This window comes from Ralstonia sp. 25mfcol4.1, from assembly GCF_900104095.1.
Taxonomy (GTDB): Bacteria; Pseudomonadota; Gammaproteobacteria; order Burkholderiales; family Burkholderiaceae; genus Cupriavidus.
The window spans coordinates 63,703-120,167 of record NZ_FNJO01000017.1 but is presented as its reverse complement, the minus strand read 5'-3'; the positions used below and the strand labels follow the sequence as shown (position 1 = coordinate 120,167).

At 65.9% G+C, this 56,465-nt stretch carries 52 protein-coding genes (1 of these 52 running past the window's edge); 31 read left to right on the top strand and 21 right to left on the bottom strand.

The window, feature by feature from the left end; translation table 11 throughout:
• From BLQ58_RS24580 to BLQ58_RS24565, 4 genes are all read left to right on the top strand, one after another.
• Window positions 1-205: the final stretch of a LysR family transcriptional regulator gene (locus tag BLQ58_RS24580; RefSeq protein WP_092602759.1), read on the top strand. 719 nt of this gene lie to the left of the window's left edge; the window shows 205 of its 924 coding nt (coding positions 720-924); the start codon falls outside the window, past its left edge; it ends in the stop codon at window positions 203-205.
• A gap of 126 nt (window positions 206-331) precedes the next feature.
• A complete protein-coding gene (locus tag BLQ58_RS24575) occupies window positions 332-943 on the top strand; it encodes a glutathione S-transferase family protein (RefSeq protein ID WP_092602757.1) in 612 nt (203 codons plus the stop codon).
• Between the two features lie 56 nt (window positions 944-999).
• Window positions 1,000-1,989, top strand: a complete 990-nt coding sequence (locus BLQ58_RS24570; RefSeq protein WP_092602755.1) for a pyridoxamine 5'-phosphate oxidase family protein — start codon at window positions 1,000-1,002, stop codon at window positions 1,987-1,989.
• A gap of 72 nt (window positions 1,990-2,061) precedes the next feature.
• A complete protein-coding gene (locus BLQ58_RS24565; protein WP_217636075.1) occupies window positions 2,062-2,784 on the top strand; it encodes an MgtC/SapB family protein in 723 nt (240 codons plus the stop codon).
• A gap of 116 nt (window positions 2,785-2,900) precedes the next feature.
• Here BLQ58_RS24565 and BLQ58_RS24560 read toward each other — a convergent pair whose 3' ends face one another.
• From BLQ58_RS24560 to BLQ58_RS24550, 3 genes are read right to left on the bottom strand one after another with little or no spacing between them, the layout of a single operon-like run.
• Window positions 2,901-3,410 (bottom strand): GAF domain-containing protein, encoded by a 510-nt coding sequence (locus BLQ58_RS24560; protein WP_092602753.1) that lies wholly within the window; start codon window positions 3,408-3,410, stop codon window positions 2,901-2,903.
• 2 nt (window positions 3,411-3,412) lie between these two features.
• Complete coding sequence (locus BLQ58_RS24555; protein ID WP_092602751.1) at window positions 3,413-4,390, bottom strand: Bug family tripartite tricarboxylate transporter substrate binding protein; 978 nt, start codon at window positions 4,388-4,390, stop codon at window positions 3,413-3,415.
• A gap of 45 nt (window positions 4,391-4,435) precedes the next feature.
• The gene (locus tag BLQ58_RS24550; protein WP_092602749.1) at window positions 4,436-6,265 is read right to left on the bottom strand and encodes a gamma-glutamyltransferase family protein; all 1,830 of its coding nucleotides are present in this window, start codon (window positions 6,263-6,265) and stop codon (window positions 4,436-4,438) included.
• A 132-nt stretch (window positions 6,266-6,397) separates the two neighbouring features.
• On the opposite strand from BLQ58_RS24550, the gene BLQ58_RS24545 reads away from it, so the two are divergent.
• The 3 genes from BLQ58_RS24545 (at window position 6,398) to BLQ58_RS24535 (ending at window position 8,689) form a co-directional block, all read left to right on the top strand.
• Window positions 6,398-7,339: a LysR family transcriptional regulator gene (locus BLQ58_RS24545; protein ID WP_092602747.1), complete on the top strand. Its 942-nt coding sequence runs from the start codon at window positions 6,398-6,400 to the stop codon at window positions 7,337-7,339.
• Window positions 7,340-7,647: 308 nt separating this feature from the next.
• Window positions 7,648-7,965, top strand: a complete 318-nt coding sequence (locus tag BLQ58_RS24540; protein ID WP_092602745.1) for a YnfA family protein — start codon at window positions 7,648-7,650, stop codon at window positions 7,963-7,965.
• A 238-nt stretch (window positions 7,966-8,203) separates the two neighbouring features.
• Entirely contained in the window at window positions 8,204-8,689 is a 486-nt protein-coding gene (locus BLQ58_RS24535; RefSeq protein ID WP_092602743.1) for a pilin, read from the top strand.
• Window positions 8,690-8,767: 78 nt separating this feature from the next.
• On the opposite strand, the gene BLQ58_RS24530 is transcribed toward BLQ58_RS24535, so the two are convergent.
• The 3 genes from BLQ58_RS24530 to BLQ58_RS24520 are packed head-to-tail and all read right to left on the bottom strand — an operon-like array spanning window position 8,768 to window position 12,579.
• Entirely contained in the window at window positions 8,768-9,766 is a 999-nt protein-coding gene (locus BLQ58_RS24530; protein ID WP_092602741.1) for a tripartite tricarboxylate transporter substrate-binding protein, read from the bottom strand.
• Window positions 9,767-9,813: 47 nt separating this feature from the next.
• Window positions 9,814-10,989 carry an acyl-CoA dehydrogenase family protein gene (locus tag BLQ58_RS24525; RefSeq protein ID WP_092602739.1) on the bottom strand — a complete coding sequence of 392 codons (1,176 nt, stop codon included), beginning with the start codon at window positions 10,987-10,989 and terminating at the stop codon, window positions 9,814-9,816.
• A gap of 18 nt (window positions 10,990-11,007) precedes the next feature.
• Window positions 11,008-12,579: an AMP-binding protein gene (locus BLQ58_RS24520; RefSeq protein WP_092602737.1), complete on the bottom strand. Its 1,572-nt coding sequence runs from the start codon at window positions 12,577-12,579 to the stop codon at window positions 11,008-11,010.
• Window positions 12,580-12,696: 117 nt separating this feature from the next.
• Here BLQ58_RS24520 and BLQ58_RS24515 point away from each other — a divergent pair, with 117 nt between their 5' ends.
• Window positions 12,697-13,587, top strand: a complete 891-nt coding sequence (locus tag BLQ58_RS24515) for a LysR family transcriptional regulator (protein ID WP_092602735.1) — start codon at window positions 12,697-12,699, stop codon at window positions 13,585-13,587.
• A gap of 15 nt (window positions 13,588-13,602) precedes the next feature.
• On the opposite strand, the gene BLQ58_RS24510 is transcribed toward BLQ58_RS24515, so the two are convergent.
• Complete coding sequence (locus BLQ58_RS24510) at window positions 13,603-13,986, bottom strand: c-type cytochrome (RefSeq protein ID WP_092602733.1); 384 nt, start codon at window positions 13,984-13,986, stop codon at window positions 13,603-13,605.
• 55 nt (window positions 13,987-14,041) lie between these two features.
• A complete protein-coding gene (locus BLQ58_RS24505) occupies window positions 14,042-14,446 on the bottom strand; it encodes a VOC family protein (protein WP_092602731.1) in 405 nt (134 codons plus the stop codon).
• A 153-nt stretch (window positions 14,447-14,599) separates the two neighbouring features.
• Here BLQ58_RS24505 and BLQ58_RS24500 point away from each other — a divergent pair, with 153 nt between their 5' ends.
• The gene (locus BLQ58_RS24500) at window positions 14,600-17,038 is read left to right on the top strand and encodes a DUF3772 domain-containing protein (RefSeq protein ID WP_092602730.1); all 2,439 of its coding nucleotides are present in this window, start codon (window positions 14,600-14,602) and stop codon (window positions 17,036-17,038) included.
• Between the two features lie 372 nt (window positions 17,039-17,410).
• On the opposite strand, the gene pip is transcribed toward BLQ58_RS24500, so the two are convergent.
• Complete coding sequence (pip, locus tag BLQ58_RS24490) at window positions 17,411-18,385, bottom strand: prolyl aminopeptidase (protein WP_092602726.1); 975 nt, start codon at window positions 18,383-18,385, stop codon at window positions 17,411-17,413.
• A gap of 130 nt (window positions 18,386-18,515) precedes the next feature.
• Between pip and BLQ58_RS24485 the strand changes: the two genes are divergently transcribed.
• Together BLQ58_RS24485 and BLQ58_RS24480 are read left to right on the top strand one after the other, a co-directional pair.
• Complete coding sequence (locus tag BLQ58_RS24485) at window positions 18,516-19,241, top strand: DUF2076 domain-containing protein (protein WP_092602724.1); 726 nt, start codon at window positions 18,516-18,518, stop codon at window positions 19,239-19,241.
• Window positions 19,242-19,356: 115 nt separating this feature from the next.
• Complete coding sequence (locus BLQ58_RS24480) at window positions 19,357-20,532, top strand: zinc-binding metallopeptidase family protein (protein WP_092602722.1); 1,176 nt, start codon at window positions 19,357-19,359, stop codon at window positions 20,530-20,532.
• Here BLQ58_RS24480 and BLQ58_RS24475 read toward each other — a convergent pair.
• Window positions 20,516-21,754 carry an MFS transporter gene (locus BLQ58_RS24475; protein WP_092602721.1) on the bottom strand — a complete coding sequence of 413 codons (1,239 nt, stop codon included), beginning with the start codon at window positions 21,752-21,754 and terminating at the stop codon, window positions 20,516-20,518. The two genes, BLQ58_RS24480 and BLQ58_RS24475, sit on opposite strands and share 17 nt — an antisense overlap.
• A 436-nt stretch (window positions 21,755-22,190) precedes the next feature.
• Here BLQ58_RS24475 and BLQ58_RS24470 point away from each other — a divergent pair, with 436 nt between their 5' ends.
• Window positions 22,191-22,652: a hypothetical protein gene (locus tag BLQ58_RS24470; protein WP_092602779.1), complete on the top strand. Its 462-nt coding sequence runs from the start codon at window positions 22,191-22,193 to the stop codon at window positions 22,650-22,652.
• Between the two features lie 16 nt (window positions 22,653-22,668).
• Here BLQ58_RS24470 and BLQ58_RS24465 read toward each other — a convergent pair whose 3' ends face one another.
• Window positions 22,669-23,571, bottom strand: a complete 903-nt coding sequence (locus BLQ58_RS24465; protein WP_092602777.1) for a LysR family transcriptional regulator — start codon at window positions 23,569-23,571, stop codon at window positions 22,669-22,671.
• A 110-nt stretch (window positions 23,572-23,681) separates the two neighbouring features.
• On the opposite strand from BLQ58_RS24465, the gene BLQ58_RS24460 reads away from it, so the two are divergent.
• Window positions 23,682-24,488, top strand: a complete 807-nt coding sequence (locus tag BLQ58_RS24460; RefSeq protein ID WP_092602719.1) for an NAD(P)H-dependent oxidoreductase — start codon at window positions 23,682-23,684, stop codon at window positions 24,486-24,488.
• Window positions 24,489-24,511: 23 nt separating this feature from the next.
• Here the strand turns inward: BLQ58_RS24460 and BLQ58_RS29235 are convergent, their stop codons facing one another.
• Window positions 24,512-24,661 (bottom strand): hypothetical protein, encoded by a 150-nt coding sequence (locus BLQ58_RS29235; protein WP_175459994.1) that lies wholly within the window; start codon window positions 24,659-24,661, stop codon window positions 24,512-24,514.
• A 92-nt stretch (window positions 24,662-24,753) separates the two neighbouring features.
• Window positions 24,754-25,047, bottom strand: a complete 294-nt coding sequence (locus BLQ58_RS24455) for a nicotinamide mononucleotide transporter (RefSeq protein ID WP_092602717.1) — start codon at window positions 25,045-25,047, stop codon at window positions 24,754-24,756.
• Window positions 25,048-25,210: 163 nt separating this feature from the next.
• On the opposite strand from BLQ58_RS24455, the gene BLQ58_RS24450 reads away from it, so the two are divergent.
• A complete protein-coding gene (locus BLQ58_RS24450) occupies window positions 25,211-25,450 on the top strand; it encodes a DUF3820 family protein (protein WP_092602715.1) in 240 nt (79 codons plus the stop codon).
• Between the two features lie 52 nt (window positions 25,451-25,502).
• On the opposite strand, the gene BLQ58_RS24445 is transcribed toward BLQ58_RS24450, so the two are convergent.
• Entirely contained in the window at window positions 25,503-27,059 is a 1,557-nt protein-coding gene (locus BLQ58_RS24445) for a glucan biosynthesis protein G (protein ID WP_092602713.1), read from the bottom strand.
• Between the two features lie 294 nt (window positions 27,060-27,353).
• Between BLQ58_RS24445 and bglX the strand changes: the two genes are divergently transcribed.
• The gene (gene bglX, locus BLQ58_RS24440) at window positions 27,354-29,672 is read left to right on the top strand and encodes a beta-glucosidase BglX (protein WP_092602711.1); all 2,319 of its coding nucleotides are present in this window, start codon (window positions 27,354-27,356) and stop codon (window positions 29,670-29,672) included.
• A 61-nt stretch (window positions 29,673-29,733) separates the two neighbouring features.
• Here the strand turns inward: bglX and BLQ58_RS24435 are convergent, their stop codons facing one another.
• Entirely contained in the window at window positions 29,734-29,967 is a 234-nt protein-coding gene (locus BLQ58_RS24435) for a hypothetical protein (protein ID WP_092602775.1), read from the bottom strand.
• A gap of 168 nt (window positions 29,968-30,135) precedes the next feature.
• On the opposite strand from BLQ58_RS24435, the gene BLQ58_RS24430 reads away from it, so the two are divergent.
• The 5 genes from BLQ58_RS24430 to BLQ58_RS24410 all read left to right on the top strand — a co-directional run bounded on the left by BLQ58_RS24430 (window position 30,136) and on the right by BLQ58_RS24410 (window position 35,659).
• Complete coding sequence (locus tag BLQ58_RS24430; RefSeq protein ID WP_092602709.1) at window positions 30,136-31,047, top strand: alpha/beta hydrolase; 912 nt, start codon at window positions 30,136-30,138, stop codon at window positions 31,045-31,047.
• A gap of 1 nt (window position 31,048) precedes the next feature.
• Window positions 31,049-33,121 (top strand): penicillin-binding protein 1A, encoded by a 2,073-nt coding sequence (locus BLQ58_RS24425; protein ID WP_092602707.1) that lies wholly within the window; start codon window positions 31,049-31,051, stop codon window positions 33,119-33,121.
• A gap of 8 nt (window positions 33,122-33,129) precedes the next feature.
• On the top strand, window positions 33,130-34,389 hold the full coding sequence (locus BLQ58_RS24420) for an arsenic transporter (RefSeq protein WP_092602773.1): 1,260 nt from the start codon (window positions 33,130-33,132) through the stop codon (window positions 34,387-34,389).
• 76 nt (window positions 34,390-34,465) lie between these two features.
• Window positions 34,466-35,188, top strand: a complete 723-nt coding sequence (gene folE / locus BLQ58_RS24415; protein WP_092602705.1) for a GTP cyclohydrolase I — start codon at window positions 34,466-34,468, stop codon at window positions 35,186-35,188.
• Between the two features lie 27 nt (window positions 35,189-35,215).
• The gene (locus tag BLQ58_RS24410; RefSeq protein ID WP_092602703.1) at window positions 35,216-35,659 is read left to right on the top strand and encodes a BLUF domain-containing protein; all 444 of its coding nucleotides are present in this window, start codon (window positions 35,216-35,218) and stop codon (window positions 35,657-35,659) included.
• Between the two features lie 45 nt (window positions 35,660-35,704).
• Here the strand turns inward: BLQ58_RS24410 and BLQ58_RS24405 are convergent, their stop codons facing one another.
• Entirely contained in the window at window positions 35,705-35,956 is a 252-nt protein-coding gene (locus BLQ58_RS24405) for a hypothetical protein (RefSeq protein WP_092602701.1), read from the bottom strand.
• 476 nt (window positions 35,957-36,432) lie between these two features.
• Between BLQ58_RS24405 and BLQ58_RS24400 the strand changes: the two genes are divergently transcribed.
• From BLQ58_RS24400 to BLQ58_RS24385, 4 genes are all read left to right on the top strand, one after another.
• Window positions 36,433-37,368, top strand: a complete 936-nt coding sequence (locus tag BLQ58_RS24400) for a hypothetical protein (protein WP_254776116.1) — start codon at window positions 36,433-36,435, stop codon at window positions 37,366-37,368.
• A gap of 340 nt (window positions 37,369-37,708) precedes the next feature.
• The gene (locus BLQ58_RS24395) at window positions 37,709-38,353 is read left to right on the top strand and encodes a response regulator (protein WP_092602699.1); all 645 of its coding nucleotides are present in this window, start codon (window positions 37,709-37,711) and stop codon (window positions 38,351-38,353) included.
• Between the two features lie 9 nt (window positions 38,354-38,362).
• A complete protein-coding gene (locus tag BLQ58_RS24390) occupies window positions 38,363-41,851 on the top strand; it encodes an ATP-binding protein (protein ID WP_092602697.1) in 3,489 nt (1,162 codons plus the stop codon).
• A 180-nt stretch (window positions 41,852-42,031) separates the two neighbouring features.
• Window positions 42,032-43,381 (top strand): MFS transporter, encoded by a 1,350-nt coding sequence (locus BLQ58_RS24385; protein WP_092602695.1) that lies wholly within the window; start codon window positions 42,032-42,034, stop codon window positions 43,379-43,381.
• A gap of 21 nt (window positions 43,382-43,402) precedes the next feature.
• Here BLQ58_RS24385 and BLQ58_RS24380 read toward each other — a convergent pair whose 3' ends face one another.
• Window positions 43,403-43,663 carry a hypothetical protein gene (locus BLQ58_RS24380; protein WP_139186159.1) on the bottom strand — a complete coding sequence of 87 codons (261 nt, stop codon included), beginning with the start codon at window positions 43,661-43,663 and terminating at the stop codon, window positions 43,403-43,405.
• 130 nt (window positions 43,664-43,793) lie between these two features.
• Window positions 43,794-46,490 carry a glycoside hydrolase family 18 protein gene (locus BLQ58_RS24375; protein WP_092602691.1) on the bottom strand — a complete coding sequence of 899 codons (2,697 nt, stop codon included), beginning with the start codon at window positions 46,488-46,490 and terminating at the stop codon, window positions 43,794-43,796.
• 667 nt (window positions 46,491-47,157) lie between these two features.
• Between BLQ58_RS24375 and BLQ58_RS24370 the strand changes: the two genes are divergently transcribed.
• Window positions 47,158-47,850: a winged helix-turn-helix domain-containing protein gene (locus BLQ58_RS24370; protein WP_175459993.1), complete on the top strand. Its 693-nt coding sequence runs from the start codon at window positions 47,158-47,160 to the stop codon at window positions 47,848-47,850.
• A 29-nt stretch (window positions 47,851-47,879) separates the two neighbouring features.
• Here BLQ58_RS24370 and BLQ58_RS24365 read toward each other — a convergent pair whose 3' ends face one another.
• The 3 genes from BLQ58_RS24365 to BLQ58_RS24355 are packed head-to-tail and all read right to left on the bottom strand — an operon-like array spanning window position 47,880 to window position 50,611.
• On the bottom strand, window positions 47,880-48,875 hold the full coding sequence (locus BLQ58_RS24365; protein WP_092602687.1) for a tripartite tricarboxylate transporter substrate binding protein: 996 nt from the start codon (window positions 48,873-48,875) through the stop codon (window positions 47,880-47,882).
• Between the two features lie 50 nt (window positions 48,876-48,925).
• Window positions 48,926-49,738: an SDR family oxidoreductase gene (locus BLQ58_RS24360; protein WP_092602685.1), complete on the bottom strand. Its 813-nt coding sequence runs from the start codon at window positions 49,736-49,738 to the stop codon at window positions 48,926-48,928.
• A gap of 30 nt (window positions 49,739-49,768) precedes the next feature.
• Entirely contained in the window at window positions 49,769-50,611 is an 843-nt protein-coding gene (locus tag BLQ58_RS24355; RefSeq protein ID WP_092602683.1) for an IclR family transcriptional regulator, read from the bottom strand.
• A gap of 552 nt (window positions 50,612-51,163) precedes the next feature.
• On the opposite strand from BLQ58_RS24355, the gene BLQ58_RS24350 reads away from it, so the two are divergent.
• The 6 genes from BLQ58_RS24350 to BLQ58_RS29700 form a co-directional block, all read left to right on the top strand.
• Window positions 51,164-52,027, top strand: coding sequence for a branched-chain amino acid ABC transporter permease (locus BLQ58_RS24350; RefSeq protein ID WP_092602681.1), 864 nt, complete (start codon window positions 51,164-51,166; stop codon window positions 52,025-52,027).
• 13 nt (window positions 52,028-52,040) lie between these two features.
• Window positions 52,041-53,069 (top strand): branched-chain amino acid ABC transporter permease, encoded by a 1,029-nt coding sequence (locus BLQ58_RS24345; RefSeq protein WP_092602679.1) that lies wholly within the window; start codon window positions 52,041-52,043, stop codon window positions 53,067-53,069.
• Window positions 53,062-53,826: an ABC transporter ATP-binding protein gene (locus BLQ58_RS24340; RefSeq protein ID WP_092602677.1), complete on the top strand. Its 765-nt coding sequence runs from the start codon at window positions 53,062-53,064 to the stop codon at window positions 53,824-53,826. Before BLQ58_RS24345 ends, BLQ58_RS24340 begins: the two co-directional genes overlap by 8 nt.
• On the top strand, window positions 53,813-54,520 hold the full coding sequence (locus BLQ58_RS24335) for an ABC transporter ATP-binding protein (protein WP_092602675.1): 708 nt from the start codon (window positions 53,813-53,815) through the stop codon (window positions 54,518-54,520). Before BLQ58_RS24340 ends, BLQ58_RS24335 begins: the two co-directional genes overlap by 14 nt.
• Window positions 54,521-54,598: 78 nt before the next feature.
• Window positions 54,599-55,771, top strand: coding sequence for an ABC transporter substrate-binding protein (locus BLQ58_RS24330; RefSeq protein ID WP_092602673.1), 1,173 nt, complete (start codon window positions 54,599-54,601; stop codon window positions 55,769-55,771).
• 213 nt (window positions 55,772-55,984) lie between these two features.
• The coding region (locus BLQ58_RS29700; RefSeq protein WP_175459992.1) for a hypothetical protein at window positions 55,985-56,465 on the top strand (481 nt) is incomplete at its 3' end.

Below are 56,465 nucleotides of genomic sequence, written 5' to 3'. Positions count from 1 at the left end.
GTCCTACCAGATTGCCGACGAACTGCGCGACGGCAGGCTGCGGATCGTGCTGGAAGACTACGAGCCCGACCCGCTGCCGATCCACGTGATCCACCGCGAGGGCCGGCACGCCATGCACAAGGTGCGCGCGTTTATCGACCTGGCCGTGGCGCAACTGCGCGGCCAGGCCTCGCTGAACATCGCCGACACCGCCGAACCCCGCTGATTCTTCTGCATTTCGCAAGAGTCCCTTCGGCCACCGCCGGTTTTTCCCGCCACGCCGGGTGTCTATAGTCGATCCGTACGCAGCGTTTGCGTCCGATACCGCAATAATCGACCAAGGACATCCATCATGAAACTGTACGGCCACCCGCTTTCCGGGCACTCGCACCGCGCCTGGCTCTTTCTGTCGCTGCTGGGCCAGCCTGCCGAGTGGATCGACGTGGACCTGCTGGCGCGCGCCCACAAGACGCCGGAATTCCTGGCCTTGAATCCGTTCGGCCAGGTGCCCGTGCTGGTAGATGGCGATACGGTGATCAGCGACTCGAACGCGATCCTGGTCTACCTGAGCAAGAAACTGGGCCGCACCGACTGGCTGCCCGAGACCCCCGCCGACGCGGCCGCCGTGCAACGCTGGCTGTCCGTGGCGGCGGGCGACATCGCATTCGGCCCGGCGCGCGCCCGGATCATCACCGTCTTCAAGGCCCCGTACGACAGCAAGGATGCGATCGAGCGGGCTCATGTGGTGCTCAAGCGCATGGACGACGCGCTGGCGGGCCGCAGCTGGATTGCCGCCGATCATCCGACCATCGCCGACGTGGCGCTGTACAGCTACACGGCGCGGGCGCCCGAGGGCTTTGTCGACCTGAAGGACTACGCGAACGTGCGCCAGTGGCTGGCGCGCGTGGAAGCGTTGCCCGGCTTCGCCCCATTCCAGACCACGGCTGTCGGCCTGGCGGCCTGAGCCCCGCCCGGCGGTTCGCGCCCTTCCGGCATCTCGCACAACTTCAGGAGTCCGTCATGACTTCCCATCCGGTTCGGCAAGCGGAAATCCTGCCCGGCACGCCCTGGCATAGCGGCGAGCGCCTGCTGCAGGCCAGCATTGGCGCCGAGGAACGCCTGGCCGAAGTGGGCCCGCGCGTGGTACGCGACTACATGCCGGACCAGCATCGCGACTTCTTCGCCATGCTGCCGTCGATCGTGATCGGCGCGGTGGCACCCGATGGGCGGCCCTGGGCGACGGTGCGCGGCGGTCAGCCGGGCTTCCTGCATTCGCCCGATCCGCGCCGGCTCGACGTTGCGCTGGTGCGCGACGCCGCTGATCCGGCCGACGCGGGCATGGAGGACGGCAACGCCATCGGGCTGCTGGGCATCCAGCCGCATACCCGGCGCCGCAACCGGATGAACGGCACGATCCATCGGGACGCCACGACGGGCGCGCAGGGCTTTCGGGTGGCGGTGGGCCAGAGCTTCGGCAACTGCCCGCAATACATCCAGAAGCGCGCGCCCATCATGACCCGCGACCCGGCCACGCCGGCCAGCGACCCGCCCGAGATGCTCGATGCGCTGGACGCCCGCGCGCGGACGCTGATCCGTCATGCCGATTCGTTTTTCGTGGCGACCTATGTGGACCTGCCCGGCGGGCAGCGCCAGGTGGATGTCTCGCATCGCGGCGGCAAGCCTGGCTTTGTGCGCGTCGATGACGACGGCACCCTGACGATTCCGGATTTCCAGGGCAATACGTTCTTCAACACGCTCGGCAACATGATGGCCAATCCGGTGGCCGGCCTGGTGTTCGTGAGCTATGCCACCGGCGACCTGCTGCAACTGAGCGGCCGCACCGAAGTCATCATCGATTCGCCAGAAATTGCCACCTTCGACGGTGCGCAACGGTTGTGGCGATTCACGCCCGAGCAGATCGTCCGGCGCGACCGCGCCTTGCCGCTGCGCTGGGACATCGATCCCGATGGCGCGTCGCCGCAGGCGCTGGCAACCGGCAGCTGGGGCTGAACCGGGAGTTTCAGGAAATGGCGGCAGCTGTGCCACAATCGCGCCAGTTTTTGGCCCGACCGGATGCCGCCCATGTCCCTGGAAGCCCTGCAGAACATCAATCCGCAATCGCTGCTCGATACCGCCATCAGCCTCGCTGCCGCCTTCATCCTGGGCGGCATGATCGGCTTCGAGCGGCAGTACCGCCAGCGCACGGCCGGCCTGCGCACCAATGTGCTGGTGGCCGTGGGCGCGGCAATCTTTGTCGACCTGGCCAACCATATCGCGGGGCATGACGGCGCGGTGCGCGTGATCGCGTACGTGGTCTCGGGTATCGGCTTCCTGGGCGCGGGCGTGATCATGCGCGAGGAAGGCAACGTGCGCGGGCTCAATACCGCCGCCACGTTGTGGTGCTCGGCGGCAGTGGGCGCCTGCGCCGGCGCGGACATGATCGCGGAAGCCGGCATTGCCGCGCTGTTCATCCTGGCCGCCAACACGCTGTTGCGCCCGGTCGTGGACCGGATCAACCGCCAGCCGCTGGACACCACGGCCGTGGAGGTCACGCACACCGTGCATGTGATCACGGCCCGCGACTACCAGAAGACGGCGATGCGCCTGCTGGAAGAGGCGCTGGAGGCGGCCCAGTACCCCACGCGCGACCTGGAAGTGCGCGCGTTCGGCGAACAGGATGTGGAAATCGAGGCGGCCCTGGCGGCCACATCGGTCGATGGCGATGTGCTCGACCAGATCGTGGCCCGCCTGGGCGGCACCAGCGTGGTCAGCCAGGCGTTCTGGAGTGCGAGTACGACGGAGTAGGCGGCCGCTTGCCGCGCTCTTTGCTCCCCTCTCCCGCGCTGCCGGGGACACCGCCGGCCATTCAACCTTCGTCGGCCGCTCCCCTCTCCCGCAGACCGGGAGAGGCGAGAACACCGTCAGCGCTCGATGGCGTCCCTGACAGCCACCACCGCAAACTGCCCCAATATCCGCAGCGCCGTAATGTCCCCGGCGGTCCACGCCTCCACGCCGGCCAGGTAGTTGAACGTGCCGATGACCCGGCCGCCATGGCAAAGCGGCACGTTGACCACGCCGTTCAGGCCCAGCCCGCGAATCGTGGCGATGTCGTCGAACACGGCGGCCAGCGCCGCGTCGCCTTCGCCCACGAAGAGTTCGCCACGGTCCAGCAGCTGGCGTGTCCAGGCCGTATCGCCTTTTACCTTCTTGCCGCCGGGCGGATAGGCCGCCGGGTCCGACGACCACAGCCGGCGGATTTCTCGGCTTTCCACGTGCCAGGCGTTGATCGTCAGCAAACCCGGCCCGACGATATCGAGCGTGGCCGCGCCAACGGCATCCATGACGGCCTGCGGCGTGGCGGCGGCGCGCAGGCGGTCGAACAGCGGATGCAGGTGCGTTTGCCAGTGGCCCAGCGTATCGACGCTCGCCATCGTCACTCTCCGTGGATGCCCAGATCCTTGATCAGCTTGCCGTAGCGGTCGGCATCGCGGCGCAGGATCTTGCCAAACTCCTGCGGCGTCGAGGTGGCCGTTTCCACGCCGATCGCATCCATCTTGGCCTTGACCTCGGGCAGCGACATCACGCGGTTGATCTCGGTGTTCAGCCTGGCCACCAGCGCGGGCGGCATGTTTTTCGGACCGAACGCGCCGTACCACACCGACAGTTCATAACCGGGGATGGTCTCCCCCACGGTGGGCACGTTGGGCAGCAGCGGCGACCGCTTGGCCTCGGTCACCGCCAGCAGCTTCAGCTTGCCCGCCTTCACGTGCGGCAGCGTCTGTGTGCCGGCCGAGAACAGCAGCTGGGTCTGGCCCGCCACGGTATCCACCACGGCCGGCGCACCGCCCTTGTACGGCACGTGCAGCATCTGGATGCCCGCCATCTTCTCGAACAGCACCGCACTCAGGTGGTTGGTCGAGCCGGGACCGGCGCTGGCGTAGGCCAGCTTGCCCGGATTGGCGCGGGCGTAGGCGATCAGTTCCTTGACGTTGTTGGCCGGCACCGACGGATGCACCACCATCGTGTTGGTCACGTAGGCCAGCAGGCCCAGCGGCGTGAAATCTTCCACGCCCTTGAACGGCATGTTGGCCATCAGCGCCGGGTTCATGGCGTGCGTGCTCATCGAGCCGATCAGCAGCGTGTAGCCGTCGGGCTGGGCACGCGCCACCATCGCCGAACCGATGTTGCCCGACGCACCGGGCTTGTTGTCGACGATCACGGGCTGGCCCAGCGACTTCGTCAGGTGCTCGGACAGCACGCGCGCCAGGATGTCGGTGGAACCGCCGGCGGCCCAGGGCACGATCAGCGTGACCGGCTTGGCGGGATAGGCGTCGGCAGCCCCGGCGTGGCCGGCGAACGACATGGCCAGCGCGGCGGCACCGCACAGCAGGCTTTTCAATACGGACCTCATGATGCAACTCCCCTTCTGTCTTCCGACTGTCTAATGTGATTCGATTCAGCGGCCCACGGCATAACCCTGCATGCCGCGCGCATTGGCGCCGGCGCGCAGCACCAGGCGACCCTTGCCGTCGCGTTCGCGCGTGCAGGCCGACATGCGGCCTTCGGACCAGTCTTCCCCCACGCGAACTTCGTGCCCGCGCTCGCGCAGGGCTTCGATGGTGGCAGCCGGGAAGCGCGATTCGACGGTGATGCGGTTCAGCGTGGTCTGGCGCGGCCAGAACGATTGCGGGAAATGGTCGATATGCCAGGCCGGCGCGTCGATCGCTTCCTGCAGGTTCATGCCGTGCACCGCATGGCGCATGAAGAAGGCCAGGGACCATTGATCCTGCTGGTCGCCGCCGGGCGTGCCAAAGACCATGTACGGTTCGCCATCGCGCAGGCATAGCGACGGCGACAACGTGGTGCACGGGCGCTTGCCCGGTGCCAGCGTATTGGGCAGGCCGGGTTCCAGCCAGGTCATCTGCAGGCGCGTGTTGAGCGCAAAGCCCAGCGCCGGAATGGTCGGGCTCGACGACAGCCAGCCGCCCGACGGCGTGGCCGCCACCATGTTGCCGTGGCGATCGATCACGTCGATATGGCAGGTATCGCCGACGAACACTTCGCGCTCGGCCCATTCGCTGACCGGCGGCAGTGCCGCGAAGGTGGGCTCGCCGATGCCGAAGCGCGTGTCGGCCGCGGCCAGCGTGCGGTCGGCCACTGTCAGGTCCGGCATGCGCGGCGCGCGGCCCTTGAGCGCGCCCGGCTGCATCGTCAGCGACGCCCGGTCGCCGATAAGCGCGGCGCGCGCGGCCAGGTAGTGCGGATTCAGCAGCGCGCAGAGCGGGCTGTCCTCGAACAGCGGATCACCGTACCAGGCCGTGCGGTCGGCCATCGCCAGCTTGGCCGCCTCGGCAATGGTGTGGACGAATTCGGGTGAGGTCGGCGCGTGGGCGTCCAGATTGGCGTGGCGCAGCATGCCAAGCTGCTGCAGGAACATCGGGCCCTGGCTCCAGATATCGCACTTGGCCACCGCATAGCGGCCGAAGTCGAGCGAGACCGGCGCCTCGACGGTGGGCCTCCACCCGGCCAGGTCGTCGTAGCGCAGCAGGCCGGTGTGCTTTTCGCCGGTGGTGTCGCGCACGGGGGTGGTGCGGCAGTATGCGTCGATGGCCTCGGCCACGAAGCCGCGATACCAGCAGTGCATCGCCGCGTCGATCTGGCCTTCGCGGCTATCGCTCCGGCTCACGGCCGTCTCGACGATGCGCGTGTAGGTATCGGCCAGCACGGGCAGCGTATGCAGCGCGCCGGGGCGCGGCACGCGGCCATCGGGCAGCCAGGTATCGGCCGAGCTGTGCCATTCGTCACGGAACAGCTGCTGCACGGCCAGAATGGCCTGCGAGATGCGCGGCACCAGCGGGAAGCCATTGCGCGCATAGCCGATGGCCGGGGCCAGCACGTCGGCCAGCGACCACGTGCCGTGGTCACGCAGCATGGTCAGCCAGGCGCCGAACGCACCGGGCACCGTGGCCGGCATCAGGCCGATACCGGGCATCAGTTCCATGCCCTGCTTGCGCAGCGCCTCGGGGTCGGCCAGCGCCGGGGCCGGGCCCTGGCCGCAGACCGAGCGCACCGCGCGGTCCTTTTCGCTCCAGAACAGGATCGGCACCTCGCCGCCGGGGCCGTTCAGGTGCGGTTCCACCACCTGCAGCACGAAGCCCGCCGCCACGGCTGCATCGAACGCGTTGCCGCCGCGCTCCAGCACGCCCATGGCCGTCTGGGTGGCCAGCCAGTGGGTGGAAGCAGCGACGCCGAACGTGCCGACGATCTCGGGGCGTGTCGTGAACATGGGCAAATGACTCCTGTTTGATGCATTTGATTTGTGATTCGAGTATAGGCAGCCGAAATAACTGCCAACGTCGAATTACTTATCGTTGCATTACCATTCGGTTATACCCATTCACCGCCTTCTCGCCCCGCCATGCCGATTGCCACCGACAAGTTGCTGCACCAGATCGTGTCGCGCCTGCGTCTGCGCCATTTGCCGCTGCTGCTGGCGCTGGAGCGGCAGCGATCCGTGTCGCGCGTGGCGGCCGAGATGAACCTGTCCCAGCCGGCCGTGACCAAGGCGCTGCGCGAGATCGAAGACATCTTCATGACGCCGCTGTTCACGCGCACGCGCAACGGCCTGGAGCCCACGGCCACCGGCGCGGCCGTGCTGAGCCAAGCGCGCATGACGCTGGCCGATGCCGAGGCGCTGGGCCGGCAACTGGCGGTGATCGAAGCCGGCCGGCGTGGCCGGCTGCGGCTGGGCGTGATTCCATACACGGCCCGCGCGGTGCTGGACGCCGCGCTGGCGTATGGGCTCAACCAGCAGCCGCGCCTCTCGGTGGTCGTGCGCGAAGGCACCACCGACGAACTGGTGGGCGCGCTGCGCCAGCACGAACTGGACTGCGCGATCGCGCGCTCGTTCTATCTGGCGGGGGAAGATATCGTGCAGGAGCCGCTGTACCGGGAAGAGCCGGTGCTCGTGGTACCTTCGCGGGCCAGGGCGCGGCTGTCGCGCGGCGACCTCGACTGGAAGCGGCTGGCCGAACTCGACTGGATCCTGCCGCCGCCGCATACGCCGGTACGGCGCACCATCAATACGATGTTCGCGGTGGCCGGCGTGGCGCCGCCGCTGCCGATCGTCGAAACCTACTCGATCAAGCCGATGGCCACGCTGCTGCGCAGCCAGCCCGACGCCATCACCATCGTGCCGCGTGCCGTGGCCGCCGAACTGATCGAACTGGGCGATGCGGCGACGCTACCGTTTTCGCTTAGTTGGGACTTGCCGCCCGTGGGCGTCATGTGGCGGCGCGAGTCGGAAGACAACGACCTGATGAAGCCGCTGGTGGCGGCGTTGAAGGCGGCGGTGAGTTAGTGGGATTTGGCGGCGGTGGGGTAGCGGGATTGGGCGGTGGTGGATGGGGATGGGCTTGCCCTGTCCCCCAACCCCTCTCCCGCCTTGCGGGAGAGGGGCGCAAACCGCCAGCCTTCGAAGGCCTCTTGTCCCGCCTTGCAAGTAAGGGGCCGGAGAGAGATCAAACCGCCAGCGTTCGAAGGCCTCGTGGTGTTCTCCCTCTCCCATGCAATGGGAGATGGGTCGGGGGAGAGGGCATCAGGTTCCGCTTGCCAGCATGTGGCAATTTGAACGGCCGGCACCTTCCCTCAACAAAGACAAACAATCAAATGAAGACCGTAGCACTCTACTTCCTGACCGCGCTGGCCGAAATCCTCGGCTGCTACCTGCCCTACCTCTGGCTGCGCCAGAACGCCAGCCCCTGGGTGCTGCTGCCCGGCGCGGCTTCGCTGGCGGTCTTTGCCTGGCTGCTGACCTTGCACCCCGACGCCTCGGGCCGGGTCTATGCCGCCTACGGCGGTATCTATATAGCAGTAGCCATCGTCTGGCTCTGGCTGGTGGACGGTGTGCGACCCAGCGTCTGGGATATGACAGGTGTCACAATCGCCGTCACCGGGATGGCGGTGATCGTGTTTCAGCCGCGCTAATATCAGAATTAAGAGCGAATTAAGCGCCACTTTCTCTGACAAAATCCGTCACTTTGTGCATCTTTAGCCTTACCCTCCGAGAGTGGGGTGACAGGATTTGGCAGATACAACTGGTTACAGGTGACAAGAAATCTCACATTTCGATGATTTCTAGCCGAAATGTGACCTGGCACACCTGTTGCTCTATAGGACCCCGACAGCAGCTGCTGTTCTCAACTAATTCAAAGGGGTCAATTCCATGAAAAAAGCACGGATGGGAATCCACCAACGGGTCCAGAAGGGTTTCACGCTGATCGAACTGATGATCGTGGTCGCGATCATCGGTATCCTGGCTGCTATTGCGATTCCGCAATACCAGGATTACGTTTCGAAGTCGCAAGTGAATCGCGCATATGGCGAACTGTCGGCATACAAGACCGCCGTCGAAGACAATTTGATGCGCGGCTCCACAACGCTGACCAATGCTGAAATTGGCTACGCAGTTTCGAGCTTGACCACCGGTTCAGCTAACACCAATATCGCTGCCTACAGCGCAGCGGATGGTACGACGCTGACGGTTACGCTGGGCAACACCGCCAACACCGCCATCAGCGGCGCCATTCTGAAACTTACGCGTTCAACTGCTGGGGTGTGGAGCTGCGCCATCACCACGACTGCCAACTGGAAGGCGTCCTTCACGCCCGGCGGCTGCACGGGTGCCGCTCCGGTTCAGAATGGTGGCTGATCAAGTTACCTCAAGTGCAAAAACCCCTGGCCTTTCCCCAGGGGTTTTTTCTTTTCAGCCGTCAGCCTCTCCGCAACATCACCCCGCCTCCCCCCGCATCCCAATCTCCCCAATCAGCTTCCCATACCTCGCGTTATCCGCCGCCACCATCTGCGTGAACTGGGCCGGCGAATCGCTCTTCCGAAGTTCTCCCGCATTGGCCTTCATCGTCGCGTCGAGCTTGCCGCTGTTCTGCAGCGCCGCCACCGCATCAAATAGCCGTTTCGCCATGGGCGCCGGCAGGCCAGCCGGGGCGAACAGGCCGCTCCAGTTATCGAGCACGAAGCCGGGCGGCAGGGATTCAGCCAGCGTCGGCACGTTCGGGAAGTAGCCGGTCCGGGCGGCCGATGACACCGCCAGCGCGCGGATCTGGCCGTTGCGCAGGAACGGCGCCGCCGTGGACATTACCGGCATACCGAACTGCGTCTGGCCGCTCAGCATCGACGTCAGGATCTCGCTGGCGCCCTTGTAGGGGATGTGCACCGCCTCGACATGGTGCTGGTGCAGCAGCGATTCCACCGCCAGATGCGAGACGCTGCCCTTGCCGCCAGAGCCGTAGTTCAGCGCGCCGGGCTTCTGCTTCATCGCGTCGATCAGCTCGCGCGCCGTCCTGAATGGCGACGATGCCGGCACGGCCAGGATCACCGGGCCGCCCGACAGCGCCGAGATCGCCGTGAAATCCCTGGCCGCGTCGTAGGGCTGGTCCTTGTACAGATGGACATTGATCACGTGCTGGTTGGCCAGGATGCCCAGTGTGTAGCCATCGGGCTCGGCACGCTTCAGCGCCCGGGCGCCGATGATGCCGCCGGCCCCGCCGATGTTCTCCACCACCAGCGGCTGCCCCAGCACGGGCGACAGTTCCGCCGAGAGGGTGCGGGCGATGGAATCGGGTGCGGTGCCCGCGATAAACGGCACGATCAGCCGGATCGGGCGCGACGGATACGGCGCGGCGGCCACGGCCACGCGGCTCATCACGCCCCCCAGTGCGGCGGCACCGGCTGCGGCGCCCGCCGTAGCCAGCCATTGACGACGATTCATGTTGTCTCCTGTGTTTTTTTGATGTGCGGCCTGTGTGTGTCGCGCAGTCAGGCCCCGCCCGGATCCAGGATGGCCTTGGCGATGGTGTTGCGCTGGATCTCGCTGGTGCCCGTGAAGATGCGGAACATGCGCAGCTTGCGCCAGGTCTGCTCCACGGGATGCCCGCGCGTGACGCCCAGGTTGCCGTGGATCTGCACGGCCTTGTCGGCCACCTCGAAGCAGCGTTCCGACACGAACAGCTTGCACGCGGCCGCCTTCATGCGCAGGTCGGCACCGGCATCGGCCAGCAGCGCGGTCTGCGCGATCATGCTCTCGCACGCCCACAGCGCCGCCGCCATGTCGGCCAGCATATGCTGGATGGCCTGGAAGCGCGCGATCGGCCCGCCAAACTGGCGGCGCTGGCCCGCGTACGCCACCGACGCCTCGTAGGCGCGCGTGGCCAGCCCCAGCATCGACGGGCAATGCAGCAGCCGGTTCACGTTGATACGCGACATGCCCAGCTTGAACCCCCGCCCTTCGCCGCCAAAGATATTGGCGCGTGGCACCCGCACGTTCTCGAAACGGATGTCGGCGTCGATATGCTGCCCCGACATCGGCACGTACTCGGTGCTGACGGTCACGCCGGGCAGGTCCAGATCGACCAGCACGGCCGTGATCGACGGCGGCGTGGTGGTGGCATCGGTCACGCACATCACAATGGCGAAGTCCGCGAACGGCGCGCCGCTGATGTAGTGCTTCTCGCCGTTGATGACCAGATCGTCGCCATCCGCCACCGCGCTGGTGCGGATGCTCTGCGCATCGGAGCCCGAATGCGGCTCGGTCAGCGCGAAGCAGGTGGATTTCTGGCCCCGGATCACCGGCTGGAAATAGCGCGCCACCTGATCGGGCGTGGCGTACTTGAGCATATTGCCCACGCGCGGCGGCCCGCCCAGGTCGCCCAGCACGTGCGGCGCCAGCACCGCGCCACTGGCGGCCAGATCGGCCTTCAGCGCGCACTGTTCCGAGATATTGAGGCCCTTGCCGCCCAGTTCCACCGGCAGGCAGGCGGCGTACAGCCCGAGTTCGCTGGAGCGGCGCCAGACATTGCGCAGCACGTCGCGCGGCCACGGATCTTCGGTGCCCAGGCCCAGTTCTCGCTCCAGCGGCAGCAGTTCCTCGTCGATGAACCGCTGCACCGCCGCGCGCGTTTCGATCAGCACGGGATTGGTCAGATGGTCGAACATGTGTCGTTTCTCCGTGGATCAGTTCACGCGGCGGCTAGCGCCGAGCCAGTACTGCTCGCGCACCAGCTTGCGTGCCAGCTTGCCGCTGGCGTTCTTGGGCAGTTCGGCGACGAAGTCCACCGAACGCGGCGACTTGTAGTCGGCAATGCGCGCGCGGCAGTGGCCGATCAGCTCGGCGGCGCTGGCCTGCCGGCCCGGCCACAGCGCCACCACGGCCTTGACGCTTTCGCCCCAGGTGTCGTCGGGCACGCTGATCACGCAGGCTTCCATCACGTCGGGATGCTGGTACAGCGTGGCCTCTACCTCGGTCGGATACACGTTGAAGCCGCCCGAGATGATCATGTCCTTCTTGCGGTCCACCAGGTACAGGTAGCCATCGGCGTCCACGCGCGCCAGGTCGCCGGTATGCAGCCAGCCGTCGACCAGCACCTCGCGCGTCAGGTCGGGCTCGCCCCAGTAGCCCTGGAATACATCCTCGCCACGGATCACCAGTTCGCCAATTTCATCGCCGCTCACCTCCTCGCCGCGTTCGTTGACCACGCGCACCTCGGTTTCGCCCAGCGCACGGCCGCACGATGCCAGCCGCTCGGGCTTGCTTTCGATCGCCAGCGCATGGTCGGCCGTGGACAGGCGCGTCACGCCCGAGGTGGATTCACTGGCGCCGTAGCCCTGCGACAACACCGGACCGATACGTTCCCAGGCCTCGCGAATGCGTGCCGGGGCCATTGGCGCGGCGCCGTAGGCCAGCGTCTTGAGGCTGCTCAGGTCGGCCGTGGCCAGGGTCGGCTCGGCCAGCAGCATGTTGATCATGGCCGGCACCATAAAGACGTGGGTCAGCTTCAGGCGCGCCACATCGGCCAGGAAGCCGGCCGGCTCGAATTTCTCGAACAGCACCAGCGTGGCGCCCAGGAACAGATAGGGCTGCATCAGCATGCCCGACGCATGCGTGACCGGGCCGATCAGCGCCAGCCGGTCGCCGGGGCGCGCCGGGCGGTCCATGGTCAGGATCATCTTGCGCATCGACGCCAGGCGGTTGCCGTAGCTCTGCATGGCCGCCTTGATCTTGCCCGTCGAACCGGACGAGAAGTGCAGCACGGCCAGGTCGTCGGGCCGAGGCACATAGTCGATTGCCGAATTCGCGCCGCGCTCGATCAGGGATTCGTAGGCGCCATAAGCGCCTTTGGCACCTTCGGCCCCTTCGGCGCCGGCGATGGCAATGAAATGCTCGACGCAGCCGAACCCGCGCGTGTCACGCGAATAGCCGGTGTAGCCGGGCCCCGCGATCATCACGCGGGGGGTGCAGTTTTCGACCACGTCCGATGCCTCGTTGGCCGTGAAGCGGGGATTCAGCGCCGCCTTGACCAGCCCTGCCTTGTACAGCGCACATTCGATCTCAACGATCTGTGGGCAATTGCGCGACTGGATCGCCACGCGGTCCCCCTTCTGCAGGCCCAGCGCCAGCAACGCATTGGCCAGCCGCGTCGACCGTTCGTCCAACTGGCGGTAGGTCAGCACGCGGTCGCGGTACAGCACGGCGGGGTTGTCGCCCCAGTAGCGCGCCGCACGCCGGAGGAAGTAGGCGAACGTCATCGTTGTCTCCAATCGGGATATTTTGGTGTGACCCAAGTCTGTAAGATGGAGGGCATCACCACAATGTCGCGACTGGAATAAAGTCATAAACGATAGGAATGAGGAACCCACGACACGATGGAGACACGCGATCTGGACTATGTGCTGGCGGTGGGCGCCCACGGCGGAATTGGCCGCGCGGCTGAGGCGCTCGGCATGAACCAGCCGGCGCTGACCAAGGCGATCCAGCGGGTCGAGGCGCAACTGGGGGTGCCGCTGTTCGAGCGCACCACGCTGGGCATGCGCGTGACGCAGGCCGGCACGGTATTCCTGGAGCGGGCACGGCGCATCCGGCTCGAATACGACGACGCCATCAAGGAGATGCGCGGCATTCAGACCGGCGAACAAGGCCTGCTGCGGCTCGGCTATTCGCCGTCGATGCCCAACGCGCTGGTATTGGGCGCCTGCCAGCAGTTGCTGCGCGAACGGCCGGTGGCGCGGCTGCGCCTGAGCATGCGCGTGGCGCGCGAGCTGATGGATCAGGTGCAGGCCGGCGATCTGGACCTGGCCGTGGCTCCCTTGCCGCGCGTGGCCAACCCGGCGCTGGCCACGCGCGAATTGTTCACCGACCGCCTGGCCGTGGTGGCCGACGAAAACCATCCGCTGCAGCGCCGCCGCGACCTGACACTGGCCGATCTGGTGGGCCAGCAATGGCTGCTGCCGACCGGGCACGTGCTGATCCGCCAGCAGATCGACAGCGCCTTTGCCAGCGTCGGCCTGCCGGCGCCCGCACTGCGCGTGGAAACGGACTTCGGCAGCGCCACGCTGTTCGACCTGGTGCGCGGCACCGAGATGCTGTGCATTGCCGGATCGACGACCAACAGCAAGCGCCTGGGCCTGCGGCCCATTGGCTTGCGCGCCGATGCGCTGGACCTGGGGCGCCGCGTGGGCGTCATCACGCGCGCAGGGGCCTATCTGTCACCGCTGGCGCAGCGGATGATCGACATCCTCGAAGCCCACGTGGCATAACGGCTACGGCGGCTGCTACGGCTGCGTCTGCGGCGGGAACGTGCGCAGGTAGGCGAGCAGATCGTCCAGCTGGCGCGCGTTGCTCATGCCCCAGAAGCGCATCTTCGTACCGGGCACGACCTTGGCCGGCGATTCCAGGAACGCGCGCAGCGTGTCGTCGCCCCAGACCACCGGGGACGCCTTCATCGCATCGGAATAGCGGTAGTCGTCGGTGCCGCCGGCCTTGCGGCCGAACACGCCGTTGAGCTGCGGCCCGAAGGCCGCGCGGGCCGACGGGCCCACGTGGTGGCACGATGCACAGCGGGTGGTGAAGATGTCCTTGCCCTTGTCGATGTCGCCGGCGGCATGGGCAGCGGTGACGGAAAACAGGGTAAATGCAAGCGGTGCAGCGAACTTCATGATGCGTGATGAGAATGGAATCGGCCTGCCATACGACGCGCCCGGACGCGCCCGGCTACACCGGATAACTCGCCACTTCGATCAGGTTGCCGTCGGGATCGCGGCAATACACCGACGTCATCGGCCCCAGCGCGCCGGTGCGCTGCACCGGCCCGACTTCCACGGCCACCTTGTGTGCCAGGAAATGGGCGACCACCTCCTGCGGCGGCATCTTCGTGATGAAGCACAGGTCGTCGCTTCCCGACGTCGGGTGAACGCCGGTGAACCACGCCACGGCGTCTTCGCCCACCGGGCGCAGGTTGATTTTCTGCTGGCCGAACTTGACCGACACGCGCTGGCCGGTGCGCGACGCGAAGTCTTCGCGCTGCATGCCCAGCACCTGTTCGTACCAGGCCACGCTGGCCTCCACGTCCTTCACGTTGAGCACGATATGGTCGAGGCGTTCGATCGCGAGCGTCATGGCGGGGCGTCCTTTTGTGGCTCCGGAGGTGGTCCCCGGAGCGGCGATTATGTAACAGCATGTGAAGCTGTGCAGTGCAAGGCGTAATGTACACCGGGCCAGCGAAGCGCGGCTTTTATACTGCCGGGCCGGTCAACCACCGCGCCCCAAGTCATGCGCCGAATCTCCTGGCTCATCATGAGCCTTGTCATCGCGGCACTGATCCAAGTGCCCGCAGGTTTCGCGGCCGAACCCGCCTCCGAGGCGGAAGCGCAGCAAATTCCCACGCTGACGCACGCCGAAGCCATCTCCGAACTGAAGCGCCTGCAGTCCGAGCAGGATCGCGTGAAACAGCAGGCGTCCAGTGCGTCCGGCAACATCAAGCTGGGCGATCTCAACGACGCGCTGAAGCAGCTCGACGACGATGTCGACAAGCTCACCGCGTCGCTGACGCCGCAGCGCGCCCAGTTGCAGGCCCAGGTCGATCTGCTCGGCCCCCCGCCCGAAGCCAGCCCCGGGAGCAAAGCCAAGGACGCCGCCAAGGAAGCGCCCGCCGTCATCAGGCAGCGGGCGGAACTGAACGCGCGCAAGAGCCAGCTCGACGACGAACTGAAGCAGGCCGCCGACAGCAAGGACAACATCGCCCACCTGCGCGACCAGCTGGCCAAGCTGCAGCGCAGCCGCCTGAAGGACCAGCTCGCGCTGCGCTCGGAAAGCATCCTGAACCCCACCTTCTGGACGCCGCTGTTCAAGGTGTCCGAGGAAGACCGCGAGCGCCTGGGCAACTTTACCGACGACATCGGGCCGCGCATCCAGCTGGCGTGGGAGTCTTCGCAACGCGGCAAGACCATCATCCTGCTGGCGGTCGCGCTGGCGGTCTGGTCGCTCGGCCGGCGCCTGCTGGAACGCGGGCTGGCCTGGTTCTGCCTGACCCAGCTGCCGGAAACGCGCCTGCGCCGCAGCGCGCTGGCCCTGGCCACGGCGCTGACCACCGTGGCCACCACGGCGCTGGCCGTGCGCATCGTCTATGCGGCCTTCACGGGCGGCGACGAGATATCGCCCGCGCTGCAGGATTTGATGAACGAGATCGCCAAGCTGACCATGACCAGCGCGCTGATCGCCGGCCTGGGCCGCGCGCTGCTCTGCACGCGGCATCCGAGCTGGCGGCTGCCCGCGCTGGCCGATCCGGTGGCGCTGGCGATGCGGCCGTTCCCCACGGTGCTGGCGGGCCTGCTGCTGCTCGCGGGCACGCTGGAACAACTGAACCGCATGGCCGATACGACCGTGCAGGTCACGCTGCTGGGACGCGGCCTGGTCTCGCTGGTGGTGGTGCTGACCATCGGCGCGGCGCTGCTGCGCGCCAACCGCGTGCGCAGCGAACTGGTGGCCGCCGGCGAGCGGCCCGAAGAGCGCGCCACGCTGGCCGGGCTGATCCACGCTGCCGTCACGTTGATCGTGGCGGTGTCGTTCGGTGCCCTGCTGATCGGCTACATCAGCTTCGCGCGCTTCCTGACCTACGAACTGGTCTGGTTCGACATCGTGCTGTGCAGCCTGTACCTGCTGACCCAGCTCACGCGCGACATCTGCGAGGCGCTGTTCTCGGCCAGCCATCGCAGCGGCCGGGTCATCAAGCAGCTGTTCGGAGTGGGCGACTCGCATCTGGAGCAGGTGTCGACGGTGCTGTCCGGCATCGGTGCCAGCGTGCTGCTGTTGCTGGCCGTGCTGGCGCTGCTGACGGGCGGCTTCGGCACCACGCCGGTGGACCTGCTCAACAGCCTGCTGACCGTGCTGGGCGGCGAACGGCTGCGCAGCATGAACATCATGCCGGAACGCATCCTCAATGCGGTGATCGCGCTGACCGTGGGCATCTGGCTGCTGCGCTCGGTGCGCCGCTGGCTCGACGCCGAACTGCTGCCCAAGCTCTGCGCCGAGCCCGGCCTGCGCGCATCGCTGATCACGCTGTTCAGCAATGTGGGCTACGTGTTGCTGGTGCTGCTGACGCTGTCGCTGCTGGGCGTGAAATGGGAAAACCTGGCGTGGATCGTCAGCGCGCTGTCAGTGGGTATCGGCTTCGGGCTGCAGGAGATCGTGAAGAACTTCGTGTCGGGCCTGATCCTGCTGACCGAGCGGCCGGTGAAGGTGGGCGACATGGTGAGCCTGGCCGGCGTGGAAGGCGATATCCGCCGCATCAACGTGCGCGCCACGGAGATCCAGTTGGGCGACCGATCGACGGTGATCGTGCCAAACTCGCAACTCATCTCGCAGAACGTGCGCAACGTCACGATGAGCAACAGCACGCAGGGCGTGGCCACGCTGCAGCTCACCTTCCCGCTCAACACCGACCCCGAAGCCGTGCGCGACCTGCTGCTGGAGGTCTATCGCGAGAACGACAGCATCCTGGACATTCCCGCGCCATCGGTCACGTTCAGCCAGCTGGCGCCCAATGGCATCACGCTTAGCGTCACGGGCTATGTGGGCAGTCCGCGCATCGCGGCGGGCACCAAGAGCGACCTGCTGTTCGAGATCCTGAAGCGGCTGCGGGCAGCCAATATCTCGCTGTCCGAACCGCAGACGCTGCGCGTGGAAAACATGGCGGCGGCGCTCGGCACCTGAGGGCTGCTGCGGGACGCCGACCCGGCGGGCCTAGGGTCCGCCGGGTTCGTGTCCCGTCCAGTAATCGGCGCCATCATCGTGCGTGGACAGCACGATCCTCTGATGGCAGTGCTGGCATGTGTAGACAAAGACCTGCCTGCCGGCGTGCATCGTCGCATCGCCGGACCGCGCCAGGCGCGGGTGGGGCGGAACATGACCGGGACGACCCAGCAGGTTCTTGCAAAGTTCGCAAGGAACCATCGTGCTCTCCAGACTCTGACTTCGGATGCTGCAACAACCATGTCCGCGTGACTTGCAGACATTGCTGCAACGCAACAGAGGCCAGTATAGGCGCACGATCGTTCGATCGCCACGGGCTTTCCGGCGGATAGATCAATTCCTCGATTTGCCGGAATCCGCGGCCGCGAAGCGGTCGGTGGCGGCCAGAAGCTGGTCCATGATGCCGGGCTCGGTCCACGCATGGCCCGCGCCTTCGATCAAGTGGAAGTCGGCGTCAGGCCACGCCTGGTGCAGCGCCCAGGCATAGCGTGCGGGGCACGGCATGTCGTAGCGGCCATGCACGATCACCCCGGGAATGCCGGCCAGCTTGTAGGCATCGCGCAGCAGCTGGCCGTCGTCGAGCCAGCCGCGATGGGTGAAGTAGTGGTTCTCGATGCGCGCGAAGGCCAGCGCAAAGTGGCCTTCGTCGTGCTTGGCGGCAATGTCGGGGTTGGGCAGCAGCGTGATGGTTTCGGCTTCCCAGACGCTCCAGGCGCGTGCGGCTTCGAGTTGCTTCTGCCGGTCATCGCCGGTCAGCAGCTTGCGATAGGCCGCCATCATGTTGCCGCGCTCGGCGACGGGCACCGGGGCCTGGAAGCGCGCCCAGCTGTCCGGAAACATCTCCGAGACGCCGAACTGGTAGTACCAGTCGAGTTCGGCCTGCGAGACGGTGTAGACGCCGCGCAGCACCAGTTCGCTCACACGCGCCGGATGGGTCTGCGCGTAGGCCAGCGCCAGCGTGGAGCCCCAGGAGCCGCCGAACACGAGCCATTGTTCCACGCCCATCAACTGGCGGAGCTTCTCGATGTCGTCCACCAGATGCCAGGTGGTATTGGCCTCCAGCGACGCGTGCGGCGTGGATTGCCCGCAGCCGCGCTGGTCGAACAGCAGCACGTCGTAGCGCGCCGGATCGAACAGGCGGCGATGGTCCGGCGAAATGCCGCCGCCGGGCCCGCCATGCAGGAACACGGCCGGCTTGGCGCCGCGCGTGCCGACGCGTTCGAAATACAGGACATGACCGTCGCCCACGTCGAGCGTGCCGGTCTCGTAGGGTTCGATTTCGGGATAGAGCGTGCGCAGGGCGGACATGAATTGTTTCGCGTGGAGATCATTCGAAACAAAAGTGTAGCCCCCGGCCACGCGGGTTGCTTTAAGTTTCGTTTAAGTCTGCGGCCCTAGATTTGAGCCGTACCGCAACCGAACCCCAAGAGGTGACGCCATGACTCCCCAAGACGTGCAAGCACTGGAAGCCTTCCTGAGCCAACTGACCCAGGCGCGCGTGGACAACAAGGACGCCCAGGCGGCGGCCATGATTGCCGATGCCGCCGCGCGCCAGCCCGATACCGCCTATCTGCTGGTGCAGCGGTCGATGCTGCTCGATCGCGCGCTGCAACAGGCGCAGACGCAGATCCAGTCGCTCCAGGCACAGTTGCAGGCGGCGCAGGCCGCCAATGGCGCTGGCGGACGCGGCTTCATGGACAACGACGCCGCCTGGGGCAACAGCGCCGGCCGCGCGCCGCAGGCCGCGCCGGCGCCGCAGTATCCGCCGCAGCAGCCCTATCCTTCCGCGCCCCCTGCCGCCCCCCAGTACCAGGCCACGCCGGCACAACCGGCCCAGGCGGCCCAGGCGGCCCGCCCGGGCTTTCTGGGCGGCGGGCTGGGAGGCACGCTCGGCAGCATCGCCACCACGGCCGCCGGGGTGGCGGGCGGGGCCATGCTGTTCCAGGGGATCGAAAACCTGTTCCATCGCGGCAACAGCGGCGGCGGCTTCTTCGGCGGCCAACCGGCGACGGGTTCCGAGACCGTGGTGAACAACTTCTACGGCGACGACAGCGGCAGCGGCGGCCAGCGCGACAACGCGCTGCTGGCCGACAACGGCAACCTGGACAACGGGCTGGATGACTACGTCGACGCCAGCCAGGACGACGACTCGTCGTTCTTCTGACGTCGCGGGCGGCGCCGGCCGCCCTTGTAGGACAGCCTCCGGTTGCCGGCCCGCCCCGTTGCGGGCAGGATCAGGGCAACCGGGCGCCGCCTGCCCGGCACGGAGAGCCGGCGCCATGAAGACGTTCCACTGCAATCGCTGCGACAACCTGGTGTTCTTCGAGAACATCGCCTGCGAACGCTGCCAGGCCACGCTTGGCTTCATTCCCGCCCTGTCGCAGCTGGCGGCCTTCGAGGGCGACGATGCCGGCGGCTGGCGCAGCCTGCATCCCGATGCTCACGGCGCCATGTTCCGCCGCTGTCACAACTACCAGGTGGAAGCGGTCTGCAACTGGATGGTGCCCGCGGAAGACCCCGCCACGCTGTGCGAGGCGTGCAAGCTGACCCACACCATCCCCAACCTCGAAGCACCCGAGAACCGCCTGTACTGGTACCGGCTGGAATCCGCCAAGCGGCGCCTGCTCTATACGCTGCTGTCGCTCGGGTTGCCGGTCATCTCGCGCGACGACGACCCCGTATCGGGCCTGCAGTTCGACTTCCTGGCCAACACCGGCCCGCACGACCCGGCGATGACCGGGCACGACAACGGCCGTATCACCATCAACATCGCCGAAGCCGACGACGCGTACCGCGAGCGCACCCGCACCGAGATGGGCGAAGCCTATCGCACGCTGCTGGGGCACTTCCGGCATGAGGTGGGGCATTTCTACTTCAACCGGCTGGTTGCCGGCACGCGGCGTATCGAACCGTTCCGGAAGCTGTTCGGCGACGAAAGCGCCGATTACGCGGCGGCGTTGCAACGCCACTATGACCATGGAGCGCCCCCCGACTGGCAGGCGTCGTTCGTCAGCGCCTACGCGACGATGCATCCGTGGGAAGACTGGGCCGAAACCTGGGCCCACTACCTGCATATGGTGGATACGCTCGACACAGCCCAGTCATGCGGGCTGGTGCTCAAGCCGGAAAGCCCGCGCGAGCCGACGCTGACCGACCAGACGCCCGTGGAGGACGCCAGTTTCCGCAGCCTGATGCAACGCTGGTTTCCGCTGACCTACGTGCTGAACAGCCTGAACCGCAGTCTGGGCGTGCCGGATGGCTACCCGTTCACACTGTCGTCGGCGGTGGTGGCCAAGCTGGAGTTTGTGCATCGGGTGATCGATGCGGCGGCGCGCGAGCATGCCAGCCCCGCGCAGCCGCCGGCCGGCACGCCGGCAGCCAAGCCAGCCGGCCAGCCCGCCGCCAGCGCCGACGTCAAGCCCGACGTCAAGCCCGACATCAAGCCGTCACGGTAACGTCACGGCGCGGCGCGCTGGACAGCGACCACGCGAACACGGCCAGCCCGCCCAGCGCCAGCAGCGCGCCAACCCAGCCCGTGGATGTCCAGCCCATGCCGGCGGCGATGGTCACGCCGCCCAGCCAGGCGCCCAGCGCGTTGGCCATGTTGAAGGCCGAATGATTGAGCGCGGCGGCCAGCGTCTGTGCGTCGCCGGCCACGTCCATCAGCCTGATCTGCAGCGGCGGGCCCAGCGCCACCGCCGTACCCACCAGCATCACGTTCAGCGACGCCAGCCAGGCGTGGTGCGCCGTGAACACGAATGCGCCGAGCACCAGCGCCGACCACACTAGGACACCGCCCACCGTCGGCATCAATGCGCGGTCGGCCAGCTTGGCGCCCGCCAGGTTGCCGGCCACCATCCCGACGCCGAACAGCGCCAGCACGATCGGAATGCCGCTGGCCGGCATGTGCGCCACTTCGAGCATGGTCGGCTTGACATAGCTGAACACGGCAAACATGCCGCCAAAGCCGATCGCGCCGATGCCGAGCGTGAACCACACCTGCTTGCGCGCCAGTGCCGACAGTTCGCGCAGCGGGCTGGCATGGCGGTCAGCCGGGACGAACGGCACCCAGCGCCAGACCAGCAGCACCGTCAGCGCGCCAATGGCGCCCACGATCATGAATGCGGCGCGCCAGCCCAGCCATGTGCCGATGCCGGCCGCGATGGGCACCCCCACCAGTGTCGCCACAGTCAGGCCGAGCATGACCAGGCCCACGGCCTGGGCGCGACGCTCACGCGGCACCAGCCCGGCCGCCACCAGCGCCGCCACGCCAAAGTAGGTGCCGTGCGGAAAGCCGGTCAGCAACCGCAGGACCAGCATCGACAGATACGTCGGCGCGAGTGCGCTGGCCACGTTACCGATGGCGAAGAACGCCATCAGCGCGATCAGCAGATTGCGGCGCGGCCAGCGCGCACCCAGCACCGCCAGCAGCGGCGCGCCGATCACCACGCCCAGCGCGTAGGCGCTGATCAGGTGGCCGGCCTCGGGGATGCTGATGGCCAGGTCGCGTGCGGCATCGGGCAACAGGCCCATGATGACGAACTCGCCCGTGCCGATACCGAAGCTGCCCACGCCAAGCGCCAGTAGCGCGCGGCGGTCGGCGGCACGGTTGCGGGGTGTATCGGGATGGGGGGCGAGATCGGGGACGTTATCGAAATTTCCGGAAGGAGCGGTCATGAGGAGAGATCGCGAAACACTTGTTATGGCTTTGCGCCGCGGACTGGCGGGCAGGATCTTGCGTCCTGCCTCGGGGGCTCCAGCGTGCTCCGGTGCGGCGTCGTCATGGGCAATACGGGGTGATGCAGGTGATGCAGGTGATACCGGGTGATGCAGCTACGTAGTACTACGCTGTGCCGCCGGGGACGGCACCGACTACGCGAGGGCGCTATTGTGAAGCAAAACCGTTTTCGCTGCCGGAGCCCGGCGCAATGCCCCTTCGCCGGAGTCCTGTATCCGCCGTCATCCAGTTGCGGGCGCGTCACTGTGGGATAGGGCACAAGAGCATGGCGGGGCATGCACGCGTCGCCCTATGCTGAATACATGCGACGCCGGGGCACCGTACCCACGAAGCATGGCGCCGGGTGCCGCGCGTTTTATCGTGTGGGAGGGGGATATGTCCCTGCGTAATGCTCTGCTTCTTTCGGCCATTGGCCTGGCCTGGACCCTTCCCGCCCTTGGGCAGGGATGCCAGCACGACATGCAGTGCAAGGGCGACCGCATCTGCAACATGGGCACCTGCATGGCGCCCGACGCGGATGGCCCCGATGCCCCGGGGCCGGCATCCTCGTCAAGCAAGTCGATGCCGACGATCAAGCTGTCACCGCAGCCATCGAACCCGCCATCGGTACAGCCGTCCTCGCAACCGCAGCCGCCTTCACAACCCTCGCCGCAGTCGCCGCCCTCGCAGGGACAACCGCAGTCGCAACACGTCAGCGTGCCCCGCAACTGCTGTACCGTGGCGGGCAAGTTGCGCCTGGCACCGCCGCAGTCCGGCGATGCACCGCTGGTGGCCGGCGATGCCTGCCAGGGGCTGACCACCACCGGCAAACCCGTGCCGGGCACGGCCTGCAACTGAATCGGGGATTGCCCGCTCAGGCGGCGGGCAGCGATGCAACGATGGCCTGCCGCAGCCACCGGTGCGCGGGGTCGCGATGCAGGCGCTCGTGCCAGAGCATCGACATCTCGTAGCCGGGAACGTCGACGGGTGCGTCCACCACTTGCAGCGCCGGGTTGTCGACCACCAGCCGCGCGGGCAGCATCGCCACCAGATCGGTGCTGCCCACCACCGCGGCCACGTACAGGAAATGCGGCACGGACAGCGCCACGCGGCGCGACAGCCCCGCCGCCGCCAGCGCCTCGTCGGTGACGCCGAAGAAGCCGCCGCCGTCGGGCGACACGATCACGTGCTCCAGCGCGCAGAACTGCGCCAGCGTGGGCTTGCGCTTCAGGTGCGGATGCCCGGCGCGCCCCACCAGCACGTAACGCTCGGTGAACAACGGCAGCCGATGCAGCGATACCGGCGAACCTTCGGTGGTATGGAATGCCAGGTCGATATCGCCACGCTCGGCCAGACGCACGAGGTTGGCGGGCACCATCTCCACCACGGCCACCCGGGTGCCGGGCGCGGCTTGCCGCAGGCTGGACAGCGCCGGCAGCAACACCGTCGATTCGCTGTAGTCGGTGGCCGCGATGCGCCAGGTGTTGGTGGCCACGGCCGGTTCGAACGGGTGTTCGGGCGACACGGCCAGTTCCAGCGCGGCCAGCGCCTCGCGCAGCGGCGTCCGCAGCGATTCGGCACGCGCGGTGGGCCGCATGCCGCGCGGCCCCGGCAACAGCAAGGGATCGTCGAATATCTCGCGCAGCCGGGCCAGATGCACGCTGACCGATGGCTGCGAATAGTGCAGGCGCTCCGCGGCGCGGGTGACGTTGTGCTCCGACAGCAGCACATCCAGCGTGACAAGCAGGTTCAGGTCGAGGCGGCGCAGATTCGTCATGGCGGATGACGGCATAGAAACGGTTAATGGCTGTAATTTTGGATATTCATTTCTAATATACCCAAGCCGCACCTATCCTGCCTTCACCGACTGATCAATGGAAGGCTGTCATGAACGTACTGATTGTTTACGCCCACCCCGAGCCCACGTCGCTGAACGGGTCGCTGCGGGATTTCGCGGTGCAACGGCTGGAGGCCGCCGGGCATCAGGTGCAGGTTTCGGATCTCTATGCCATGCAGTGGAAGGCACCGCTCGATGCCGGGGACACGCTGGAGCGGCGTCCCGGCGGCGCGCCCTTCCACCCGTCGCTCGATTCGCGCCACGCCTTCGAGAACGGCGTGCAGAGCCCCGATATCGCCGCGGAGCAGGAAAAGCTGCGCTGGGCGGATGCCGTGATCCTGCAATTCCCGCTCTGGTGGTTCTCGATGCCGGCCATTCTCAAGGGCTGGGTCGAGCGTGTGTACGCCTACGGTTTTGCGTACGGCGTGGGCGAGCACTCGGACGCGCGCTGGGGCGACCGCTACGGCGAGGGCAACCTGGCCGGCAAGCGGGCAATGCTGATGGTGACCACGGGCGGCTGGGAATCGCACTATGGCCCGCGCGGCATCAACGGGCCGATGGACGACATCCTGTTCCCGATCCAGCACGGCATCCTGTACTACCCCGGCTTCGACGTGCTGCCGCCGTTCCTCGTCTATCGCACCAGCCGCATGGACGCAGCGCGCTTCCAGGCCACGACCGATGCGCTGGGCGAACGTCTGGACCAACTGTTCACGGCCACGCCCATCGCGTTTCGGCCGCAGAACAGCGGCGCCTACGAGATTCCGGCGCTGACGCTACGGCCCGATATCGCCCCGGGACAGACCGGCTATGCGGCACATGTGTCCGAAGCGGCCTTAGATGCTGAAATCGAGTGATAGCCCGGAGGCGGCCACGGGACTCACCGGTCCCGGGTGACGCTGACCCCGGCATCGACGGTGCCGTAGGCGGTCACGCTCGATTGCCGCCCGCCGGTATCGGACACGGTGGTGCACCCCTGGGTCGAAGCCAGAAGGAACAATATGCCGAAGGTGCTGAAGATGACGCGCATGGGCAGAGCCTGAATCGTTGCAATGCAGGCTTCGACGTCAGGGTGGGCCGTGAAGTTTCACGCTTCCCGGCCGGCCAGAGAGCCCTGACCGCTCAGGCCGCCTGCGCGCCGCGCGCTTCCCGGGCCGCCTGGCGGTAGTGCCGCGTATGACGATACAGGCCGTACAGGCTGGTGGCCGTGAAGCCAAGCTGCTGGACAAACAGTCCATAGGTGCCCGTGACCAGTGCAAAGGCGCTCCACACCAGGTTCGAGCACAGGTAGGCAATCCATCCCCAGCGCGATGCACGGTTGTGCAGCGCCACCAGGAACGACCCACTCATGGCCAGGGCGCACCCCGACCATTCAAGTCCAGTCAGCAATTGAGGAAGTTGAGTCGCAAGCTCCATGGGTTTGTCTCCGATTTGCGTTCATTTTTTGTATGCAAAACGGAGACTACCGGAAATGGGCCGGATCACGCAAGCGGTATGTCGGCGGGTCGGCAGGCGTGCTACGCGGCGGCCGGCCCATGCGGCGCTACAATGCGCGCACTTCACCACGGGAAACCGATCCATGCTGCCGGACAGCGAATCGCTACTCCTGCTCGTCACGCGCGAGATGCCCTTCGGCAAGCACAAGGGCACGCTGATCGCCGACCTGCCGGGCAACTACCTGAACTGGTTTGCGCGCGAGGGTTTTCCGCCCGGCGAGATCGGCCGGCTGCTGGCGCTGATGCACGAGCTTGACCACAACGGCCTCTCTGACCTGCTGAAGCCGCTGCGCGCCCGCGTGCCCGGCGGGGTGCGGAAATGAAGAAGGGCCAGCCGCGTGGCTGACCCTTTCCCCTCGATCGTCCCGGCAGCCCTTACTTGACGGCCTGGGCCGGCGTCGGCTGGTTGGCGGTGCCCGGCGGGATCTGGTAGCTCCAGGTCTCGCTGAGCGGCTTGCCGTTGGCCACCAGGGCCTCACGCATTTCCACCACCTTGTTCGGATCCTTGACCTTGATGCGCAGCGTCACACGATAGCCCTTGGTCACCGGATTCGGCTGCAGCACGTTTTCGATGACCTCGGCGTTGTCGCCCACGCTGAACTGCGCCTGCACCGGCGTATTCGCCGGCAGCGAGGCCAGCGGGCCGCCCTCGAAGTCGATCACGAAGCCCAGGCTGCCGTCCAGATGACGGATCAGGTTCTTCTGCGTGATCTCGCCGGCCGTGCGCAGCGTCTGCTTGGCCCACGCCAGATCCTTGGCGAACACGCCACGCTCGTCCATGGTCCAGTGAATCGTGTAGTCGGCCTTGATCGGCGTGCCCTTGGGCGGCAGCTGGTCGGGCGTCCAGAACGACACGATGTTGTCGTTGGTTTCGTCCGGCGTGGGAATTTCCACCAGTTCCACCTTGCCGCGCCCCCAGTCGCCCTGCGGTTCGATCCAGGCGCTGGGGCGCAGGTCGTAGCGGTCCTTCAGATCTTCATACGACGCGAAGTCGCGGCCGCGCTGCATCAGGCCGAAGCCGCGCGGATTGTTCACCTGGAACATGCTCAGCGCCACGTACTTCGGGTTGTTCAGCGGGCGCCAGAGCCATTCGCCGTCGCCGGTATGAATCGCCAGGCCGTTCGAGTCATGCAGCGCCGGGCGGAAATTGTTGGCATCGCGCATCTGCTGCGGGCCGAACAGGAACATGCTGGTCAGCGGCGCAATGCCCACCTTCTTGACCGCGCCGCGCATGAACACGCGCGCCTGCACCTTCAGCACCGCATCGGCATCGGGCTGCAGCTCGAAGCGATAGGCGCCGGTGGCGTTCTGCGAATCCAGCAGCGCGTAGAACACCAGGCGCTTGTCCTCGGGCTTCGGGCGCTCGATCCAGAACTCGCGGAAGGCCGGGAATTCCTCGGGCTCCGACAGGCCAGTGTTGATTGCCAGCCCGCGCGCGGACAGCCCATAGACCTGCCCCTTGCCGATCACGCGGAAATAGCTGGCGCCCAGCACGCTCATCACTTCGTCGAGCTTGTCGGCACGGTTGATCGGGTACAGCACGCGAAAGCCCGCGTACCCAAGCTTGTTGGTGGCGGCCTTGTCGAGCTTCAGATCGCCGAAGTCAAAGCGGCTGGGTTCGTACTTGATCTCGTGGATGCGGCTGTCGACAATCTCGCTGATCCGCACCGGCGTGCTGAAATGCATGCCCTGGTGGTAGAAACCGAGCTTGAACGGCGTGCCCTGGCCCTTCCACTCCACGTTGTCCATCTTCGGCTGGATCTTGATGTAGTCGCCGAACTGCATCTGCGCGAAGACGGGCGGAAGGTTGCTGACCGGCGCCGCATAAGGCTGGTCGGCGAGTTTCTTCGCGCGGGCGGTCACGTCGTCGAGCGAAAACGCGTGGGCCTGCGCGGCGCCAAGCGTGCACGCAGCGAGAGCGGCGCCCGGCAAGACAAGTTGCAACCTGTTACGAAACGACGCGACGGAACGGGCGACGAAAGCGGCAAACACCAATCAACCTCCTGGATTTACATCGGAAAAGCCACACAGCGGCCACAAACCGACCATTTTAGGCACAGTAAGGCTGTAAACTTGCGGCGCAGTTCAGAAAAATAACCGATTTCTCCTGACGCGCCTGTCAGACACGTGGCGACAGCCGGCGAAGCGCCCTTCCCGCATCATGCAGGGCGATGATCCCGGCAGTGCGTCCGCCAGTCCGCCCATCAGAGACGACGAATAATGCGAATGCTTTCCACGCTGGCCGTTGCCGCCAGCCTTGCCTGCGCGCCCTTGTTTGCCGGCGCCGCACCTGCCGACACCAGCGCCCCGGCGGCCGTCAATACCGCCCCTGCCACCGACCGGCAGGCGTTCGTCGACAGCCTGATCGGCCGGATGACGCTCGACGAGAAAATCGGCCAGCTGCGCCTGATCAGCATCGGGCCCGAGATGCCCGCACCGAAGCTGATGGAGGAGATCACGGCCGGCCGGGTGGGCGGCACGTTCAACTCCGTCACGCGCAAGGACAACCGCCCGCTGCAGGAAGCGGCCATGCGCAGCCGCATGAAGATTCCGATCTTCTTTGCCTACGACGTGGTGCACGGCCACCGCACCGTGTTCCCGATCAGCCTGGGGCTGGCATCGAGCTGGGACATGGGCGTGGTGGAAAAGGCCGCGCGGATTTCCGGGCTGGAGGCCGCATCGGACAGCCTGGACGCCACCTTCGCGCCGATGGTCGACATCTCGCGCGACCCGCGCTGGGGCCGCACGTCGGAAGGCTTCGGCGAAGACCCGTTCCTGGTGTCGCAATGCGCGCGCGCCAGTGTGAAGGGTTTCCAGGGGACGTCGCCGGCCAACCCGGACAGCGTGATGGCGTTCGTCAAGCATTTTGCGCTGTACGGCGCCGTGGAAGGCGGTCGCGACTACAACACCGTCGATATGAGCCCGCAGCGCATGTACAACGACTACCTGCCGCCCTACCGCGCCGGTCTGGACGCAGGCGCCGGCGGCGTGATGATCGCGCTGAACTCGGTCAACGGCCAGCCGGCCACGTCAAACAAATGGCTGCTGCGTGACCTGCTGCGCAAGGAATGGGGTTTCAAGGGCGTGACCGTCAGCGACCACGGCGCCATCGACGAACTGCTGCGCCACGGCGTGGCCAGCACGGGCCGCGACGCCGCCCGGCTTGCCATCGAGGCCGGCGTGGACATGAGCATGGCCGATACGCGCTACCTGGAACAGCTGCCCACGCTGGTCAAGTCCGGCGCGGTGCCGGTGTCGCTGATCGATGAAGCGGTACGCGAAGTGCTGACCGCCAAGTACGACATGGGCCTGTTCCAGGACCCGTTCCGCCGTATCGGCCGCGCCGCCGACGATCCGCCCGATGTCAATGCCGAAAGCCGTCTGCACCGCGCCGAGGCGCGCGAGGCGGCCCGCAAGTCGATGGTGCTGCTGGAAAACCGCAATCGCACGCTGCCGCTGAAGAAGGCCGGCACGGTGGCCGTGATCGGTCCGCTGGCCGATTCGCAGATCGACATGATGGGAAGCTGGTCGGCCGCCGGCGTGGACAAGCAGTCGGTCACGCTGCTGCAGGGCATGCGCGATGCACTGGCCGGCAAGGGCCAGGTGACATACGCGCGCGGCGCCAATATCACCGACGACCAGCGCGTGGTGGGTTACCTGAACTTCCTGAACTGGGACAACCCCGAGGTGGTGCAGGACAAGCGCGCGGACGGCGACATGATCGAGGAGGCCGTGCGCGTGGCGCGCGGCGCGGACGCGGTGGTGGTGGCCGTGGGCGAGACGCGGGGCATGTCGCACGAGGCATCGAGCCGGTCGAGCCTGGGCCTGCCCGGCAACCAGCTGGCGCTGCTCAAGGCGCTCAAGAGCACCGGCAAGCCGCTGGTGCTGGTGCTGATGAACGGGCGCCCGCTGACGATCCACTGGGAAAAGGAGAACGCCGACGCCATTCTGGAAGCCTGGTATCCCGGCACCGAAGGCGGCCATGCCATCGCCGACCTGCTGTTCGGCGACGCCAATCCGTCGGGCAAGCTGCCGGTCACGTTCCCGCGCTCGCTGGGCCAGATTCCCACCTACTACAACGCGCTGCGGATCGGCCGGCCGTTCACGCCCGGCAAGGCGCCGAACTACACCTCACAGTACTTTGAGGAGGAATACGGCCCGCTCTACCCGTTCGGCTACGGCCTGAGCTACACCACGTTCAGCATGTCCGACGTGCGGCTGTCGGGCACGAAACTGGCGCGCAATGGTCAGCTTACGGCCAGCGTGACCGTGAAGAACACCGGCGACCGTGCCGGCGAAGCCGTCGCGCAGCTGTATCTGCAGGACGTGATGGCATCGACCGTGCGGCCGGTCAAGGAGCTGAAGGACTTCCGCAAAGTGATGCTGGCACCGGGCGAATCGCACGTGATCGATTTCACGATCGGCGAAGACCAGCTCAAGTTCTACAACGCCAGGCTGGAATACGTGGCCGAACCGGGCGAGTTCAACGTGCAGGTGGGTTTTGACTCGGCTGCCGTCAAGGAAGCGAAGTTCACGCTCGAATGATCGATATCCACGCCCCGGCCCCGCACCGGATCGGGGCGTCCGACATCATCGGCAGGAACGCTCAGCGGTTGCCGTCCAGCAGGTCGTTGAGCACTTCGTCGAACGCCGCCTGGGCGTCTTCCAGCGACTGCAGCGCGGCATCGAAAGTCTGCAAGGCGATCTTCGACGGCTTGCCGCCGCCTTGCGGCGGATACTGGCTTTGCAGCGCGGTGAAGGCCACCTGCACCTGGCGCGTGGCATTGACCACGCGCTCCATTGCCTGCGCCTCCTCGGCGCGCTTCTGTTCGTCACTCATGCAACAGCCCCTTGTGGCCTTGATGTCGATATGCGGCATATCGTACAAGAACTTGCGGGCACCCTGCCGGGTCCAACGCCGCATTGCCAGAAATTCGGGTAGGCTGAACGGGACATTACAGTCCGTGACCCCGTCCGTCACCGCCCGCCGTCACCGTTCAACGCCCCCATGTCATCGTCGTTATTGCGCAGGACACTGGCCGCCACCCTTGTGACGGCCGGCGGCTTTGCCTGCTATTGGACCTATCTCACCGTCAACCAGGAGCGGCTGTTGTTCGACGCGCGCCGGCGCCCGCCGCGCGACCTGCCCGACGGCATCGACGCCTATTCGCATCCGGTGCCGGGCGGCCTGTTCCGGGGCTACACCTACCATGCCGACCACGAGGGCGTGCGCGACCTGCTGTTCTACCTGCCCGGGCGCGGCGAGGACGTCCTGGAAACGCTGCAGTTCATGAAATGGCTGCCCGCCGGCATGGGCTTTGCCACGTTCGACTACCGTGGGCTGGGCCACTCGGACGGCATGCCGTCCGAGGCCGCCGCCGTGGCCGATGCGAGCCAGTTCCTCCTGCATATCCGCCGCGCCTTTCCAGGTGTGCGCGTGCATGTGGTGGGCCGCTCGCTGGGGACCGGGGTGGCGATCCAGCTGGCCGACCTGCAGGATTTCGAGAGCCTGCAGCTGATCACCCCCTACGATTCGCTGCTGGAGATCGTACGCAAACGCTTTCCGCTGGTGCCGCTGCGGCAGCTGATGCGCCACCACTTCGATTCCATCTCCCACTGCAAGAAGGTCGTGCAGAGCACCAAGGTGCTGCTTGCCGAACGGGACGATGTCGTGCCGCACGCGTGCTCCGAACGGCTGATGGCCGCCTGGCCGGGACCGGTGGCGGTGCAGACCATTGCCGGGGCGGACCACTACACCATCGTCGAGTTGCCCGAAACCTGGCTCGCGCTTTGCGAATTCGCCCAGCAGGTGCCGCATCAACCACCTCCGCCGGTCCAGGGGCCCCGGCGCGCGGCCAAGGCGCCGCCTGCCGATATAACCGAAGCCGGTGTGCCGTTGCCGCTTTCCGCAGCGCGGTAGAATGCGCGCCATGAAAAAAATCGTAGTCAAGGCTGCGGCCGTGACCGCAGGCCTGGCCGCAGCCGGTGTGCTGCTGGCCGGTTTTGCCGCTGTGGTCAGCCTGCGGCAATTGCCGTCCGTCGACGCACTGCGCGACTATCGCCCCCAGGTGCCGCTGCGTGTCTTCACCCGTGACGACGTGCAGATCGGCGAATTCGGCACGGAACATCGTGAGTTCATCCCGATCGACCGCATGCCGAAGCTGATGTCCGATGCGCTGCTGGCGGCCGAGGACGACCAGTTCTACAGCCATGTGGGCGTGGACGTGCCAGGCCTGGTACGCGCCGCGCTGGCCAATATCGGCGAGGGCTACGCCCAGGGCGCTTCCACCATCACGATGCAGGTGGCCCGCAACTTCTACCTGTCGCGCGGAAAGACGCTGTCGCGCAAGTGGTATGAAATCCTGCTGGCTTTCGAGATCGACCGGTCGCTGCCCAAGGAACGCATCCTCGAGCTCTATATGAACCAGGTGTACCTGGGCGAGCACGCCTACGGCTTCGGCAGCGCGGCGCAGACCTACTTCGGCAAGCCCCTGGCGCAACTGTCGCTGGCCGAGACGGCCATGCTGGCCGGCCTGCCCAAGGCGCCCTCGACGATGAATCCGGTGGTCAACCTGCCCCGCGCCAAGCGCCGCCAGGAATACGTGCTCGGCCGCATGCTGGCGCTTGGCATGATCACGCAGGACCAGTATCGCGAGGCGCGCAATGCACAGATCGTGGTCAGTCACGATGCCAATGGCCGCTTCGACGGGCACGCCGAATACGTGGCCGAACTGGCGCGCCAGCTGGCGCATGACCGTTTCGGCGACGAGGCCTACACGCGCGGCATCAACGTCTACACCACGGTGTCGTCGATGCACCAGACGCTGGCGTATGACGCCGTGCAGGCCGGCATCGAGCGTTACGGCAAGCGGCATGGCGCGGCAAAGGCCGCCACGGCGCTGCCCCAGGCGGCGCTGATCTCGCTGGACGCCCGCACCGGCGCCATCGAGGCCATGGTCGGCGGCAGCAACTTCGACACGAACCGCTACAACCACGCCACGCAGGCGCAGCGCCAGCCGGGCTCGACCTTCAAGCCGTTCATCTATTCGGCGGCGCTGGAGCGCGGCATCTCGCCGGGCACGTTGATCAACGACGCGCCGCTCGACAACTCGCCGCGCTGGCAGCCGGGCAACGATGACGGCCGCTTTGTCGGCCCGATCACGGTCCGCCAGGCACTGGCCGAATCGCGCAACCTGCCGGCCATCCGCACGCTGCAGGCCATCGGCATTCCGTATGCGATCGACTTCGCCGGCAAGTTCGGCTTCGCCACCAAGCGCCTGCCCCCGTATCTGCCGATGGCGCTGGGCACGGGCACCACGTCGCCGCTGCGGCTGGCGGCCGCCTACGGCGTGTTCGCCAACCAGGGCCACCGCATCGAGCCGTACCTGATCGAGAAAATCACCGACGGGGACGGCAACGTGCTGTTTGCCGCCGATACGAGCGAGCCACCGCGCGTGATCTCGGAGCGCAATGCCTTTGTCATGAACAGCCTGCTGCAAAGCGTGGTGGACGAAGGCACGGGCGCCGCCGTCAAACGCTACCTGCGCCGCGACGACGTCGCCGGCAAGACCGGCACCACGAACGATTCGGTGGACGGCTGGTTCGCGGGTTACGGCGGGCAGGTAGTCACCGTGGCCTGGATGGGCTTTGACGACAACCGCACGCTGGGCCGCCACGAGTTCGGCGCAACCACGGCACTGCCGATCTGGGCCGCCTATATGGAAGGTCGCCTGGCGGGCGTGCCCGACGCCGGCTTCGCAACGCCGGCGCAGCTGGCCCAGTTCAACAACGACTGGGCCTATGCCGAGAACGCCGACGGCACCCACGGCCTGGCGTCGCTGGGCTTCCCGCCGCCACCTGCCGTACCGGACCTGCCCGCCGATGGCAGTGCACCCGGCGCGCCCGGTGCGCCCATGGCCCCTTCCCCGACGCCCGCCGCGCTGAACATGCCGGCGCCGGCCAGCACGCCGCGCGCCAGCGGCGCCGCCCTTTGATGCCGACCATGCCCGTCTACGCCACGCCGCTGATCTGGGCCGTCGCCACGCTGGCCACCCTGGGGGTCCTGTTCCGCCCGTTCCGGCTGCCGGAGCCATTCTGGGCCATGGCCGGCGCGCTGGTGCTTTGCTTGGCTGGCCTGCTGCCCTGGCGCGACGCGCTGGAAGCGGTGGCACGCGGCAACGACGTCTACCTGTTCCTGGCGGGGATGATGCTGATCTCGGAACTGGCGCGCAAGACCGGGCTGTTCGATCATGTGGCCGCCCTGGCCGTGCGCAGCGCCCGAGGGTCGGCGCGGCGCCTGTTCGTGCTGGTCTACGGCTTTGGCATCGCCGTGACCGCCTTCATGTCGAACGATGCCACGGCGGTGGTGCTCACACCGGCCGTGCTGGCCGCCACGCGCGCGGCACGTGTACGGCACCCTCTGCCCTACCTCTACGCCTGCGCGTTCATCGCCAACGCGGCCAGCTTCGTGCTGCCGATCTCGAACCCGGCCAACCTCGTGCTGTTCGGCGAACGCATGCCGCCGCTGCTGGGCTGGCTGGCGCGATTCTCTCTGCCCTCGGCCGTGGCCATTGTCATGACGTTCGCGGCCCTGTACTGGACCCAGCGCGAGGCGCTGGCCGAGCGCATTGCCGACGACGTGGAAACGCCGCCGCTGACGCTGCAGGCATGGCTGACCACCGCAGGCATCGTCCTGACCGGCGCGGCGCTGCTGACGGCGTCCCTGCGTGGCATGGACCTGGGCTGGCCCACGTTCATCGGCGGCGCCGCGACGCTGCTGGCCGTCTGCGCCACGCAGCCGCGCCTGCTGCGCCCGTCGCTGGCCGAGGTGTCGTGGGGCGTGCTGCCGATGGTGGCGGGGCTGTTCGTGCTGGTGGCCGGCCTGTCGCAGACCGGCCTCACCGCGCAGTTGGCCGACTGGGTGCGCGAACTGTCCTTGCGCCAGGGCACCGATGCCGTGGTCGGCGCCGGGATGGCAGGCGCCGCGGTGGGCATCGTCAGCAATATCGTCAACAACCTGCCGGCCGGGCTGTTTGCCGCCTCGGCGCTGGCGGCCGGCCACGCCTCCGAGACAGTGACGGCGGCCGTGCTGATTGGCGTGGACCTGGGGCCGAACCTGTCGGTAACCGGATCGCTGGCCACGCTGCTGTGGCTGACCGCCCTGCGCCGGGAGGGCCATGCCGTCAGTGCTGGCACATTCCTTAAAACAGGGGCGATCGTGATGCCGCTGGCCCTGCTGCCGGCGCTTGCCGTCCTGCGCTGAGTCGGCGCCGTCCGTTTTCGCTTATAGTGAAGCACCGCGCACCGCGCCCCTTTTCCGCCGATCTCCAGCGCCGCAAATGTCACACAAGGATCACCCCGACGGGGCCAGGCACACTGCCAATACACCGGTTTCCGACCGGATCCGGGCCCGTATCACCGAGGCCGGCGAACGTTTTCATGCCAATGACAACATCGCGCGCTTTCTTGAGCACGGCGAACTCGATGCCCTGCAGGCCGAGGTCGAAGCCCGCATGGAAGAGGTGCTGCGCACGCTGGTGATCGATGTCGACCAGGATCACAACACCCGCGAGACGGCCCGGCGCGTCGCCAAGATGTACCTGAAGGAGATCTTTGCCGGACGGTACGCCAAGGCCCCCGAAGTCACGGAATTCCCCAACGTCGAGCAGCTGAACGAGTTGATGATCGTCGGCCCGATCCGGGTGCGGAGTGCCTGCTCACATCACCTGTGCCCGATTATCGGCAGCCTTTGGGTTGGGGTCATGCCGAACCGGCACTCGAATCTGATCGGCCTGTCCAAGTACGCCCGCCTGGCCGAATGGATCATGTGCCGCCCGCAGATCCAGGAAGAGGCCGTGGCGCAGGTGGCGGACCTGCTCCAGGAAAAAATGAATCCCGATGGCCTGGCCATCGTGATGGAAGCCGAGCATTTCTGCATGCACTGGCGCGGGGTGCGCGACACCGACGCCAAGATGACCAACAGCGTGATGCGCGGCTCGTTCCTGAAGGACGACAAGCTGCGCCGCGAATTCCTGACGCTACTGAACCTGAACCGCCGCTGATCCGCCCCGCCACTGCAGGAGGCCACCATGCTAGTTCGTCTGCTCTACGCCAGCCGCGCCAGGGAACCACTGGCTGCCGATGTGCTCGATGCCATCCTCGAAACCAGTCTGGCGCACAACCCCCGCCACGGCATTACCGGCGTGCTGTGCCACAGCAACAGCATTTTCCTGCAGGCGCTGGAGGGCAGCCGCGAGGCCGTATCCCGGCTTTACCTCAATATCGGTCAGGACAAGCGCCATCACGACGTGGTCCTGCTGCACTTCGAGGAAATCGCCGAGCGGGCATTTTCCGGCTGGGCGATGGGGCGCGTGAATGCCGGCAAGATCAACGCCGCGACGCTGCTCAAGTTTTCGGCACAGGGCGAACTTGACCCATACCGCATGCCAGGCACGGCATCGCTGGCCTTGCTCAAGGAACTGATTGCCGGCGCCTCCATCATCGGACGCAGTCCGGATCGCGGACGAAACTGAGCCTGGCGCCTGGCGCCGAATGGGCGTCGCAAGGTGCAGATGGGCTCAGGCCGACAATTGTCCGAACAGCCCGCACTCCAGGTCGCTTTCCAGTTCTTCCACCCATGACGTGCCCGGCCCCGCGTCGTAGACGCTTTCGGCGCCGGTGGCCTGCCTTCGCACCGTCACCTGGCGTGCCGCCGTGCCGTTGACATCGGAAATGTGGAATTCCTCCACGGCGAGACCGACCTGTCTGAACACGGCCTCGACGTCCTGCCGTTCCTGAGGGGGAAACTGGTCGAATTGACGCATCGTCATGGCACACCTCCACGCGGGCATCTAGCGCGCGGCCATAGCATGCCACTTTTCAGTGCTCGACGTGATGCAGTGCGAAAGACCACGCGCCGCTCGAATGTATTGAATCGCCAGCGTCACATTGCATGGCCACTGCTAGGCGCACCGCGCGGCCGGTGGTCAATGCGGCTCCTCCGGCTTGCTCCGGCTCGCTGCGGCTCGATGCGGCTCGATGCGGCTCATCACAACGTTACGACTTCCCTTGGACCTTCCACAGGGTCTGCCTGTGTCCCACATGCATCTTAAAAATACGCCGCGGGAAATAGCGGTTCGACTAAAAATCGATTTTACTTTCCGCCATCAGAATCGTCCGTTTGGCTCAGATATTTCTGCACACGCTCCTTTGCAAAATTTCCTGATTTTTCAATGAAAAGTGATGGACCGTAATCGCGTGGACTCGTAGTGTCGATCTTCTTATCTCCATCCCTATGGAAACGACAATGCGGAAGAAGATCACACACGAGACGGAAGACGAGCAACGGCGTCAGACCATCTTCCATACTGCCCAGGCACAAGCGAACGCCCTGCATGGCATGTACCGGGACACGCTTGCCACCTTCACCGCCACGCCTTCGGCCGTTCCCGTCCCGCGGGCCGCGCGCGCGATATTCTGGCTGGGCCGGCTCAGGCAATGGCGTGCGATCGATCTGGACAATGGCGACACCTGCGCCACGCCGAACTGGTTGTCACTGCAGCTGGGCGTTGTGGAATCGCTGTCCGGCACGCACGCGCTGGCCCTGCACAAGGAGCAATGGAGCGGCCCCACACGCCGACAGACCTACGAGCGCGACATGTCGCAGCAGATCGCCATGCTGCTTGCGCTCGACTGGAAGGAGCTTGGCACCTTCTGCCTCGACGCCTGGTTCGGCATCGACAGCGACCTCGCGGCACTGCACCCGATGAATGGCATGACCGGGATGATCGTGAACGTCGCGGGGCAGGCGCTGGGCGTCAGTGTTCCGCAAACCGTCTTCCACAAGAGCGATGCGCTGCTGGCCCGCATCGTCGAACAGTGGCAGGCCGACGACGAGACTTTCATGCCGCTGGCGTTCGAGCTTGCCGACCGTCACCTCATGCAATGCCGGCTGGATACCGATCACTCGCTATTTGATTTTGATCATCCGGTCGAGCAGACGATTCCTGTCGAACTTCTCATGCTGATGCGCTTGCGCGGATCGGACCAGCTTCCCGAATACCTGACGAAACATGCGGCGCTGTCGCACCCCGCGGCCATGCTGATGAAAGGTGGGCCGCCGGTCCAGTCCCAACGCTGCGCAGGCTTCATCGAACGCGTCAGCAGGCTCCTGCCGCAGTACCGGGCATTCACCGACGCCATCGAGAGGCAGGTAAAAATCCTGCCAGAGATGCGTTCGTAATGGCCATGCCAACAATCTAGTTGAATGGCTATTTCTTGATCGATCCGCAAACGCCAAAATGCGACCGATCCGATGCATGGTTCGACGAACTGGTACATCGTCCATGCATGGCCAACGCGGCCTGCAAACGCCGCGTTATTGCCCTCCATCCTGTCATCCAATGCCGAAATCTGGCGAGAATTTTCTATGTAATTGAAATCTGACAATACGCAATTCGTCTTGTCATAGAAATGTGATTTTCGGGAACGGATGGAGTATTTTTCCTATGCTTGAAAAAGCACCAAAACGAGTCGCGATTCCTACTGGACGCGTCATCTGTCTGCGAAAAGGACTTTGAGGCATGCCTGCAAAAACCATTCGGGTCGCTCTGGCTGACGACCATCCCCTTGTCGTCACCGCCCTGCGCGACTGCCTGCAGCGGACACCGGGCTTCCAGGTCAAGTGTGAATGCACGAACGGCAGCGAGCTGGTCGGCGCCCTTGCCCAGAACCCGGTGGATGTCGCCGTCACCGACTTCAGCATGGGGCATGGCGATACGTCACTAGATGGCTTCAACCTGCTGCGCAGGCTGGGGCGCCTCTATCCGGAAACGCGCATTGTCATTGTCAGTGCGCAGACAAACCCGGGTGTCGTCATGCGCGCCATGAAGCTCGGCGCCCGCGCGTTCGTCAGCAAGGAAGACGAGCTCGACGAGATCGTCCGTGCCTGCATCCATGTGACCGTCAGCAACGGCAATTTCTATTCTCCCTCTATCCGCGCCGTGCTGGACAGCGTTGCCTCGGCCGCGCCCGCCACAGAACTGACACTGCGCGAACTCGAAGTGGTGCGGCTGTATGCCCAGGGATTCCAGCTCAACGAGATTGCCAGCAAGCTGGGCCGGTCGGTCAGCACGATTTCCAGCCAGAAGACCGTGGCCATGCGCAAGCTCAACGTCCAGACCAACACGGATCTGATTCGCTATGCCTACGAGAACGGGCTGATCTGAACGTTCATCATGCAGCAGATACTGGATCGTACCCAGGAGTCCCTGGCGCAGTCGTTTGCCGCTCTCGCGCATAACGCGCGGCGTCAGCAGCAGCTTTATTACGCCACCGTCGGGCTGCTGATAGCCATCGTCATCGTGTCCGGGCTGTTGCTGGCCGGGCTGGCGGCCGCACGTCATCTCGATGTTCGCCGCAGCCATGTGGCGCAATATGTCAGCGGGATTTCCGTGAAGCTGCAGAGCCAGACGTCGTTCCTGCGCCGTACGGCCCTGACCGTGGACTACTATCTCGCCGCGTCCAGCGATGCGCCGCCGGACCCCGCGCTGCTTGCGCAGGTCCGCCGTACCGGTGCGGCGCGGTCGCCCGACGGGAAGTATGTGCTGCTGGTGTCCAACGCCGCGCGCGAGACATGGGCAAACACGCTGCCGCACAGGATCTGGCAACTGCAGCAGATCGCCACGGCCACGCTCACCACCAGCATGGCGTTCGGGCTCGACATGCAGGCGTACGTGGTCGCGCCCGACGCATCGTTCGCCATCCTCGTGTCGCCGGGGGGGATGCTCGATACTGCGCAGATCGATGCCGGGGTCCTGACCCGCCTGCGAGACGACGTTGTGCGCGGGGTCGCCGCAAGCCAAGGTGCGAGTCCGGATCAGACAGCACCGCATTGGGTCGGGCCCGTCGGCGAGCCGATTCTTCGCACGCGTGCCATGATTGCGACGCTGGAGGCGCGGGGCACGAACGGGAACGGGCACGCCATCCTTGTTGCAGCAAGCATTCCGGCCCGATCATTTCTCGCCGGGCTTGCACGTCCGGCCGATCCTGCCAGGCTCTGGCTGGTGAATCGCGACAACGCCAGTATCGACGTATCTCCGGATGCCGATGCCTCGGTGTCCGACGAAATCCTGCGGCATGCCAGAAGCCTGCCTCTGGACACCCCCACCCCGACACGCTACGGGTTGCTGCTAGTACAGCCGCTGGACCCGGCGTTTGGCACACTGATCTACCAGCTCCCGTACGGCACGCTGCTGAATGCGATTGCGACCGAACTGTTCGCCATGCTCGGCGCTGGCATGCTGCTGATCCTCGGCATCGTCCTGACTGCGCGCTACTGGGACATCCACCTTCTGCGCCGCAGCCACGCCGAAGCCGCCCGCTCGCTTGAAAACGAGACCATCAACCATATTCTGGTTAGCGCCACGCCGATCGGGCTGTGCATCGTGCGCCAGCATGACGAGTCGATACTGACGTCGAACGCCGTCGCCGACTCGCTACTCGGCTGCGCCCAAGGGGCCCGCATGCCGGCGCACATCATGGACGCGCTGCGAAGTCAGGGTGCCTCGTCCGGCCAGACCCGGCTCGCGTCGATCGTGCAGGTGACGGTGCCCGCCGCAGCCCCTGTGGGGCCCGGAGCCCCGTCCCCCGCCATTCAGGAAGCTTCCGAGGCGGCACAGCGCCAGTTTCTGCAGGTAACCTGCGCGCCGGCCAGATATCGCGACGAATCGGTACTGTTCTGCGCGGTCCAGGACATCACGGCGCAGCACCAGCTTGAACTGCAGTTGCGCGAAGCACGCGAGACGGCCGAAGCCATGATGCGCGCGCGGTCGAACTTCTTTGCCTCGATGAGCCACGAGATCCGGACGCCATTGAACGCATTGCTCGGCAATCTTGAGCTATTGGCACGTACGGACGGGCTGGAGGCGCAGGCGCCACGGCTTCGGGCGCTGCAGCTGGCATCGGAGGGGCTTCAGCGGATCGTCAACGACATTCTGGACTTTTCGAAGATCGACGCCGGTGAAATGAAACTGGTCGCCGAACCGTTCCGGCCGATTGACGATCTCGAAAGCCTGTCGATGTCCTATGCGCCGATGGCGCAGGGCAAGCCGATCCGCTTTTACGTACATCTCTCGCCAACGCTGGACACGATGCTGACTGGCGACCGCACCCGCATTGCCCAGATCATCAACAACCTGCTCAGCAACGCGTTCAAGTTCACCTTGTGCGGAAAAGTCACGCTCAGCGCCGAAATCACCACCGACACGCTGGACCGCAGCCTGCTGGTCTGCCGTGTCAGGGACTCGGGTATCGGCATGCCGCCCGCGCTGGTTGCTCGCATCTTCCATCCGTTCGTCCAGGGGGAAGCCAGCACATCGGCGCGATATGGCGGCACCGGACTCGGGCTGTCGATCTGCGCCAGGCTGACCGAACTGATGAACGGCCATATCACGGTGGAAAGCGTCGAAGGTGTCGGCAGCGCGTTCACGGTGGTGGTGCCGCTGAGCGCCGCAGCCACGAAAACCGCGCCGCCCGACCCGTTGACACGCGGCACCCGGGCGATGATCCTTTGCCAGGAATCGGATTCAGGTGCCGTGCTGCGTGCCTGGCTCGAACGAGCGGGCTGGCGGTGCGACGTGTTCCATCAACTCGGCGCCGCCCAGGCGTGGCTGCGCACCAATCGACCCCATATTCTTGTGGTGACGGGCGAATACGGGCTCGATACCGTTGCGGACCTTCGGCAGTTGCGCCCTGTCAACGTAGTGTGGGTGACACGGGACGGCCCGGCGCACCCTGCCAACCGCGGCCACGGGGTATTCGAAGTTTCGACGTTCAGCCACAATGGCATTCTGGCTGGCACACTGGCCGCTCTGGACGCGGAACCGGCTGACGCCGCCGACAACGCAGACGACAGCTTGGACGAGGCGCAAGGCGACGGGGAAATCGGTCCGGCTTGCCCTGATGCGGCGTCCGCTGGTGGCGACTTGCCTCACCGCGCAATTCTGGTTGCCGAGGACAACGCCCTGAACCAGGCGCTGATCGCCGAACAACTGAGTGCCCTCGGCTGGGACCCAATCGTGGTTGGCGACGGGCGGCAGGCACTGTCTGCCTTTGAGCATGGCCACTTCGATGCCGTCCTGACCGACGTCCATATGCCGGTCATGGACGGCTACGAATTGCTTGCCGCGATCCGCGCCATCGATCCGGTCGTGCCGGTCCTGGCGTTCAGCGCGGTCACGCACACGGAACAGGCGGGCGCGTGGAGGGACCGAGGATTCACTGGCCACATCGCCAAGCCGGCGTCATTGAAGGCGCTGGAACAGGCGCTGCAAGCCATCCCGGCCAAAACGACGGCCAACACGGCCGCAGACCATGCCCGCGCGCACGACGCTTTACCCGCAAGCGGCGAGCCGGACAACCCGCCAATTCCATACACCGAAATCGCGCGCTACAGGAGCATGCTGCTCGAACACTTGAAGGACGACGGCCCGGAGCTGGCAGCCATCCTGCTGCGCCATGACCCGGTGGCGCTCCGCCATTGGGCGCATCGGTCGGCCGGTGCCTTTCTTGTGATCGATGCGCAGGTGATGGTGAAACTGTGCCGCCAGGTGGAAGCGCTTTGCAGCAAGGCCAGCGGTTGGACACCGGCCATCGCCGCCGCCGGCACCGCGTTGCATGAAGCCGCGCGCACGTTCCGTAACGAGACTGCCGGGCTGGATGCCTGACCCGGCCGGCACGAGCCAGCGCGGTCGTGCGAACACACCACACATGCATCGGGAAAGGACTGCCGTAATTGCATGGTCCGTCCGGGCGGACCATAATGGCGCGTCCGAGCGCGCCTTCGCGGTATTCCGCTGCGTGTTCAGGGCTTTCCAAGAACAGCGCAAGCCGTCCGTCCTCTCCCGATGCAGTCCCACCAAGGTCTCCCGCGCCCCCAGCGTACCTGGGCAATCCTGACAGTGTTTTGCGGCCTGGTCATGGCCGTTCTCGATGGATCGATCGCCAATATCGCGCTTCCGTCCATTTCGCGGGATCTACAGAGCGACCCGGCGCGAACCATCTGGGTCGTGAATGCCTATCAGCTCTCGGTCACGATCTTCCTGCTGCCGCTGTCGTCACTCGGCGAAATCCTCGGGTACAAGCGCGTCTACCGGGTGGGGCTGGCCACGTTCCTGGTGGGGTCACTGCTCTGCGCGCTGTCACCCAACCTGCCGGTGCTGGTTGCGGCGCGCGTCATCCAGGGCATCGGCGGAGCGGGCATCATGAGTGTCAATACGGCACTGGTCCGCTACATCTACCCGCCCACCCGGCTGGGCCGCGGCATCGGTCTCAACGCGCTTGTGGTCGGGGTGACCATTGCCGTGGGGCCGTCGCTGGGCGCCCTGATGCTTGGATTCGCCAGCTGGCCCTGGCTTTTCGCGGTCAACGTGCCCGTCGCCATTTTCGCGCTTGCAATATCGCGCCGCGCGCTGCCCGAGACGCCGCCGCAACCTCGCCCCTTTGACTACCCCAGTGCCCTGCTGTCCGCCGTCGTGATCGGGCTGTTCGTGCTTGGCGTCGATGGGCTTGGACATGAGACGTTGCGCATCGCCGGTGTGGCCGGCCTGTTGCTGTCTATTCTGCTCGGCTGGATGCTGGTGCGCCGGCAGCATGGCCAGCCAGCCCCGCTCGTGCCGATAGACCTGTTTGCCAGCCGCCCCTTCACGCTGGCCGTCGGCACCTCGTTCTGCTCGTTCATGACGCAGATGCTGGCGTTTGTGTCGCTGCCCTTCTATCTCGAATATCAGCTTGGCCGCAGCCTGGCGGAGACGGGTCTGCTGATCACGCCGTGGCCGCTGATGGTGGCCCTCATGGCCGCCCTGTCGGGCCGGTTGTCGGACAGGTATCCGGCCAGCGTGCTCGCCGGTGCGGGGCTGATGATGCTGGCTGCGGGACTGGTCGGCCTGGCCGTGCTGAGCCCTGATGCCGGCAGCCTGGATATCGCCTGGCGCACCGCGCTATGCGGCATCGGTTTCGGATTTTTCCAGTCGCCCAACAATCGCGCCATGATCAGCGCCACGCCGCACGAGCGCAGCGGTGGCGCAAGCGGTGCACAGGCCACGACGCGCCTGCTTGGACAAACCACAGGCACTGCCGTCGTTGCCCTGCTGTTCAGCCTGGATCGCGGCGACGCCGCCCGCACCGCGCTGTATGTGGCCGCCCTGGTGGCAACCATCGGCGCCATCGTCAGCCTCAGCCGGTTGCGCGATCGCTAGGGTGCCGATACAACCGGCCCTTCAGCGCACTCCGTCCCGATGGGCCATGCCGAGCGCCCGCTCGATCCGCTCCAGGCGCTCGCGCCATGTGGAGGCGTCATCGGCCGCGGGGATCGCCACGCCGCCGTGACCGCCGGCATCCCTGATCCGGTTGTGATCGCCCTCCACCGAAATCACGGTACAGCCGGCCAGCAGCAACGCCAGCGCGACCACGGCGACTGCGGCGACTGCGGCGACCACGCCGACCATCCCGCGCACCCCGTGCGCATCCCGATTTGCCATGGTGTCCACTCCGTCATGTCATTCGAGCCAGCCGATCAACAAAAAACCGGGCAATGCACCGTCCTGCCTGACAGCGCGTTGCCCGGAACCGCTACCGGCTCACCCGCCGGCGGGGTACTTCCTGGTCAGTTCAGGCCGGGCCCAGGTCGAGCCACGGCTTGGAGTCGCCACCCTCGATCGTCGACGTGAAGTTCGGATCGCCGGGCTCCTGGTCGGCCCCCACCCACCACTTGGCGCGGTACTTGTGCAGCCCCTGGCCCTGGTAGTTGTTGGTCACCTCGGCGCCGGTCTCGTAGGACTGCGGACGCCACGTACCCGCGGTGTCCGAGCTGCCGCCGGCCAGCACGCGCAGCTGCACCGCCGTGGTGTCCTTGTCGCCCGTGCCGGCTGCGCCCGTAGCGGTCAGCTTCACCTCGATGATCGTGTCGCGATCCACCAGCGGCGCGTTGGCGTTGACCGTGACCGAATCCGCGCCATCGAACGACAGGCCCGGCGCCGACCACGAGAACAGCAGCGGCGCCGGCCCGCTGGAGTCGCTGGCGGACAGCTGGATCGGGGCGCCGCTTTCGACCTGCGTCCGTCCGGTGATAACGGCCACCACGTCGCCTTCCGAGGCCTCGCCCGGCACGATGGTCAGGAAAATCGCGCTCTGGTCGGTATCGGCGCCGTCGTTCACGGTCAGTTTGACCCAGTAGTCGGTCGGTGCCGTCACCGACGGCGCGGTGCCTTCCACCAGTTCGTCGGTGCTGCCATCGAACGGCAGGTCGGGGGCGTCCCAGACATAGGTCAGGGGATTGTCGTCCGGGTCGAACGACGCTTCGGCCGACAGCGCATACGGCGTGCCCGATTCCAGCAGCACCGTGATCCGTGACGTGGGCGGTTCCTGGGTCTTCTTCTTGACCACCAGGTTCTGGCTGTCGGTGGCCGTCTTGCCGTTGGCATCGGTCACCGTCAGCGTCACCGTATAGGTACGTGTGACCAGCGGCAGCAGGCCCTCCACCACGGCGGAGGTCTTACCGTCCAGAAACGCCAGGCCGGGCGCGCTCCACTTGTAGGTGAGCGGCTCCGCGCCATGCGAGCGCAGCCCCGAGAACGACACTTCGTCGCCCTCGAACGCCTCGGTCGGCCCTTCGATCACGGCCACCGTGGCGCCCACGTTCCCGGTGTTGATCCCTTCGAAGTAGAACGGCTCCATGTCGACGACTTCGGTCTTCACCGTCGCCCCCAGCCCTTCACGCGCGGCGTTCAACAGCACGCCGTTGTCCATGTCGATGGTCCAGGTGAACAGGCCACCCAGGTTGTTCTCCAGCACGTACTCGCCCTTTGCCTTCACCGAGCGCGGCGTGTCGATCGACAGGAACAGGCCGGTTTCCGGATTGAACAGGTAGTCGGCGTCGGCCTCCTGGTCCGTGTACACGTTGAACCCGTTGATGCCCGTGCGGTTTTCGAGGTCGAGGTAGTTGTACAGGATGTCGTAGAACTCGCTCGCACCCGACTCGTAGGAGCCAGTGGTCGTGCCGGTGCCGGGGCTGTACGTGCCCACCAGCGGCGACCAGCTTTCGATCACGGCATTGCGCGCGCTGCGGCTGTAGGCCGCATAGCCGACGAAGATGTTCTTCGACGGCACGCCCACGCTCAGCAGGTACTTCACCGACTTGTCGATGCTGAACTGGCTGCCCTCGTAGTCGAACAGGTTCGTGTGGTGGGCCAGCTTCTCGGCCCATGGCGTGCCGAAGAAGTCGTAGGTCATCAGGTTGATGCCCTCCACGCCGGCGGCCAGCATGCCCGGGATGTCGGCGGCAATCATCGTATCCATGGCCGCGCCCGCCGCGATACTCACCCGCACATGGGGCAGGCGCAGCTTGATGCCGCGCACCAGCGCCTGGAAGTGGGCCGCGTCCTCCGGGCCATGCGGATTCCCCGCGCCCGGCATGCCCGGATATTCCCAGTCCAGGTCGACCTCGGTGAACATCGGGAACCGGTCGAAGATATAGGCGATGCTCTCGATCAGCGTCTGGCGCCGCGTGGCATCGGCGGTCGCGGCGTGGAAGGCGCCGCTCATCGTCCAGCCGCCCAGGCTGAACGACAGCTTCAGGTTCGGATTCTGCTGCTTGAGCTTGGCCAGGCCGCCCAGTACGCCCTGGGCCTTGCTCTGGTCGAACAGCTCGCGGTAGTCGTTGCTGACCCACCCGCTGAAGCCCACGTTGCGATACGACGCCACATCGCCCCACGGGTCGGTGAAGGTGGCTTCGTTGAGTTTCTTGCCAAAATCCACCGCCGCCTGGTCGATCGTGTACTGCTTCTCGCCCGTGTCGCCCACGATGCCGGCGAAGCCGATGATCAGGCGATCGTAAGCCGATGCATTGAGCAGCATCAGGTCGGTGCCACGGCCAGCGGCACTATTGGCGTAATTGCCATCCAGCCGGCCGTCGTACTGCGACCAGTCCGTGTAGTAGCCGAAGACCTGCGTATTTTTCTGCGTGGCGCCGTAGGTGTTGTACACACGCTTGGCAACACGGGTCGAGGTGTACGAGTACTTCTCGACCTCGGTGGCCGGATCGTAATTGTTTTGCTTGTAGGTGCGGTCCGACGCGCCCTTCGAGTCCGGCACGCCGGGATCGCCCGGATCTTCCGCGTAGACCAGCTTGCTGTTGTTGCGTCCGCTGCCCAGTAGATTACGCACGCCGGCAAAGCGGCGCAGCGGCACACGCGGCGGTTCCGTATCGGATGGATCCCCGCTGCGATACGTACGCGAGTTCCAGCCAGCGCGCCCCTGGGTTGCCTGGCCGGCCGGTTGGTCGTTGCTGTCACACGATTTCTTTGTCATGACATCTGTCCTTGCAGAATGGTTTGAAGGCCGCCGGCGTGTTGCGCCATTTGATTCCGGCCCGTGATACCGGCGGCCAGACGCATCTTTCTCTTCCGGCCACTGCAATGACATGGATCCGGCGTGGAATATAAACGGTGATATCCGTTTCAACCGGATTCTCCGATTTCCCCCTGTGCATATACGGAATCGGGGGTCCACACCAATACCTCCAAATCCCCGGATATGGATCGGCAATGACCCATCTCGGCTAATGGATGACGTGGATTCGCGCAAATCCATCGGCGTGGCATTGCCTGGCCGCAGCCAGGACTTAATACCCGTATGGGTTATGATGCGCGCAGTATCCTGCGTCGGCAGTCTTTAATATCGTCAGGTCATCTTGTACTGACAATTGATCAGCACGCGCGGATATTGCTTATCCAGACGAAGATGGCGAGCCCACCGCACCGTCCATTGTTTCCGTAATTGACGATATACGGCAGAGAACGGCGTTGAGCCGTCACCCGTGCGGGTCAGATACCGAAAGAAATATCTTCCATGGGAGCTATTTCTGCGGGTCGATACGCTTGTCGTCCATCGCAGACGACATGGGGTAATCGTAATGATCCGGAATAGCGATTCGGTATTTTTTGATTGGGACACCGACCGTGTATTACGCGGCGGCGTGGTAGCGAAGATAACCGGGCAGCAAAAGAAACTGCTGCGACTACTGGTGGAAGGCAAGGCCGCCGTCAAATCTCGCGATTCCCTGCTCAAGGGTGTGTGGGGGAAACGCGCCGCACTGGTGGACGAACTTTACCTGGTGCAACTGGTGTACCGCCTGCGCAAGGCGCTGAGCCCGGTCAGCCTGGACGCCCATATCGTGACCGTGCCGCGCCAGGGCTATCGGTTCATTCCGGTGCCGTACACCACCACGGTCCCGCCCGCACCGGAAGCGGTGCCGCCGGTGGATTCCGCGCTGGAGCAGGCGCGAGGCCTGGCCCACGTGCTGGCGCGCCTGGGGATGCCGATATCCACATCGTCAGTCTCGGCGTTTTCGGATATCGGCGATGCGCTGCATATCGACGAGTCGCAGGGCATCATCTCGTGCAACGGCGTCATCGCCAAGCTCACGCGCTTTGAGTTACGGCTGCTGATCGTGCTGAAGGACCACGGCGAGAAAGTCATGTCGCGGCAGCAGATCATTGCCGCGGTCTGGGGGCCGGATGCGATGGTGGATGAAAACTGCCTGACGCAACTGGTGTCGCGGCTGCGGCGCGCGTTGCATCCGTTGGGCCTGGACAGTTGCGTGTCGGCGGTGCCCAAAGTGGGCTACCGCTTTCGTCCGCAGACTGGCGCGGCGGCGCGAGCCCTCTGACCGCTAGCCGCCGCCGTGGCTCCGTGTCGTTACTCGGCCTTCGCGCCGGATTCCTTGACGACCTTGGCCCACTTGGCAATCTCGCTGCGCTGGTAGTCGGCGAGCTTGTCAGGCGTGCCCAGCAAGGGATCGAGGCCCAGCGTCTTGAGCTTGGCCTGGACGTCGGGCAGCGTGAAGATACGGTTCAGCTCGGTGTTGAGCTTTGCCACCACGTCCTTTGGCGTGTGGGCCGGCGCGAAGATCGCGAACCACGAGGTGGCTTCATAACCGGGCAAGCCCTGTTCCGCGATGGTGGGAATGTCCGGCGCGGACGCCGATCGCTGCGCACTGGTCACCCCCAGGGCACGCAGCTTGCCCTCCTTCACCACCGGCAATGCCGAGGGCAGGTTGTCGAACATCATCGTGATATGGCCGCCCAGCAGGTCTGGAATGGCCATGGCCCGCCCCTTGTACGGCACGTGGACGATCTTGGTGCCGGCCATGGTGTTGAACAGCTCGCCCGCCACATGCAGCGACGTACCGACGCCCGGCGTGCCGAACGTCAGCTGCCCCGGCTTCGACTTGGCCAGTGCGATCAGTTCCTGGACGTTTTTCGCCGGCACCGACGGGTGCACGACGAGCACGTTGGGTGTCGATGCCACCAGGATCACCGGCGTGAAATCCTTCACCATGTCATACGGCATCTTGCTGTAGAGCGCGCCGTTGATCGAATGCGTGCCCACCGTGCCCATGGCCAGCGTGTAGCCGTCCGGCGCGGCATGGGCCACTGCCTCGCCGCCGATATTGCCGCCGGCACCGGGCTTGTTGTCGACCACTACCGGCTGGCCCAGCGAAAATTTTTCGGAAAAGATGCGTGCCAGGATATCGGGTGCGCCGCCACTCGGAAAACCTACCACGATGCGGACGGGCTTCGTCGGGTAAGCGTCGGCGGCCTGCGCGGCAGGCGCGGCGAACACGGCGGCCAGAGTGGCCGTGGCGGCCAGCGCCCCCAGCACCTGACGGCGCCGGATCATTCGAGCACGCATGATTCTGTCTCCTGAATCGTTTTTTATTTAGATACTGGTTTGCCCTGCGACTACACGGCGATATTGCCGAATTCCTTCGACACCTGGTCGTGCAGGCGACGCATGCCGCGCAACCAGCGATCGTAGTCCTGGCCCTTGCGGCGATAGTATTCCAACACCTCGGGATGCGGCAGCACCAGGAAGTTCTCGGCAGCCATGCCCTCCAGTGTCTTCTCGGCCACGTGCTCCGGCGTGACCGAACCCGCCTGCAGGAACCCCTTGCGCTCGCCGTCCTCGCCGAACAGCATCTTCGTCTGCACGCCCTGCGGGCAGATGCAGCTCACCTTGATGCCACGGTCGCCATATGTGATCGACAGCCACTCGGCAAAGCCGATGGCCGCGTGCTTGGTCACGGCATACGGCGCCGAGCCGATCTGCGACAACAGGCCGGCGGCAGACACCGTATTGACCAGATAGCCGTCGCCGCGCTCCAGCATCTGCGGCAGCACGGCCTTGGCGGCGTGGATATGGGCCATGACGTTGATGTCCCAGATTCGCTGCCACTCTTCGGCGGATGCCTCCAGCCCCTTGCGCAGGATGATGCCTGCGTTCGAGCAGAAGACGTCGACCTGCCCAAAGCGTTGCGCGGCGGTATCGACCAGGCCTTGCACCGCGGCGGCATCGGCCACGTCCACCCGCTGCGAGAACACCTGGCACTGCGGCGCGGCAGCCGCCGCTTCGGCAGCCACCTGTGCGGCGCCAGCGGCATCGATGTCGGCCACGGCCACGCCGCGGGCGCCGGCCCTGGCAAACGCCAGCACCAGCGCACGGCCGATGCCCGTACCGCCGCCCGTCACGATCACCGTCTTGTTACGAATCTCCATCGATATCTCCCTCTCGTTTTCAGAATCTGGTCACGCGGGTTGCCACAGCCGCGTTGCAAGTGTGTCGGCCAGCTCACGAATGCGCGGCCCAAGGTTGCCTTCGAGGACTTCAGGAGACAGCCGCGTCGACGCGCCGCCGATATTGATCGACAGCACTTCGGAGCCATCCGCCAGCCGGACGGGCGCCGCCGCGCCGCTGACCGACCTGTCCCACTCGGCATGGGCCACGCAGAAACCACGGCGCGCGTGCTCGCGCATGGCGCGTTCGAGACGCGTCCGCACACCGGGCCAGCGCGTGCCGTGCTGGCGTTCCAGTTCGGTCATCACGGCCGTACGCCGCGGCGCGGGCAGCCCCGCCAGCCAGGCGCGGCCGATGGCAGACGTCGCCATCGGCAAGCGCGATCCCGGCGTAAGCCGCATGACCAGCGCGCCACGCGGCTGGCAGACCTCCAGGTAGAGCATGTCGTGCCGATCGGGCGCGGCCAGCGCCACGGTACATCCCGTCGCAAATGCAAGAGACTGCATCAGCGGCTGCGCGATATTGCGGATGCCGGCGCCGGCCAGATAACGCTGTCCTGGCAGCATCGCACCCTGGCCGATGCGGTACTTTTCCTGGTCTTCCACGTAGACGAGATAGCCGACGCTGGCCAGTGTGTAGGTGAGCCGCGAGACCGTGGGGCGGGGAATACCCGTACGCCGGGACAATTCGGCGTTGCCCAGGAAGTCATCGTCCGGACCAAAGGCCCGCAGCAGTTCCAGCCCGCGCGCCAGCGCCGTGACGAAGTTGCGGTCCTCGCCATCCATCGCGTGCGCGGCCTCGCACGACACAAGTGCGGAATCGGGCGGCTGCGGAATCGAGGTCGTGCGCTTCATGGTGCGATTGATATCAGTTTCCGTGCCCGATGCACGTCGCTATGTAGCGAAAACATGTCCGTCAGAAGTACCGTTCATGGACCGAAGGAAGAAGTCGCCATTCCGCGACGGTGCAACCCGGCGCGTGGGCAAAATCCAGACGGCTACGATTCCCGTCCCCCGAGCGACCTCGCGACACTGGCTCCCCAACACTCACTGGGTGCAATCAACTGGGACTGGATATCAGAAATTCTTTAAGGCGCGGCGCGTCCTTCCCCCGGGGTTTTCCCGGGCCTGCCCATGCAGTGAAGACATACGTGTCATAGGCGGCGCAAATAAGGCCCAGGCGTCCGCCCACCGAGCCACTTGCACACTGAAATCAGGGAATTTACCGACGTGGCAAGGCGGGATGCGGGCTGGCTATTTCGCGTATCGGAATACTACGTCCGATTGCTTGACGCTCGCTGAAACGCTATGCAAAGTCGCCGAAAACGAACGACCGTGCGAGAACGCGACACGGCGTCGGACACAGCGCGGGTGACGTCACGGCACACCATCGCAAGGAGACAACGCATGGCATTGTTTTTCCAGCAGTTCCTCAACGGTCTCACACTGGGCGGCGTCTACAGCCTGGTGGCATTGGGACTAACCCTTGTCTACGGCATCCTGCACGTGCCCAACTTCGCGCATGGCGCGTTGTACATGGCCGGTGCGTACGTGTCGTACTACGCGATGACCACGCTCGGCCTGAACTACTGGCTGGCCATGCTGGCCGCGGCGGCGGTCGTGGCCATGCTGTCGATGCTGGCGGACCGCCTGGTCTTTCATCCGCTGCGCAATGCGCCCGAGATCCACGACATGATCGCCGCCATCGGCATCCTGCTGTTTCTTGAAGCCGGCGCGCAGGCGCTGTGGGGTGCCGATTTCCATCGCATGCCCACGCCCTACGGCCAGATGGTGGACATCTTCGGCCTCACCGCGCCGCTGCAGCGCGTGCTGATCATCGTCGCCGCGTTCGGGCTCATGGTGCTGCTGCACCTGTTCCTGACGCGCACGGTCACCGGCTCGACGATCGTTGCCATGGCGCAGAACCGCGAAGGCGCGGCGCTGGTCGGCATCGACGCCACGCGCGTGACGCTGCTGGTTTTTGCCATCTCCGGGGCGCTGGCCGCGATTGCTGCCACGCTCTACGCGCCGATCAACCTGGTGTACCCGAGCATGGGCAACCTGGTCATTACCAAGGCGTTCGTGATCATCATCCTGGGCGGCATGGGCAGCATTCCCGGCGCCATTGTCGGCGGGCTGATCATCGGCATGGCCGAAAGCTTCGGTGGCTTCTACATCTCCACCGACTACAAGGACATCATCGCGTTTCTGCTGCTCGTGATCATCCTGTCGGTGCGTCCGCAGGGCCTGTTCGCCGGCCGCGCCGCCTGAGGAGGACACCGACATGAAAGCACTGCAAGGCAAGACGGGCTGGGCGCTGCTGCTGGCGGCCGCCATCGCGTTCCCGCTGGTGGTCCCGAACAGCTACTTCCTGACCGTGATGACGCTGGCGTTCATCACCGCCATCGCCACGCTCGGGCTGAACCTGCTGACCGGCTACACGGGCCAGCTCAACCTCGCGCACGGCGGATTCATGGCCATCGGCGCCTATACGCTGGGCATCCTGACCGTCGACCACCAGCTGCCCTTCTGGCTGGCCTTCGCGCTGTCGGGCGTGGTCTGCATGGTGCTGGGGTACGGCGTCGGTGTGGTCTCGCTGCGCCTGAAGGGCCATTACTTCTCGATCTTCACGCTCTGTGTGGGCTACATCATCTACCTGATCATCGAAAAGTGGGAAGGGCTGACGCACGGCGCGGTGGGCCTGATCGGCATCCCGGTGCCGGCCTCGATCGGACCGGTTGCGTTCGACAGCGTGCAAGCGCAGTACTACCTGGTGCTGTTCTTCCTGGCGGTCGGCACGTTCGTGATGCACCGGATCGTGGGATCGCTGCTGGGCCGCAGCTTCATGGCCGTGCGCAACAGCGACGCGCTGGCCGAGGCACTGGGCATCAACCTGATGCGCACCAAGGTGCTGTCGTTCGTGCTCTCGGTGGCCTATGCCGGATTCGCCGGCGCGCTCTATGCCGGCCAGGTGCGCTTTCTCGGGCCGGACATCGCCCGCACCGACATCACGTTCGACATGGTGATGTCGATGCTGGTCGGCGGCACCGGCACGCTGCTTGGGCCGCTGCTGGGCGCCGTGCTGGTGCCCTGGGTCACGCAGACCCTGCAATTCCTGCAGGACTACCGCATGCTGGTATTCGGCCCGGTGCTGATCCTGCTGATCATCTTCGTGCCCGATGGCATCGTGGGGTCGTACCTCAAGCGCCAGGCCCGTCGCGCCGCCGCGCAGCGCCGTGGCCAGCTGGCCGCCGCACGGGCGGCACAGCCCGCCCCCGTCCCCACCACCCGCCCCGGAGCCGAGAATGCTTGAGATCCGCAACCTGACGAAGAAATTCGGCGGCCTGACCGCGGTGCACGATGTTTCCGTGACGTTCGAGACCGGCCATATCAACGCGATCATCGGCCCCAACGGCGCCGGCAAGACCACGTTTTTCAACCTGATCGCCGGCACGCATGCGCCGTCGTCGGGCCAGATCCTCATCAGGGGCCAGGACGTGGCCGGCCAGCGCGCCGACCAGATCGCCCGGCTGGGCGTGGCCCGGACCTTCCAGGCCACGTCGCTGTTCGACCGCGCCACGGTGCTGGACAACCTGATCGTCGGCCACCGCCTGCGCACCAAGTCGGGCCTGGCGGACGTGCTGCTCAACTCGCGCCGCCTGCGCGAGGAAGAAAAGCTGTGCCGCGAGAAGGCCGAGGCGGCGCTCGACTTTGTCGGCCTGTCGCACCTGGCGCATGAAGTTGCCGCCGATATCACGCAGGAAGCCCGCAAGCGCGTGGCCTTTGCCCTGGCGCTGGCCACCGACCCGGACCTGCTGCTGCTCGACGAGCCCGCCGGTGGCGTGAACCCCGAAGAAACCGTTGGCCTGGCGGAGCTGATCCGCAAGATGGTGCGCCACGGCAAGACGGTCTGCCTGATCGAACACAAGATGGACATGATCATGCGGCTGGCCGACAAGATCATGGTGCTCAACTATGGCGAGAAGATCGCCGAGGGCACGCCCGCGCAGATCCAGCAGGACCCGCGCGTCATCGAAGCCTATCTGGGAGCCGACCATGTTGCAGCTTGAACGTGTCTCGCTGTCGTACGGCAGCTTCCGCGCGCTGGACAACATCACGCTGCACGCCAGGGCCGGCGAACTGGTGGTGCTGCTGGGCGCCAACGGCGCAGGCAAGAGTTCGATCTTCCTGGCGATGAGCGGCATCCACCGCACCAGCGGCGGCAGCATGCGCTTCGACGGCCGCGAACTGGGCGGCATGAAGCCATCGCAGATCGTGCAGGCCGGGCTGGTGCATTGCCCCGAGGGCCGCAAGCTGTTCCCGGCCATGAGCGTCGAGAAGAACCTGACGCTGGGCGCCTACGTGCACCGGAGCGACCGGAGCGGCATCCGCACCACGCTGGAAGAGGTCTACGAGATGTTCCCGATCCTGCGCCAGAAGAAGGACGACCCGGCCGGCTCGCTGTCCGGCGGGCAGCAGCAGATGGTGGCACTGGGTCGCGCGCTGATGGGCCGCCCCCGCGCGCTGCTGCTCGACGAACCGTCGCTGGGGCTGGCACCGCTGGTGGTCAAGCAGATGTTCGAGGTGATCCAGCGCATCAACCGCGCCGGCACGACCGTGCTGCTGGCGGAACAGAACGCCTACGCGGCGCTTGGCATCGCCCATCGCGCCTATGTCATCGAAAGCGGCCGCATCGTGATGGAAGGCGACCGCGACGCACTGCTGAAGGACGAAGGGATTCGCAAGGCGTATATCGGCGGGTAAGGTTGATGTTCTCCCCTCTCCCGCCTGCGGGAGAGGGGAGCGAAAAGCGTAAGCAATAGAATCCAAAGGAGACAACACATGCAACAGAAGACATTGGGTCGTTTCTTCGCGCTGGCCGCCTGCGCAGCCGCCGCCATCGTCGCCTCGTCGCCGGCCCTGGCGCAGGAGGTGGTCAAGATCGGCTACACGGGTCCGCTGTCCGGGGGCGCCGCGCTCTATGGCAAGAACGTGCTGTCCGGCATCCAGATGGCCGTGGATGAAATCAATGCGGCCGGCCTGCAGGTGGGCGGCAAGAAGGTGAAGCTCGAAGTGGTGGCGCTGGACGACAAGTACGCGCCGGCCGAAGCCGCCATCAACGCGCGCCGGCTGGTGCAGCAGCACAAGACGCCGGCCGTGTTCGTGCCGCACTCGGGTGGCATTTTCGCGCTGCAGGCTTTCAACGAGCAGGAAAAATTCCTGGTCATGGCCTATTCGAGCGTGCCGCGCATCACCGACGCCGGCAACAAGCTCACGATCCGTATCCCGCCGGCCTACACCGGCTATATCGAACCGTTCGTGAAGGCGCAGATGAAGCGCTACGGCAAGAACGTGGCCATGGTGCCCGCCGATCACGACTACGCCAAAGCCTGGGTGCAGGCGTTCGTACCAGCCTGGGAAGGTGCCGGCGGCAAGGTCGTGGGCAACAATCCGATGTCGTACACCAAGGCCACGGACTTCTACACCGGCGTGTCGCGCGCCATCGCCGACAAACCCGACGTGATGTTCGTGGGCGGCCCGTCCGAGCCGACCGCGCTGGTCGTCAAGCAGGCCCGCGAGCTGGGCTTCAAGGGCGGCTTCATCATCATGGACCAGGCCAAGATGGACGAGATGGCCAAGGTCACGAACGGCCTGGCCATGCTGGAAGGCTCGATCGGCGTGATGCCGCTGGTCAACGATGCCCGTCCGGCCGCGCAGGCCTACAACGCCCGCTACAAGAAGCTGCACGACGGCCGCGACGCCACCACGGAGATGTCGCTGAACTACACGATGACCTGGGCGCTGGCCAACGCGATGAAGCTGGCCGGCACCACCACCGACGCCGCGGCAATCCGGGCCAAGATGCCCGACGCGGTGAAGGCGCTGCCCAAGGAAGTGAACCCGAACGAGGTGGACGGCATCGACGCCAAGGGCGGCTCGGTGGCCGATACCGTCGTGGGTTGGGTCCAGAAAGGCAAGATCGAGCCGGTGCGGCTGTCGGAACTGGCCAAGTAGAGACGCAGCAATACCGCAAGGAAGAGAGAGAGAGAGAGAGAGAGAGGCGGAGGGAGCCGTACCCGGCTGGCGGGCATGCCAGCACTGACGTAGCAGTCTAAAAATAAAACGTAAGTGGAGAGAAACGAAGGGCGTCCGGCACAACCGGACGCCCTTTGTCTTTGCCGCAGCCGGCGATCAGCGCCGCTCGTCGTTACGCGCCTGCTGCTGCGCATGGCGGGCCTGTTCCTGCTGGGCCCGCTGTTGCTGTTGCTGCTGGCGTTGCTGTTCCTGGAACTGCCGCTGCCGGTCCTGCTGCTGGCGCTGTTGCTCCTGGACCTGTCGCTGCTGTTCCTGCGCCTGTCGCTGTTGCTGCTGCATCTGTTGCTGCTGCTCTTGCGCGCGCCGCTGCTGGTCCTGCGCCTGACGCTGCTGCTCCATCTGCTGGCGCTGCGCGGCCTGTTGCCGCTGCTGCTCGAACTGCTGCCGCTGCTGTTCCTGGAACTGGCGCGCCTGGTCCAGTTGCTGGCGTTGCACGGCCTGCTGACGTTGCTGCTCCATCTGCTGGCGTTGCTGTTCCTGGATCTGCCGCTGCTGCTGATCGCGCATCTGCGCCTGGCGCTGCATGTCCTGCTGCTGACGCTCCTGTTGCGCGCGCTGCTGGTCAAACTGCCGCTGGCGCTCCTGCGCCTGCCGCTGGACGTCCTGCTGCTGA

Bases quoted from the DNA above. Each gene is read 5' to 3' on its own strand.
- BLQ58_RS24575 (WP_092602757.1), top strand. From the start codon at position 332: ATGAAACTGTACGGCCACCCGCTTTCCGGGCACTCGCACCGCGCCTGG.
- BLQ58_RS24570 (WP_092602755.1), top strand. From the start codon at position 1,000: ATGACTTCCCATCCGGTTCGGCAAGCGGAAATCCTGCCCGGCACGCCC.
- BLQ58_RS24565 (WP_217636075.1), top strand. From the start codon at position 2,062: ATGTCCCTGGAAGCCCTGCAGAACATCAATCCGCAATCGCTGCTCGAT.
- BLQ58_RS24560 (WP_092602753.1), bottom strand. From the start codon at position 3,410: ATGGCGAGCGTCGATACGCTGGGCCACTGGCAAACGCACCTGCATCCG.
- BLQ58_RS24555 (WP_092602751.1), bottom strand. From the start codon at position 4,390: ATGAGGTCCGTATTGAAAAGCCTGCTGTGCGGTGCCGCCGCGCTGGCC.
- BLQ58_RS24550 (WP_092602749.1), bottom strand. From the start codon at position 6,265: ATGTTCACGACACGCCCCGAGATCGTCGGCACGTTCGGCGTCGCTGCT.
- BLQ58_RS24545 (WP_092602747.1), top strand. From the start codon at position 6,398: ATGCCGATTGCCACCGACAAGTTGCTGCACCAGATCGTGTCGCGCCTG.
- BLQ58_RS24540 (WP_092602745.1), top strand. From the start codon at position 7,648: ATGAAGACCGTAGCACTCTACTTCCTGACCGCGCTGGCCGAAATCCTC.
- BLQ58_RS24535 (WP_092602743.1), top strand. From the start codon at position 8,204: ATGAAAAAAGCACGGATGGGAATCCACCAACGGGTCCAGAAGGGTTTC.
- BLQ58_RS24530 (WP_092602741.1), bottom strand. From the start codon at position 9,766: ATGAATCGTCGTCAATGGCTGGCTACGGCGGGCGCCGCAGCCGGTGCC.
- BLQ58_RS24525 (WP_092602739.1), bottom strand. From the start codon at position 10,989: ATGTTCGACCATCTGACCAATCCCGTGCTGATCGAAACGCGCGCGGCG.
- BLQ58_RS24520 (WP_092602737.1), bottom strand. From the start codon at position 12,579: ATGACGTTCGCCTACTTCCTCCGGCGTGCGGCGCGCTACTGGGGCGAC.
- BLQ58_RS24515 (WP_092602735.1), top strand. From the start codon at position 12,697: ATGGAGACACGCGATCTGGACTATGTGCTGGCGGTGGGCGCCCACGGC.
- BLQ58_RS24510 (WP_092602733.1), bottom strand. From the start codon at position 13,986: ATGAAGTTCGCTGCACCGCTTGCATTTACCCTGTTTTCCGTCACCGCT.
- BLQ58_RS24505 (WP_092602731.1), bottom strand. From the start codon at position 14,446: ATGACGCTCGCGATCGAACGCCTCGACCATATCGTGCTCAACGTGAAG.
- BLQ58_RS24500 (WP_092602730.1), top strand. From the start codon at position 14,600: ATGCGCCGAATCTCCTGGCTCATCATGAGCCTTGTCATCGCGGCACTG.
- pip (WP_092602726.1), bottom strand. From the start codon at position 18,385: ATGTCCGCCCTGCGCACGCTCTATCCCGAAATCGAACCCTACGAGACC.
- BLQ58_RS24485 (WP_092602724.1), top strand. From the start codon at position 18,516: ATGACTCCCCAAGACGTGCAAGCACTGGAAGCCTTCCTGAGCCAACTG.
- BLQ58_RS24480 (WP_092602722.1), top strand. From the start codon at position 19,357: ATGAAGACGTTCCACTGCAATCGCTGCGACAACCTGGTGTTCTTCGAG.
- BLQ58_RS24475 (WP_092602721.1), bottom strand. From the start codon at position 21,754: ATGACCGCTCCTTCCGGAAATTTCGATAACGTCCCCGATCTCGCCCCC.
- BLQ58_RS24470 (WP_092602779.1), top strand. From the start codon at position 22,191: ATGTCCCTGCGTAATGCTCTGCTTCTTTCGGCCATTGGCCTGGCCTGG.
- BLQ58_RS24465 (WP_092602777.1), bottom strand. From the start codon at position 23,571: ATGACGAATCTGCGCCGCCTCGACCTGAACCTGCTTGTCACGCTGGAT.
- BLQ58_RS24460 (WP_092602719.1), top strand. From the start codon at position 23,682: ATGAACGTACTGATTGTTTACGCCCACCCCGAGCCCACGTCGCTGAAC.
- BLQ58_RS29235 (WP_175459994.1), bottom strand. From the start codon at position 24,661: ATGCGCGTCATCTTCAGCACCTTCGGCATATTGTTCCTTCTGGCTTCG.
- BLQ58_RS24455 (WP_092602717.1), bottom strand. From the start codon at position 25,047: ATGGAGCTTGCGACTCAACTTCCTCAATTGCTGACTGGACTTGAATGG.
- BLQ58_RS24450 (WP_092602715.1), top strand. From the start codon at position 25,211: ATGCTGCCGGACAGCGAATCGCTACTCCTGCTCGTCACGCGCGAGATG.
- bglX (WP_092602711.1), top strand. From the start codon at position 27,354: ATGCTTTCCACGCTGGCCGTTGCCGCCAGCCTTGCCTGCGCGCCCTTG.
- BLQ58_RS24435 (WP_092602775.1), bottom strand. From the start codon at position 29,967: ATGAGTGACGAACAGAAGCGCGCCGAGGAGGCGCAGGCAATGGAGCGC.
- BLQ58_RS24430 (WP_092602709.1), top strand. From the start codon at position 30,136: ATGTCATCGTCGTTATTGCGCAGGACACTGGCCGCCACCCTTGTGACG.
- BLQ58_RS24425 (WP_092602707.1), top strand. From the start codon at position 31,049: ATGCGCGCCATGAAAAAAATCGTAGTCAAGGCTGCGGCCGTGACCGCA.
- BLQ58_RS24420 (WP_092602773.1), top strand. From the start codon at position 33,130: ATGCCCGTCTACGCCACGCCGCTGATCTGGGCCGTCGCCACGCTGGCC.
- folE (WP_092602705.1), top strand. From the start codon at position 34,466: ATGTCACACAAGGATCACCCCGACGGGGCCAGGCACACTGCCAATACA.
- BLQ58_RS24410 (WP_092602703.1), top strand. From the start codon at position 35,216: ATGCTAGTTCGTCTGCTCTACGCCAGCCGCGCCAGGGAACCACTGGCT.
- BLQ58_RS24405 (WP_092602701.1), bottom strand. From the start codon at position 35,956: ATGACGATGCGTCAATTCGACCAGTTTCCCCCTCAGGAACGGCAGGAC.
- BLQ58_RS24400 (WP_254776116.1), top strand. From the start codon at position 36,433: ATGCGGAAGAAGATCACACACGAGACGGAAGACGAGCAACGGCGTCAG.
- BLQ58_RS24395 (WP_092602699.1), top strand. From the start codon at position 37,709: ATGCCTGCAAAAACCATTCGGGTCGCTCTGGCTGACGACCATCCCCTT.
- BLQ58_RS24390 (WP_092602697.1), top strand. From the start codon at position 38,363: ATGCAGCAGATACTGGATCGTACCCAGGAGTCCCTGGCGCAGTCGTTT.
- BLQ58_RS24385 (WP_092602695.1), top strand. From the start codon at position 42,032: ATGCAGTCCCACCAAGGTCTCCCGCGCCCCCAGCGTACCTGGGCAATC.
- BLQ58_RS24380 (WP_139186159.1), bottom strand. From the start codon at position 43,663: ATGGCAAATCGGGATGCGCACGGGGTGCGCGGGATGGTCGGCGTGGTC.
- BLQ58_RS24375 (WP_092602691.1), bottom strand. From the start codon at position 46,490: ATGACAAAGAAATCGTGTGACAGCAACGACCAACCGGCCGGCCAGGCA.
- BLQ58_RS24365 (WP_092602687.1), bottom strand. From the start codon at position 48,875: ATGCGTGCTCGAATGATCCGGCGCCGTCAGGTGCTGGGGGCGCTGGCC.
- BLQ58_RS24360 (WP_092602685.1), bottom strand. From the start codon at position 49,738: ATGGAGATTCGTAACAAGACGGTGATCGTGACGGGCGGCGGTACGGGC.
- BLQ58_RS24355 (WP_092602683.1), bottom strand. From the start codon at position 50,611: ATGAAGCGCACGACCTCGATTCCGCAGCCGCCCGATTCCGCACTTGTG.
- BLQ58_RS24350 (WP_092602681.1), top strand. From the start codon at position 51,164: ATGGCATTGTTTTTCCAGCAGTTCCTCAACGGTCTCACACTGGGCGGC.
- BLQ58_RS24345 (WP_092602679.1), top strand. From the start codon at position 52,041: ATGAAAGCACTGCAAGGCAAGACGGGCTGGGCGCTGCTGCTGGCGGCC.
- BLQ58_RS24340 (WP_092602677.1), top strand. From the start codon at position 53,062: ATGCTTGAGATCCGCAACCTGACGAAGAAATTCGGCGGCCTGACCGCG.
- BLQ58_RS24335 (WP_092602675.1), top strand. From the start codon at position 53,813: ATGTTGCAGCTTGAACGTGTCTCGCTGTCGTACGGCAGCTTCCGCGCG.
- BLQ58_RS24330 (WP_092602673.1), top strand. From the start codon at position 54,599: ATGCAACAGAAGACATTGGGTCGTTTCTTCGCGCTGGCCGCCTGCGCA.